The sequence below is a fragment of the Pueribacillus sp. YX66 genome (genome assembly GCF_041725775.1).
GTDB lineage: Bacteria > Bacillota > Bacilli > Bacillales > UBA6769 > Pueribacillus.
Window position 1 is genome coordinate 1 of sequence record NZ_JBEUEL010000002.1, and the last position, 57,476, is coordinate 57,476.

The 57,476-nt window shown below is 37.7% G+C and carries 69 protein-coding genes (1 of these 69 running past the window's edge); 1 reads left to right on the plus strand and 68 read right to left on the minus strand.

The window, feature by feature from the left end:
- Positions 1-75: 75 nt before the first annotated feature.
- The 61 genes from ABU914_RS01005 to ftsY all read right to left on the minus strand — a co-directional run bounded on the left by ABU914_RS01005 (position 76) and on the right by ftsY (position 51,450).
- Positions 76-846 carry an undecaprenyl pyrophosphate synthase gene (locus ABU914_RS01005; protein WP_379667892.1) on the minus strand — a complete coding sequence of 257 codons (771 nt, stop codon included), beginning with the start codon at positions 844-846 and terminating at the stop codon, positions 76-78.
- 304 nt (positions 847-1,150) lie between these two features.
- Positions 1,151-1,708: a ribosome recycling factor gene (gene frr, locus ABU914_RS01010; RefSeq protein WP_379667893.1), complete on the minus strand. Its 558-nt coding sequence runs from the start codon at positions 1,706-1,708 to the stop codon at positions 1,151-1,153.
- Positions 1,708-2,433 (minus strand): UMP kinase, encoded by a 726-nt coding sequence (gene pyrH / locus ABU914_RS01015; protein ID WP_379667894.1) that lies wholly within the window; start codon positions 2,431-2,433, stop codon positions 1,708-1,710. Before pyrH ends, frr begins: the two co-directional genes overlap by 1 nt.
- A gap of 112 nt (positions 2,434-2,545) precedes the next feature.
- A complete protein-coding gene (gene tsf, locus ABU914_RS01020) occupies positions 2,546-3,424 on the minus strand; it encodes a translation elongation factor Ts (protein WP_379667895.1) in 879 nt (292 codons plus the stop codon).
- Positions 3,425-3,535: 111 nt separating this feature from the next.
- Positions 3,536-4,312, minus strand: a complete 777-nt coding sequence (gene rpsB / locus ABU914_RS01025) for a 30S ribosomal protein S2 (protein WP_379667896.1) — start codon at positions 4,310-4,312, stop codon at positions 3,536-3,538.
- Positions 4,313-4,461: 149 nt separating this feature from the next.
- Positions 4,462-4,920 carry a DUF6115 domain-containing protein gene (locus ABU914_RS01030; RefSeq protein WP_379667897.1) on the minus strand — a complete coding sequence of 153 codons (459 nt, stop codon included), beginning with the start codon at positions 4,918-4,920 and terminating at the stop codon, positions 4,462-4,464.
- Positions 4,921-4,948: 28 nt separating this feature from the next.
- On the minus strand, positions 4,949-5,704 hold the full coding sequence (locus ABU914_RS01035) for a FliA/WhiG family RNA polymerase sigma factor (protein WP_379667898.1): 756 nt from the start codon (positions 5,702-5,704) through the stop codon (positions 4,949-4,951).
- A gap of 13 nt (positions 5,705-5,717) precedes the next feature.
- A complete protein-coding gene (locus tag ABU914_RS01040; protein WP_379667899.1) occupies positions 5,718-6,212 on the minus strand; it encodes a chemotaxis protein CheD in 495 nt (164 codons plus the stop codon).
- The gene (locus ABU914_RS01045) at positions 6,205-6,834 is read right to left on the minus strand and encodes a chemotaxis protein CheC (RefSeq protein ID WP_379667900.1); all 630 of its coding nucleotides are present in this window, start codon (positions 6,832-6,834) and stop codon (positions 6,205-6,207) included. Before ABU914_RS01045 ends, ABU914_RS01040 begins: the two co-directional genes overlap by 8 nt.
- Before the next feature lie 5 nt (positions 6,835-6,839).
- On the minus strand, positions 6,840-7,307 hold the full coding sequence (locus ABU914_RS01050; RefSeq protein ID WP_379667901.1) for a chemotaxis protein CheW: 468 nt from the start codon (positions 7,305-7,307) through the stop codon (positions 6,840-6,842).
- A 24-nt stretch (positions 7,308-7,331) separates the two neighbouring features.
- A complete protein-coding gene (locus ABU914_RS01055) occupies positions 7,332-9,311 on the minus strand; it encodes a chemotaxis protein CheW (protein ID WP_379667902.1) in 1,980 nt (659 codons plus the stop codon).
- Between the two features lie 12 nt (positions 9,312-9,323).
- The gene (locus ABU914_RS01060; protein ID WP_379667903.1) at positions 9,324-9,911 is read right to left on the minus strand and encodes a CheB methylesterase domain-containing protein; all 588 of its coding nucleotides are present in this window, start codon (positions 9,909-9,911) and stop codon (positions 9,324-9,326) included.
- Positions 9,912-9,916: 5 nt separating this feature from the next.
- Positions 9,917-10,792, minus strand: a complete 876-nt coding sequence (locus ABU914_RS01065; RefSeq protein WP_379667904.1) for a MinD/ParA family protein — start codon at positions 10,790-10,792, stop codon at positions 9,917-9,919.
- Positions 10,785-11,885, minus strand: coding sequence for a flagellar biosynthesis GTPase FlhF (gene flhF / locus ABU914_RS01070; RefSeq protein WP_379667905.1), 1,101 nt, complete (start codon positions 11,883-11,885; stop codon positions 10,785-10,787). The genes ABU914_RS01065 and flhF overlap by 8 nt, the downstream gene beginning before the upstream one ends.
- Positions 11,885-13,915: a flagellar biosynthesis protein FlhA gene (gene flhA, locus ABU914_RS01075; RefSeq protein WP_379667906.1), complete on the minus strand. Its 2,031-nt coding sequence runs from the start codon at positions 13,913-13,915 to the stop codon at positions 11,885-11,887. The genes flhF and flhA overlap by 1 nt, the downstream gene beginning before the upstream one ends.
- A 21-nt stretch (positions 13,916-13,936) precedes the next feature.
- Positions 13,937-15,019 carry a flagellar biosynthesis protein FlhB gene (gene flhB, locus ABU914_RS01080; protein ID WP_379667907.1) on the minus strand — a complete coding sequence of 361 codons (1,083 nt, stop codon included), beginning with the start codon at positions 15,017-15,019 and terminating at the stop codon, positions 13,937-13,939.
- Between the two features lie 2 nt (positions 15,020-15,021).
- Positions 15,022-15,801 (minus strand): flagellar biosynthetic protein FliR, encoded by a 780-nt coding sequence (gene fliR, locus ABU914_RS01085; protein ID WP_379667908.1) that lies wholly within the window; start codon positions 15,799-15,801, stop codon positions 15,022-15,024.
- Positions 15,801-16,070, minus strand: a complete 270-nt coding sequence (gene fliQ / locus ABU914_RS01090) for a flagellar biosynthesis protein FliQ (RefSeq protein ID WP_379667909.1) — start codon at positions 16,068-16,070, stop codon at positions 15,801-15,803. The genes fliR and fliQ overlap by 1 nt, the downstream gene beginning before the upstream one ends.
- Positions 16,071-16,105: 35 nt before the next feature.
- A complete protein-coding gene (gene fliP / locus ABU914_RS01095; protein ID WP_379667910.1) occupies positions 16,106-16,771 on the minus strand; it encodes a flagellar type III secretion system pore protein FliP in 666 nt (221 codons plus the stop codon).
- The gene (fliO, locus tag ABU914_RS01100; protein ID WP_379667911.1) at positions 16,764-17,390 is read right to left on the minus strand and encodes a flagellar biosynthetic protein FliO; all 627 of its coding nucleotides are present in this window, start codon (positions 17,388-17,390) and stop codon (positions 16,764-16,766) included. The genes fliP and fliO overlap by 8 nt, the downstream gene beginning before the upstream one ends.
- 14 nt (positions 17,391-17,404) lie before the next feature.
- Positions 17,405-17,767, minus strand: a complete 363-nt coding sequence (locus ABU914_RS01105) for a response regulator (protein WP_379667912.1) — start codon at positions 17,765-17,767, stop codon at positions 17,405-17,407.
- A gap of 18 nt (positions 17,768-17,785) precedes the next feature.
- Positions 17,786-18,934 carry a flagellar motor switch phosphatase FliY gene (gene fliY, locus ABU914_RS01110; protein ID WP_379667913.1) on the minus strand — a complete coding sequence of 383 codons (1,149 nt, stop codon included), beginning with the start codon at positions 18,932-18,934 and terminating at the stop codon, positions 17,786-17,788.
- Positions 18,927-19,919 (minus strand): flagellar motor switch protein FliM, encoded by a 993-nt coding sequence (gene fliM / locus ABU914_RS01115; RefSeq protein WP_379667914.1) that lies wholly within the window; start codon positions 19,917-19,919, stop codon positions 18,927-18,929. Before fliM ends, fliY begins: the two co-directional genes overlap by 8 nt.
- Before the next feature lie 35 nt (positions 19,920-19,954).
- The gene (locus ABU914_RS01120) at positions 19,955-20,377 is read right to left on the minus strand and encodes a flagellar basal body-associated FliL family protein (protein ID WP_379667915.1); all 423 of its coding nucleotides are present in this window, start codon (positions 20,375-20,377) and stop codon (positions 19,955-19,957) included.
- Positions 20,378-20,590: a flagellar FlbD family protein gene (locus tag ABU914_RS01125; RefSeq protein WP_379667916.1), complete on the minus strand. Its 213-nt coding sequence runs from the start codon at positions 20,588-20,590 to the stop codon at positions 20,378-20,380.
- A gap of 45 nt (positions 20,591-20,635) precedes the next feature.
- Positions 20,636-21,946: a flagellar basal-body rod protein FlgF gene (flgF, locus tag ABU914_RS01130; protein ID WP_379667917.1), complete on the minus strand. Its 1,311-nt coding sequence runs from the start codon at positions 21,944-21,946 to the stop codon at positions 20,636-20,638.
- Between the two features lie 81 nt (positions 21,947-22,027).
- Complete coding sequence (locus ABU914_RS01135; RefSeq protein ID WP_379667918.1) at positions 22,028-22,414, minus strand: TIGR02530 family flagellar biosynthesis protein; 387 nt, start codon at positions 22,412-22,414, stop codon at positions 22,028-22,030.
- Positions 22,415-22,428: 14 nt separating this feature from the next.
- Positions 22,429-22,899, minus strand: coding sequence for a flagellar hook assembly protein FlgD (gene flgD / locus ABU914_RS01140; protein ID WP_379667919.1), 471 nt, complete (start codon positions 22,897-22,899; stop codon positions 22,429-22,431).
- A 15-nt stretch (positions 22,900-22,914) separates the two neighbouring features.
- Positions 22,915-24,108 (minus strand): flagellar hook-length control protein FliK, encoded by a 1,194-nt coding sequence (locus tag ABU914_RS01145; RefSeq protein ID WP_379667920.1) that lies wholly within the window; start codon positions 24,106-24,108, stop codon positions 22,915-22,917.
- Positions 24,109-24,137: 29 nt separating this feature from the next.
- The gene (locus ABU914_RS01150; protein WP_379667921.1) at positions 24,138-24,704 is read right to left on the minus strand and encodes a MotE family protein; all 567 of its coding nucleotides are present in this window, start codon (positions 24,702-24,704) and stop codon (positions 24,138-24,140) included.
- Positions 24,697-25,143 (minus strand): flagellar export protein FliJ, encoded by a 447-nt coding sequence (gene fliJ, locus ABU914_RS01155; RefSeq protein WP_379667922.1) that lies wholly within the window; start codon positions 25,141-25,143, stop codon positions 24,697-24,699. The genes ABU914_RS01150 and fliJ overlap by 8 nt, the downstream gene beginning before the upstream one ends.
- A 2-nt stretch (positions 25,144-25,145) precedes the next feature.
- Entirely contained in the window at positions 25,146-26,462 is a 1,317-nt protein-coding gene (fliI, locus tag ABU914_RS01160; protein WP_379667923.1) for a flagellar protein export ATPase FliI, read from the minus strand.
- Positions 26,455-27,216, minus strand: coding sequence for a flagellar assembly protein FliH (fliH, locus tag ABU914_RS01165; RefSeq protein ID WP_379667924.1), 762 nt, complete (start codon positions 27,214-27,216; stop codon positions 26,455-26,457). Before fliH ends, fliI begins: the two co-directional genes overlap by 8 nt.
- Positions 27,209-28,222, minus strand: coding sequence for a flagellar motor switch protein FliG (fliG, locus tag ABU914_RS01170; RefSeq protein ID WP_379667925.1), 1,014 nt, complete (start codon positions 28,220-28,222; stop codon positions 27,209-27,211). The genes fliH and fliG overlap by 8 nt, the downstream gene beginning before the upstream one ends.
- 12 nt (positions 28,223-28,234) lie before the next feature.
- Entirely contained in the window at positions 28,235-29,827 is a 1,593-nt protein-coding gene (gene fliF / locus ABU914_RS01175; RefSeq protein WP_379667926.1) for a flagellar basal-body MS-ring/collar protein FliF, read from the minus strand.
- 84 nt (positions 29,828-29,911) lie between these two features.
- The gene (gene fliE, locus ABU914_RS01180; RefSeq protein WP_379667927.1) at positions 29,912-30,217 is read right to left on the minus strand and encodes a flagellar hook-basal body complex protein FliE; all 306 of its coding nucleotides are present in this window, start codon (positions 30,215-30,217) and stop codon (positions 29,912-29,914) included.
- Positions 30,218-30,229: 12 nt separating this feature from the next.
- Positions 30,230-30,685: a flagellar basal body rod protein FlgC gene (gene flgC, locus ABU914_RS01185; protein WP_379667928.1), complete on the minus strand. Its 456-nt coding sequence runs from the start codon at positions 30,683-30,685 to the stop codon at positions 30,230-30,232.
- A gap of 2 nt (positions 30,686-30,687) precedes the next feature.
- Positions 30,688-31,083 carry a flagellar basal body rod protein FlgB gene (flgB, locus tag ABU914_RS01190; protein WP_379667929.1) on the minus strand — a complete coding sequence of 132 codons (396 nt, stop codon included), beginning with the start codon at positions 31,081-31,083 and terminating at the stop codon, positions 30,688-30,690.
- Positions 31,084-31,365: 282 nt separating this feature from the next.
- Positions 31,366-32,139, minus strand: a complete 774-nt coding sequence (codY, locus tag ABU914_RS01195) for a GTP-sensing pleiotropic transcriptional regulator CodY (RefSeq protein ID WP_379667930.1) — start codon at positions 32,137-32,139, stop codon at positions 31,366-31,368.
- A gap of 15 nt (positions 32,140-32,154) precedes the next feature.
- Positions 32,155-33,552, minus strand: coding sequence for an ATP-dependent protease ATPase subunit HslU (gene hslU, locus ABU914_RS01200; protein ID WP_379667931.1), 1,398 nt, complete (start codon positions 33,550-33,552; stop codon positions 32,155-32,157).
- Between the two features lie 32 nt (positions 33,553-33,584).
- On the minus strand, positions 33,585-34,127 hold the full coding sequence (gene hslV, locus ABU914_RS01205) for an ATP-dependent protease subunit HslV (RefSeq protein WP_379667932.1): 543 nt from the start codon (positions 34,125-34,127) through the stop codon (positions 33,585-33,587).
- Between the two features lie 62 nt (positions 34,128-34,189).
- Entirely contained in the window at positions 34,190-35,095 is a 906-nt protein-coding gene (gene xerC, locus ABU914_RS01210; protein ID WP_379668096.1) for a tyrosine recombinase XerC, read from the minus strand.
- Between the two features lie 58 nt (positions 35,096-35,153).
- Positions 35,154-36,461, minus strand: coding sequence for an FADH(2)-oxidizing methylenetetrahydrofolate--tRNA-(uracil(54)-C(5))-methyltransferase TrmFO (gene trmFO / locus ABU914_RS01215; protein WP_379667933.1), 1,308 nt, complete (start codon positions 36,459-36,461; stop codon positions 35,154-35,156).
- A 220-nt stretch (positions 36,462-36,681) separates the two neighbouring features.
- Positions 36,682-38,748, minus strand: coding sequence for a type I DNA topoisomerase (gene topA / locus ABU914_RS01220; RefSeq protein WP_379667934.1), 2,067 nt, complete (start codon positions 38,746-38,748; stop codon positions 36,682-36,684).
- A gap of 18 nt (positions 38,749-38,766) precedes the next feature.
- A complete protein-coding gene (dprA, locus tag ABU914_RS01225) occupies positions 38,767-39,693 on the minus strand; it encodes a DNA-processing protein DprA (protein WP_379667935.1) in 927 nt (308 codons plus the stop codon).
- Between the two features lie 186 nt (positions 39,694-39,879).
- Complete coding sequence (gene sucD / locus ABU914_RS01230) at positions 39,880-40,788, minus strand: succinate--CoA ligase subunit alpha (RefSeq protein ID WP_379667936.1); 909 nt, start codon at positions 40,786-40,788, stop codon at positions 39,880-39,882.
- Positions 40,789-40,806: 18 nt separating this feature from the next.
- Complete coding sequence (sucC, locus tag ABU914_RS01235; protein WP_379667937.1) at positions 40,807-41,967, minus strand: ADP-forming succinate--CoA ligase subunit beta; 1,161 nt, start codon at positions 41,965-41,967, stop codon at positions 40,807-40,809.
- Between the two features lie 98 nt (positions 41,968-42,065).
- Positions 42,066-42,260, minus strand: coding sequence for a hypothetical protein (locus tag ABU914_RS01240; RefSeq protein ID WP_379667938.1), 195 nt, complete (start codon positions 42,258-42,260; stop codon positions 42,066-42,068).
- Positions 42,261-42,491: 231 nt separating this feature from the next.
- A complete protein-coding gene (locus ABU914_RS01245; protein ID WP_379667939.1) occupies positions 42,492-42,770 on the minus strand; it encodes a FlhB-like flagellar biosynthesis protein in 279 nt (92 codons plus the stop codon).
- Positions 42,767-44,092 carry a hypothetical protein gene (locus tag ABU914_RS01250; protein WP_379667940.1) on the minus strand — a complete coding sequence of 442 codons (1,326 nt, stop codon included), beginning with the start codon at positions 44,090-44,092 and terminating at the stop codon, positions 42,767-42,769. The genes ABU914_RS01245 and ABU914_RS01250 overlap by 4 nt, the downstream gene beginning before the upstream one ends.
- A complete protein-coding gene (locus ABU914_RS01255; RefSeq protein ID WP_379667941.1) occupies positions 44,089-44,874 on the minus strand; it encodes a ribonuclease HII in 786 nt (261 codons plus the stop codon). Before ABU914_RS01255 ends, ABU914_RS01250 begins: the two co-directional genes overlap by 4 nt.
- Complete coding sequence (gene ylqF, locus ABU914_RS01260) at positions 44,874-45,725, minus strand: ribosome biogenesis GTPase YlqF (protein WP_379668097.1); 852 nt, start codon at positions 45,723-45,725, stop codon at positions 44,874-44,876. Before ylqF ends, ABU914_RS01255 begins: the two co-directional genes overlap by 1 nt.
- A gap of 120 nt (positions 45,726-45,845) precedes the next feature.
- Complete coding sequence (gene rplS / locus ABU914_RS01265; protein ID WP_379667942.1) at positions 45,846-46,190, minus strand: 50S ribosomal protein L19; 345 nt, start codon at positions 46,188-46,190, stop codon at positions 45,846-45,848.
- Between the two features lie 148 nt (positions 46,191-46,338).
- Positions 46,339-47,076: a tRNA (guanosine(37)-N1)-methyltransferase TrmD gene (trmD, locus tag ABU914_RS01270; protein WP_379667943.1), complete on the minus strand. Its 738-nt coding sequence runs from the start codon at positions 47,074-47,076 to the stop codon at positions 46,339-46,341.
- Positions 47,073-47,597: a ribosome maturation factor RimM gene (gene rimM, locus ABU914_RS01275; RefSeq protein ID WP_379667944.1), complete on the minus strand. Its 525-nt coding sequence runs from the start codon at positions 47,595-47,597 to the stop codon at positions 47,073-47,075. Before rimM ends, trmD begins: the two co-directional genes overlap by 4 nt.
- Positions 47,598-47,615: 18 nt before the next feature.
- Positions 47,616-48,008: a YlqD family protein gene (locus ABU914_RS01280; RefSeq protein ID WP_379667945.1), complete on the minus strand. Its 393-nt coding sequence runs from the start codon at positions 48,006-48,008 to the stop codon at positions 47,616-47,618.
- A gap of 91 nt (positions 48,009-48,099) precedes the next feature.
- Positions 48,100-48,327, minus strand: coding sequence for a KH domain-containing protein (locus tag ABU914_RS01285; RefSeq protein WP_379667946.1), 228 nt, complete (start codon positions 48,325-48,327; stop codon positions 48,100-48,102).
- A gap of 31 nt (positions 48,328-48,358) precedes the next feature.
- Entirely contained in the window at positions 48,359-48,634 is a 276-nt protein-coding gene (gene rpsP, locus ABU914_RS01290) for a 30S ribosomal protein S16 (protein ID WP_379667947.1), read from the minus strand.
- Between the two features lie 59 nt (positions 48,635-48,693).
- Complete coding sequence (gene ffh / locus ABU914_RS01295; RefSeq protein ID WP_379667948.1) at positions 48,694-50,043, minus strand: signal recognition particle protein; 1,350 nt, start codon at positions 50,041-50,043, stop codon at positions 48,694-48,696.
- A gap of 15 nt (positions 50,044-50,058) precedes the next feature.
- Positions 50,059-50,388, minus strand: a complete 330-nt coding sequence (locus ABU914_RS01300) for a putative DNA-binding protein (RefSeq protein WP_379667949.1) — start codon at positions 50,386-50,388, stop codon at positions 50,059-50,061.
- 78 nt (positions 50,389-50,466) lie between these two features.
- Positions 50,467-51,450, minus strand: a complete 984-nt coding sequence (gene ftsY, locus ABU914_RS01305) for a signal recognition particle-docking protein FtsY (protein WP_379667950.1) — start codon at positions 51,448-51,450, stop codon at positions 50,467-50,469.
- 100 nt (positions 51,451-51,550) lie between these two features.
- Here ftsY and ABU914_RS01310 point away from each other — a divergent pair, with 100 nt between their 5' ends.
- Positions 51,551-51,778, plus strand: coding sequence for a DUF1128 domain-containing protein (locus ABU914_RS01310; protein ID WP_379667951.1), 228 nt, complete (start codon positions 51,551-51,553; stop codon positions 51,776-51,778).
- 371 nt (positions 51,779-52,149) lie between these two features.
- On the opposite strand, the gene rnc is transcribed toward ABU914_RS01310, so the two are convergent.
- The 7 genes from rnc to recG form a co-directional block, all read right to left on the minus strand.
- The gene (gene rnc / locus ABU914_RS01315) at positions 52,150-52,911 is read right to left on the minus strand and encodes a ribonuclease III (protein ID WP_379667952.1); all 762 of its coding nucleotides are present in this window, start codon (positions 52,909-52,911) and stop codon (positions 52,150-52,152) included.
- 263 nt (positions 52,912-53,174) lie between these two features.
- On the minus strand, positions 53,175-53,408 hold the full coding sequence (gene acpP, locus ABU914_RS01320) for an acyl carrier protein (protein ID WP_379667953.1): 234 nt from the start codon (positions 53,406-53,408) through the stop codon (positions 53,175-53,177).
- A gap of 56 nt (positions 53,409-53,464) precedes the next feature.
- A complete protein-coding gene (fabG, locus tag ABU914_RS01325; protein WP_379667954.1) occupies positions 53,465-54,205 on the minus strand; it encodes a 3-oxoacyl-[acyl-carrier-protein] reductase in 741 nt (246 codons plus the stop codon).
- The gene (fabD, locus tag ABU914_RS01330; protein ID WP_379667955.1) at positions 54,205-55,152 is read right to left on the minus strand and encodes an ACP S-malonyltransferase; all 948 of its coding nucleotides are present in this window, start codon (positions 55,150-55,152) and stop codon (positions 54,205-54,207) included. The genes fabG and fabD overlap by 1 nt, the downstream gene beginning before the upstream one ends.
- Before the next feature lie 5 nt (positions 55,153-55,157).
- Positions 55,158-56,159: a phosphate acyltransferase PlsX gene (gene plsX, locus ABU914_RS01335; RefSeq protein ID WP_379667956.1), complete on the minus strand. Its 1,002-nt coding sequence runs from the start codon at positions 56,157-56,159 to the stop codon at positions 55,158-55,160.
- A gap of 7 nt (positions 56,160-56,166) precedes the next feature.
- Complete coding sequence (gene fapR, locus ABU914_RS01340) at positions 56,167-56,736, minus strand: transcription factor FapR (protein ID WP_379667957.1); 570 nt, start codon at positions 56,734-56,736, stop codon at positions 56,167-56,169.
- 89 nt (positions 56,737-56,825) lie between these two features.
- A protein-coding gene (gene recG, locus ABU914_RS01345; RefSeq protein ID WP_379667958.1) for an ATP-dependent DNA helicase RecG crosses the window boundary here: on the minus strand, positions 56,826-57,476 show its 3' end. 1,395 nt of this gene lie beyond the right edge of the window; only the last 651 of its 2,046 coding nucleotides appear in the window; its start codon lies off the right edge, out of view; its stop codon occupies positions 56,826-56,828.

Sequence of the window (57,476 nt, forward strand, 5' to 3'; positions counted from 1 at the left end):
TGGTGTGCCTAAAAATAGCGAAATTAATTTATAACAAAATCTGCTTTACCTCCTTGACTTTTTATAGCTGGTCTTTTATCCGGACTGTACGCCTCCGAATCGCCTGCCGCGTAATTGATAATCTTTCACTGCCTGGACAAGTTCATCTTCGGAGAAATCAGGCCAAAACGTATCTGTAAACCAAAGTTCAGTATATGCTAATTGCCATAACATAAAATTGCTTAAACGAATTTCCCCACTCGTACGAATGAGCAAATCTGGATCTTTTAGCTCGGGACGAAATAAATGTGCTGAAACCAAATCTTCATTAATGTCTTCAATTGACAAAGAACCCGTTTTTACGTCACTCGCAATTTGCTGAATTGCTTTTGATAGTTCGTATCGACTTCCATAGTTTAAAGCGAAATTTAAAATTAAACCGTCATTATGTTGTGTTTGCTCAATTGCAGTATCTACTGCTCTCACTGTATGTGCAGGTAGATTGCTTTTTTCTCCCATAATCCGAACTTGGACATTTTCTTCAATCAATTCTGGCAAATACGTATTCAGAAAACTTTCCGGGAGTTTTAATAGGAAATCTACTTCATCTTTTGGACGTTTCCAATTTTCAGTTGAAAAAGCGTATAGAGTTAAAATGGATACTCCAAGTTCATTTGCTTTTTTAACGATTTTTTTTATTACCTTTGTTCCTTCGCGATGACCTGCGATTCGCGGCAACCCTCTCTTTTTTGCCCAACGACCGTTTCCATCCATAATGATCGCAATATGGGAAGGGATATTCGTTAAATCTAGAGGTACTTCAGTCGAATCTTGGTTATCCTTACGTCTAAAGAATCTCCCAAGCATTAATAATCCTCCATTTGCTTGAAATGTCATTCATTTCATTATTCCATTTATAATACGTGTTCAAAAAGGAGCGAAATTAGACGCAAGCGTGACCCAGCATTAGTAAACCTTCTATGCTACATTGAGCCGCGGAAGCTTACTACTAAGCATCATCTATTAAACGAGATACGAGATAAAAAACGATACAGGAGCAAAGTTTTTTTATCCGTAACGAATAACACCTTTTTGAACATCCTCTTATAGTGAAAAAACCCCCTATAAAGAGGGTTGCTCAATCTTAGTTTCTATTTTAACTCTATTACATTCATACTTCCATAATTTCTTTTTCTTTTTCTTCTGCTACTTTGTCAATTTCATCAACATATTTATCTGTTAGTTTTTGAACATCGTCCGTTAAACGACGCAATTCATCTTCCGTAATGTCACCATTTTTTTCGCTCTTTTTCAAGTCATCATTAATATCCCGACGAACATTACGAACCGAAACTTTGTTTTCTTCCGCATATTTTTTTACGAGTTTTACAAGCTCCGCTCGACGCTCCTCAGTTAGTGGTGGAATTGTAATACGAATGACATCTCCATCATTTGAAGGAGTGAGACCAAGATCAGATTTCAGAATTGCTTTTTCAATTTCGTCAACGACTGATTTGTCATATGGTTGAATTAACAACATCCGTGCTTCAGGAACGGAAACACCTGCAAGTTGATTTAACGGAGTCGGCGCACCATAATAATCAATCTGAATTTTTTCCAATAGTGATGGATTTGCTCGTCCCGCTCTTAATGAAGCCAATTCCCTGCTAAGATTAGATACAGCTTTTTTCATTCTGTCTTCGCCATTTTTTAACAATACGTTTGCCATTAATTTTTCCCCCTAACTACTGTCCCGATTTCTTCACCTAAAACAGCACGTTTTATATTCCCTTCGCTCATAATTGAAAACACAATTAACGGAATATCATTGTCCATACAAAGGGAAGATGCGGTTGAGTCCATAACAGCTAGCCCTTGTTTTAGGACGTCCAGATAAGACAATTTTTCATATTTTGTCGCTTTTGAATCAATTGTCGGATCAGCACTATAAATCCCATCAACATTATTTTTTGCCATTAAAATAACTTCTGCTTCGATTTCAGCGGCTCTTAAAGCAGCTGTCGTATCTGTAGAAAAGTACGGATTTCCTGTTCCTGCGGCAAAGATAACAACGCGCTTTTTTTCGAGATGGCGAATCGCACGTCTGCGAATATACGGTTCCGCTACTTGTCTCATTTCAATCGATGTTTGTACTCGTGTCTCGACTCCGATATTTTCTAAACTATCTTGTAGCGCTAAAGAATTCATTACGGTTGCAAGCATTCCCATATAATCAGCATTAGCACGATCCATCCCCATTTCGCTACCTATTTTACCGCGCCATATATTGCCCCCGCCTACGACGACAGCGACTTCAACACCTAGCTCAACAATTTCCTTTACTTGTGTTGCAATCGATCGAATGACACTAGGTTCGATTCCATAGTTTTGTTCCCCAGCTAATGCTTCTCCGCTAAGTTTTAAAACAACACGTTTATACTTTGCTTCACTCATAGTTTCCTCCAAAATTGAAATCTTACCATCATACTGTACGTTTCCATATGTAATTTGTTCACTTCATTTGAAAAAGAGGGAACACGACGTGTTCCCAATTTATAAAATGATGTTAATTTTTCATTTGTGACATGACTTCTTCGGCAAAGTTTTCTTCACGACGCTCCATCCCTTCGCCAACTTCATAACGGATGAAAGATGAAATCGTACCACCTTTTGATTTCAAATATTTGCCTACTTTTTGATCAGAATCTTTTACAAATTCTTGATCTAATAAGCAAATTTCTTCAAAGTATTTGTTTAAACGCCCTGTAACCATCTTTTCGACGATGTTTTCCGGTTTTCCTTCATTCAGTGCTTGTTGTTTTAAAACTTCTTTTTCTCGTTCAACTTCTTCTTCTGGAACGTCGTTGCGATCAATATATTTTGGATTTACTGCTGCAATGTGCATGGCAATATCTTTTGCCGTTTCTTCATCTGCACCTTCAATCACATTAAGAACCGCAATTCGACCACCCATGTGCAAGTATGCACCAAACACACCGTTGTCTGTTTTCTCTAAAATTGAAAAACGTCGCAACGAAATCTTTTCGCCTATCTTAGCGATCGCGTTATTTAAATACGCTTCTAACGTTTGCTCGTCATTCATGTTCTCAGCTAAAGCCGCTTCTACATTACTCGGTTTTTTAGCTAACAAAAACTTAGTAATATCGTTTAGTAGCGATTTAAAACTGTCATTTTTTGCAACGAAGTCTGTTTCAGTGTTCACTTCTGCAACAACGGCTGAATTGCCATCAATTTCGATTGCCGTTAATCCTTCAGCGGCGATACGATCCGCTTTTTTCGCAGCTTGGGCTATCCCTTTTTCACGAAGCCAATCAATCGCTTTTTCCATATTTCCATCATTTTCTGTCAACGCTTTTTTACAGTCCATCATTCCTGCGCCAGTTTTTTCACGCAGCTCTTTTACCATTTGTGCAGTAACAGCCATTGTTTTTCCTCCTATGTTTAAAAAAGGTGATAAAGGGCAATTCCCCCTTACCACCCTTTTATCGATTAAATTCATATAATTATCATTCACAAAAAACGATTAAACATTACGTTAAACCGTTGTTGTTTCTGTTTCGTCTTGCTCTTCTTCAGATTGTTCAGCTTTTTCCGCTTCTTCTATTTCTTCTTCAGTTTGCGCCATTTCTTCACCTTGTTTTGCTTCCAATATAGCATCTGCCATTTTACCAGTTAACAATTTTACAGCACGAATAGCGTCATCGTTACCTGGAATGACATAATCGACTTCGTCCGGATCACAATTCGTATCAACGATAGCGACGATTGGAATACCTAATTTCCTCGCTTCCGCAATCGCAATTCTTTCTTTACGTGGGTCGATAATAAAGATGGCATCAGGCAAGTTTTTCATTTCTTTAATGCCACCTAAAAATTTCTCAAGACGATCCATTTCTTTTTTAAGCAAGATCACTTCTTTTTTAGGCAATACATTAAACGTTCCATCTTCTTCCATACGTTCTAGATCTTTAAGACGTGCAATTCGTTTTTGGATCGTTTGGAAGTTCGTTAACGTACCACCTAGCCAACGCTGGTTAATGTAAAATTGACCAGAACGTTCGGCTTCATCTTTCACAGATTCTTGAGCTTGTTTTTTCGTGCCGACGAAAAGGATGTTTCCTCCATTCGCAGCAACTTCACGAATAAATTGATAAGCTTCTTCAACCTTTTTCACAGTTTTTTGTAAGTCGATAATGTAAATTCCGTTTCTTTCTGTGAAAATATAAGGTTTCATTTTTGGATTCCAGCGACGCGTTTGGTGACCAAAATGCACACCAGCTTCCAACAACTGTTTCATTGAAATAACAGCCATTCATTTTTCCTCCTAATTGGTTTTTTCCTCCGCTCGCTTCGACTTTAAATGGGCTACACGTTGCGCAGAACCACCATCTAAATCAACGAGCGTGTGTATTTTACACGACAGTTACTATACCATATGAAAACAAAAGACACAAGCGAAACTCATGACGAATGGTGAAATTTCAACAATAATTCAATTTCTCCATGTCCTTTGTTCAACTTTTTCGCAATTTCCTTAATTTCATATCCTTGTTCATATAATTGCAATGCTCGTGCCTCTAGCGATGGTTCATACTCTTTTTCAACGGCTGGCCGATGACTAACCGATTCAGTTGCCACCACTTTTTCTACTTTTGGTTTTTCCTCTTGTAGTTGTTTTTCTTCAATTTGATCGAGATGTCGATCCTTTGTTTCATTTGCTTCAAGTACTTGTTCCAGAAAACGTTCATTTTCTTCTTTTAACTCAACTGCATAAAAAGCTAATAAATCTTCAAGTTCACGCTTTTGTGTTTCGAGTCGCTCATAATCAAGCATGGTTCTCATTTTTTTTACGACTAAGATTAAAATCAAAAATGTAATAAAATGCAAGATGAGACTAACGACTAGCAAATAATTCGTCATAGTTAACAATCACCTTTTCACACGTCCGTTAAGCGTCTTTATCAAGGATGTGTCGAAGCTTATGTATCGCTTTTGAATGAATTTGTGAAATTCTCGATGTCGACAAGTTTAAAACTTTTCCAATTTCTGTAAATGTAAGGCCTTGTTCATAAAATAAGTTAATCACCAATTGTTCATTTTTATTTAAATTAACGATCGCTTCACTTAACTCACGAATAAGCTCATTTTTCATCATTTGTTGTTCCGGATTTAACGATGTCGTATCTTCAATTTGAAGGCTTTGTTCGTTATTATTTTCATCATATTTTTCATCGATAAAAATTAAGTTAGCGAGGGCGTTTTCTTGAATCGTTTTTAACACTTCGGCTTCCGACATATTTAATTCATCAGCAATTTCAGTCATCGAAATGTGTCTTAAATATTTCTGTTCTAGTTTCGCTTTCGTGTTTTCAATCCGTTTTGACTTCTCCCTTACGGAACGAGGTAACCAATCTTTCTTTCGTAATCCATCTAAAATCGCCCCTTTTACCCGAAACGAAGCATACGTGTTAAATTTCAAATCACGACCGGGATCAAACTTTGAGAGCGCATCGAATAAACCAACCAAGCCTAAACTTTTTAATTCTTCATATGAAACATTGGAGGGTAATCCTGAAGAAATCCGTTGGACATGATAGTCAACGAGTGGCATATACATTTTTACCAACTGTTCCGCAGCTTTCGAATCTCGGCTCTCAAACCACAAATCCCACTGTTGTTTTTCAAGAACATGCTGTTGACCCATGTAATTCCCTCCTTTAAATTTCAATCGTTCCTGCATTAACTTTTCGCACTGACAACATAAAAGTTTCAGGATTAAATTCGATCGTACGGCCAGTATTTCCACCGACATCTTCCGCAACCAATTGAATGTTAAATTTAAGCAAATGATCTTTTACTGCGTCGATATTTCGTTTTCCAATTCTCATAAGTTCATTATCTGATTGAAACTGAAACATTTGAGAACCTCCTGCAATTTTAGCCTTTAATCGACCTAGCACGTCGTGATGAGTTAACATCTCATGCAAAGTTTGTACAGCTGTATTAGCATATTTTCCTTCTCGAAACGGTTTGTCTCTTGCTAAACTAGAGTCTGGTAACATAACATGAGCCATTGCAGCGAGATGCAATTTTTCGTTATAAACGACAACACCGACACAGGAACCTAATCCGCTCGTTCTTAAGATGTGAGGAGGCCGTGCTGTTTTAATTTCGGCTAAGCCGACTTTAATAATCTGAACCGCTCTATTCATCTAATGGCACTCCTAATGCAGTGAATATCGTTCGAAATGAATCTGGATCAGGCAGAAGCAATACTTGTCCTTTTAATAGCGATGAAACGTTATTACTTTCCGAAAATACTGTATCGATCACGACTGCATAATCACTTTCTTTTGAAATTTGAATGAGCCCATAATGGATGAGCGCACCTGCCATATCAATCCCGACTGCAGGGACGGTAGGCTGTAAATTTAAGTTCGTAAAATCAGCTAATGAAGTTAAATACGATCCTGTTAAAATATTTCCGATTTCTTGAAAAGCACTCATCGCTAATTCATCATAAGGCGGCTCTCGTAAGTTAACGGATTGCCCAGTAATTTCAGTTAATAGTTTAGAAGCTTGATCGACTGTCAAAACAAAAAACATGCTTCCTGGTGCATCGCCTTCAATTCGGAAAAACACAGCAGCAATCAATGCTTCTTCTCCACCGAATCGTTCCGTTACTTCATCAAATGACATAATATTTACATATGGAACTTTCATATCAATGCTACTTTTAAGCATCGAGGATAACGCTGTTGCTGCGTGACCCGCACCAATGTTGCCAATTTCTTTTAAAATATCAAGGTGAAAAGCGTTAATTTTAGACAGCATGTCTTCTACGCCTCAATGTTCGCAATGGCAGACAGTTCTTCTGCGTTCAATACTTTATTTAAATTTAATAAAATGAGCAAGCGTTCATCAAGTTTCGCTACGCCTCGAATATAATCGGATTCAATGCGACCGACAACTTCAGGAGGTTGCTCTATTTTATCTGTCGGTATATCAATAACATCGTTCGCGGAGTCAACAATTAATCCAACTTCTTTATCTACAACTTGTACGATAATAATTCTCGTACTATTTGTATAATCCGTCGTTTCGATTGAAAAGCGTTCTTTTAAGTCAATAATCGGGGTTACAATTCCTCTTAAATTAATGACCCCTTTTACGAAGTCAGGCATTTTAGGTACTCGTGTAATATGAAGCATACGTTCAATAGACTGTACTTGTTGAACATCAACGCCATACTCTTCATCTTTCAACTGAAAAATTACCGCTTTAATAATTTGATTGTTTTCAGACATCGCTATCTCTCCTTTTTAATCGTGTTATTTGATTAAAGCATTACAATCGATAATTAATGCAACTTGTCCGTCACCAAGTATCGTTGCTCCAGAAATCGCAAATACGTTAGTCAAATAATTTCCGAGAGATTTTAATACAACTTCCTGTTGTCCAATAAACTCATCTACGACAAGAGCAGCCATCTTTTCACCTTTTTTAACGATGACGATTGAATAAAATTCGTCGGCTTGTTCACGGTTCGGAACTTCAAATAAGTCATTTAAAAAGACAAGTGGAACGACCTTCCCGCGAAAGTCTATGACTCTTTGATTATGTGCGTGAAACATATCTCTTTCCGTAATGATTGCAGTCTCAATAATTGAAGAAAGCGGAATTGCGTATTTTTCTTTTCCAATTTCTACAAGCAATACAGAAATAATCGATAATGTGAGTGGTAGTTGAATAATGAAACGGCTTCCTTTTCCACGTTCAGACTCAACAAAAACGGTGCCACCTAACGATTCAATTTTCGTTTTGACAACATCAAGACCAACCCCACGCCCTGATACGTCTGAGACCACTTCTGCTGTACTAAATCCCGATGAGAATATAAGCTGAAACACTTCTTCATCGGATAGGCTTTCTGCTTCACTCGTACTTACAACTTCGTTTTCAATTGCTTTCTTTAACACTTTTTCTACATTTATACCAGCCCCATCATCTTCAATCTCAATGAACACGTGATTACCACTTTGATAAGCTTTTAATGTAACGTTTCCGACACGATCTTTGTCCATCTTCTCACGAACATCCGGTGATTCAATCCCGTGATCCAATGAGTTGCGAAGAAGGTGAACGAGTGGATCACCAATTTCATCAATCACTGTCCGATCAAGTTCTGTTTCAGCACCGATAATTTCAAAGTTTACTTGTTTATCTAACTCTTTTGCTAGACTGCGAATCATCCGTGGAAATCGATTAAAAACTTGTTCAATCGGCATCATTCTCATTGTTAAAATGATGTTTTGCAAATCGCTCGAAATTCGTGTCATCTTTTCTACTGTTTCACTTAATTCTTTCACTTGTAACTCTTTTGAAATTTCTTCGAGACGCCCGCGATCAATGACAAGTTCCTCAAATAAATTCATAAGTTGATCAAGACGTTCAATATTGACACGAATCGTTTTTGAACTTTGCATATTCATTTTCGATTGAACCGGAGCTTTTTGTTTTTTCTCAAGTTTAGGTGTTTCTTCTTTTGGTTGGGGGTCTTCTTTTTTGTTTTCAAGTATTGAAACTTCAACTTTCTTAATTTCAGACACTTTCATAATCTTTTTCTGAATATCTTCTTGATTTTCTTTCGTTAGGAAAACGAGCGTGAATCGATCTTCGAAGTTCTCTTCCTCTAACTTTTCGACTGGTGGTTCTGATTTGATCACTTCACCAAGTTTTTCTAACACTTCAAAAACCATAAATGTTCGTGCAGCTTTTAATAGACAATCTTCTTCTAAATAAACTGTAATATGTAACGGTTGAAAGCCTTGTTCTTTTGACTCTTCAATCACTGCTCGTTCAAACTCATTCAATTGCAAAGAAGCAGAAACATCTTCACGATCCACCGAAGAATTTGCCACACCATCATTATTTCCATTCTCGATTTCATTCAGCATCGAGATGAGATGACTTACATCTTGCTGTCCATCCCCACCAGTACTGATGAGTGCAACCATACTTTCTAAAGCTTCTACTGCATTTAGTAAAACATCCAAAAGGTGTGATGTAACGGAAAGTTCTTCATTTCTAATCCGATCGAGGACGTTTTCCATTTTATGAGTTAAATTCGCAATATCTTCATACCCCATTGTGGCGGCCATACCTTTAAGCGTATGCGCAGAACGAAAAATTTCATTTACATAAGCTAGTTCGTTAGGGTTTTTCTCTAAGTCAAGTAAATAATCATTCACAGCTTGTAAATGTTCTCTACTTTCATCTAGAAATAAATCTAAATATTGATTCGTTTCCAAAGGACACCCTCCTCACTGTAATTGTTTCATAATCGTGTTAAACATCTGATTTAGTTCTACAATTTCATCTACTACATTTGCTTGTATCGCTGCTTTCGGCATTCCGAAAACGATGCACGACTTTTCGGATTCAGCTATCGAGTAGAGTTTGTCATAATGAGATTGACTTAATGCTTTTAAACCATTTGTTCCGTCTGAGCCCATCCCCGTCAGAATCGCAGAAACGATACGATACTCTTTTAGCTTTTTTAACGATTGAAACAGTCGATCGAGCGACGGACGATGTCCCTTAATCGGTTCAGAAAGATCTAAGTTTATTTGCAACTCTGTCTTACTCAATCGATTAACTGTCATGTGCATGCCCCCAGGCGCAATATAAGCAGTACCACTTTTTATTATTTCATGATGTTCGGCTTCTTTAATCTCAATATTCGATATCATGTTTAACCGCTCTGCTAGCTGTTTTGTAAATATTGGTGGCATATGTTGAACAATTAAAATTGGTGACGATAAACCTTTTGGGAACTGTGGTAAAAGCTGTTGAAGCGCTCGCGGTCCACCTGTGCTCGTACCGATACAGACTAGTTGTTTAATGGACATTCGCACTACCTCTTCTTTACCTTTGATAAAAATAATGTAGACAACTTCATTAAAAAGCTATCCAAGCCTTTTTTCTCGATTGGCTCCTGACCAGAATATGTGTAAATGATCTTATCCATCGAAACACTCACTTTTGATTTTGGTGCATAGATGAGGAACGGTATTCGTGCACGTACTGCTTTAGAAACCGTCCGATCGAACGGCAATGTACCGACAATTGAAATTTCAACATTTAAAAACTGAAGGGCTGTTCGTTTAAATCTTGTTGCAGTTTCATATCCTTCATCTTCATTTTCACAAGAGTTCACTAGTAAAAACATGGGCAACTGTTGATCTTGTTGTTGATTAATTGCTTTTACGAGTGCATAGCCATCTGTTATCGATGTCGGTTCTGGCGTTAACACAATCATCATTTCATGGCTTGCTAAAATAAAATTTAAACTGTCTTTCGTAATTCCTGCGCCTAAATCAAACAATATGTAATCATAATGATAATTAAGTTGCTCTACTTGCCTAACAAAATACGAGAATTTAATAGCATCAAGTTGAAAAATTTTTGACAATCCACTGCCACCAGCAATTAACGCAATCCCTGCAGGACCCTCGGTAATGATGTCGAAGATGGACAGCTTCTGTTCAATCATATCGACAATTGAAAAATGAGGTGTTACACCCGTAATAATATCGATATTTGCCATCCCAATATCTAAATCAATAACAAGTACTTTTTTGCCAATTCGACTTAGTCCGACTGCTAAATTGACTGAAATATTTGTTTTCCCAACACCTCCTTTTCCACTTACAACGGATACAACTTTCGTTTTTATTCCTGTTCGATTACGTTCAATTTGTTTTCTTAAATTTTCTGCTTGATCATACATCGTTTACACCTTCAAACAAACTTTCGACAATGTAGTCAATCGAAGGAATGACAATATCTTCTGGTACATTTTGTCCATCTGTCACATATGCTAAGCCTAAAGAGAATTCATCCATTACATTAACCATAGCCCCATAACTGGAAGTTTCATCCTTTTTAGTAAAGATGACCTTCTCGATCGGAAATTGGTTAAATTGGCGAATGATTTTTCTCATATCCTCGTATTTCGACGTTAATGATAGAACGAGATAAGTTTCCATTTCCTCGTTAAAATTAACGATTTTATTTAACTGCTCAACATATTTCTTGTCGAGGAAGTTTCTTCCGGCTGTATCAACAATGACAAGTTCGTAATTTTGAAATTTTTCGTTTGCTTCATTAAAATCTTGTAAATTGTAAGCAACCTCTACCGGGATATTTAATAGTTCAGCGTACGTTTTTAATTGTTCAATGGCAGCGATTCGATATGTGTCTGTCGTGATGAAAGCAACTTTTTTATTGTCCTGCAAAACTGCTTTCGCAGCAATTTTAGCAATTGTCGTCGTTTTACCAACACCTGTTGGACCTACAATATTTAACATTCGTTTCTCATATTGAAAGCCGCCAATTTTTTTATCTTTTAACACGTGTAACAAATAGTCGCTCGTCCATTGCTTTTGAATATCATAAGGAATTGTACGCAATTGTTGTTGTTCATACCGCTCCATTAAGTTTTCATTGATTCGCTCAATGAGTGATTGACGAATATCATGTTTCTTAAAAATTTGATTGATTTCAAATAACGATTCACTTTCATTGTTTGTTTGCTGTTTCATTTGTTTCAGTTGTTTTTTTAATTCTTGCATTTCCGAAAGCAAGGTTTGATTTTCGCGGATTGGTAGAGAATGGGCAGCATGAGATTTTGTTTTTAATTTTTTCTTTGGCTGTTCGTCAATAGCAGCGATGACTTCTATCTTTTTTTTTGAAAATAGTCCGAGAAAACCACCTGTCGATATATTTTTTGAGACGAGGATGACTGCATCCTCACCGAGTTCAGCACGAATTTTTCCCATCGCTTCAGGCATTGAAGATGCAATATATTTTTTTACTTTCATTATAAATTCACCACTCCTACGCTCTGAACTTCGACATCGGGCTCTAACTCGTTATAAGATAAAACAGCAACGTCAGGCATATACCTTTCAATGAGCTGTTTCACATACATTCTAACAGCAGGGGAACAAAGGATAATCGCCGTATTTTCCCACGCAATCGTTTCAATTTCATTTTTAATACGATGAAAGAGCTGTTCACTTTCTACAGGATCCATCGCTAAGTAATTGCCGTGTTCAGATTGTTTTATTGAGTCGGCGATCATTTTTTCAACCGAACCGCTTAACGTCAACACTTTAACTACACCGTTTTCTGTTACATATTGGTTTGTAATTTGACGCGCTAACGCCTGTCTAACGTATTCCGTTAATAGCTCTGTATCTTTTGTCATTCGTGCAAAATCACCTAACGTTTCGAAAATAACAGACAAGTTTCGAATCGCTACACGTTCTTTTAAAAGTTTCGCTAACACTTTCTGAATATCACCGTATGATAAATGTTCAGGCGTGACTTCTTCAACTGTCGTTGGATGTGTTTCTTTTAAATGATCGACTAATTTTTTCGTTTCTTCTCTTCCGAGCAATTCATACGCATACTGCTTGATCACTTCGGTTAAGTGCGTTGAAATAACCGATGGTGGATCGACGACGGTATACCCAGCAACATCCGCTTTTTCTTTCATTTCTTCATTAATCCAAAGTGCAGGAAGACCGAAGGCTGGTTCAGTCGTTTCGATTCCTTCAATTGACTCATCATCAATTCCTGGGCTCATTGCTAAATAATGGTCGAGCATGATTGTGCCACGTGCAACTGGGTTCCCTTTAATTTTTATTCGATACTCATTCGGTTGGAGTTGGATATTATCACGAATTCTTACGACTGGAATAACGAGACCGAGTTCAAGTGCTAATTGTCTGCGAATCATAATAATGCGATCGAGTAAGTCTCCGCCTTGGTTCGCATCCGCTAACGGAATTAAGCCGTATCCAAATTCAAATTCAATTGGATCTATATCGATTAAATCCATAACGCTTTCTGGACTTTTGAACTCTTCTGTTTTGATATCATCCACTTCTTCGAGGGCTAGCTCATCTTTTTCACGTTCAGAACGCAAGAGGAGAAATCCTCCCGAAGCGACGGCTAACGCTATCGGTATCGTAATCATGTCATTGATTGGAGTTAAAATTCCTAAAAGAAAAATTGTAATACCGGCGACAATAAGCATATTTGGATATGATAATAATTGCCCCGTCACATCTTGACCTAAATTTCCGTCTGATGCTGCTCTAGTTACGACAATCCCAGTAGCTGTCGAAATGATTAACGCTGGAATTTGCGAGACGAGTCCATCACCAACCGTTAATAGGGTATACGTGCTAACAGCCGAGCCTAAGTCCATCCCCATTTGCATCATTCCGACGATCATACCGAAAATAACATTGATCAAAACGATAATAATTCCAGCGATCGCATCCCCTTTAACGAATTTACTCGCACCATCCATGGCGCCGTAAAAGTCAGCTTCTTTCTCAACTTTTTGTCGTCGTTCTCTCGCTTCAGTCTCAGAGATCATTCCCGCATTTAAATCAGCATCAATACTCATCTGTTTCCCTGGCATCGCATCGAGCGTAAAACGCGCCGCAACTTCGGAGACCCGTTCTGCTCCTTTCGTAATCACGATAAATTGAATAATAACAAGGATTAAAAATACAACGAAACCAACCAATACATTTCCACCGATAACAAAATTTCCAAATGTATCGATGACGTTTCCTGCTTCAGCTTTGCTTAAAATTGAACGAGTCGTTGACACGTTTAAACCTAAGCGAAATAAAGTAACGAGCAATAAAAGCGAAGGGAAAACGGAAAACTGTAACGGCTCATTCATATTCATAGATACGAGAATAATAATTAAGGCTAATAAAATATTCGTTATGATTAAAAAGTCAAGTAACACAGGTGGAAATGGAATAACGAGCATCGCAATAATGAGAATAACACCAATGAGCACGGATAAGTTTTTGAAAGACATGAATGAGACCTCCCTTCTTAATTAAATTTTCTGTTTCAATCGATATACATAAGCTAGCACCTCTGCCACAGCTTGAAAGAGCTGCTCTGGCACCGTATCACCAATTTCTGCTTCTTTATAAAGCGCACGTGCTAAATGTCGGTTTTCAACGATTACAACATCGTTTGTTTCTGCGATTGTTTTTATTTTTAATGCAATGTAATCGACACCCTTCGCAACGACTTGTGGTGCTTCCATTGTCTCTTCATCATATTTTAGAGCGACGGCGAAATGTGTCGGGTTTGTAATGACGACATCTGCTTTCGGTACTTCTTGCATCATACGCTGCATTGCCATTTGCTTTTGTCGTTCTTTTATTTTTGACTTAATGAGTGGGTCGCCTTCGATTTTTTTATATTCATCTTTTACTTCTTGTTTCGACATTCGAATATTTTTTTCAAAATCATATTTTTGATACACGTAATCAAATATAGATAAAAAGATTAATAATATTGATGTAAACACACCCATTTTTACAGTCAGATTCCCGATAACAGCTAATGTTGTATTAGGTGACGTAGATGTAAGCCGAAACACTTCTTCCTTGTGCAACCAAAGAATCGTAAACGTAACGACTCCGACTAATGTAATTTTCAGCATTGCTTTTAATAATTCGACGAGTGCTCGTGCTGAGAACATTCGCTTTGCACCTTGTATCGGGTTAATTCTCTCAAGCTTTAAAATAAGCGGCTTCGTTGTAAATAGCACTCCTACTTGCATGTAATTACTTACTAATGCACCGATAATTGCGGCTAAAAAAATCGGCAAAAGAACTTTAGCAGCTTGTATTGATAAATCCGTCATCATGAGACGAATCGACTGTTCAGTAACACCGATTAACACATATTCATTAAAACTTATTTCAAAAATTTTTAAGATGTCTTCACGTAAAAAGCTTCCGAAAAACCATAAAAACAGAAAAACAAACAATAGAATAATTGCGGTGTTGACGTCAGCACTTTTAGCAACTCTACCTTCTTTTCTCGTATCTTGGCGTTTTTTCGGTGTTGCTTTTTCAGTTTTCTCTTGTGAGAAAAATTGCAAATCAATTTTCAAATATGCCAAGCTTAAACGCCTCCAGCTAGCCTCATTAATGTTCTCATAACCGTAAACATTTCAGTAAACAAGTAATTCACCATTGAGAATAAAACAGAAAATGATACGAGCAATACGACAAAGCTGACAAAAATTTTTAACGGTAAACCAACGACGAATACATTCACTTGAGGAACGGTTCTCGCAATAAAGCCTAGCGCGATATCAACTAAAAACAATGACGCCACAACCGGAATCGACATTTGAAAAGCAATAATAAACATTTTCGTAAAGCTTTCTGTCACATATTTTGCTGTTTGTCCATCGGAAAACGGTAAAAACAGCTTGTCTACGGGAATCAATAAATAACTGTTAAAAATTCCATCTAGTAAAATAAGGTGGCCATCTACCGATAATAAAAATAAGAGAGCAAATACATAAAAAAATTGACCTAGCAATGGAGTTTGTGCCCCTGTTTGTGGATCAACGACGTTCGCAATTGCAAACCCCATTTGAAAATCGATAAAACCGCCTGCAACTTGAACGGCATAAAAAATTAACATTGCAATTAAACCGATTCCGACACCGACCGTAGCTTCTTTTAAAATTAGCAAAAAATATGTACTATCAATAAGCAATTCGCTCGGATGTTCAAGCGTAAAACTTGCAAAAAAGGCGAGCGCTGCTGAAATAATTATTTTATTCATGAGCGGAATGTTCCGATACGAAAATAATGGCGCTGAAACGAAAAATGCGCTAATTCTAGTAAAAACAAGTAAAAATAATGGAATGTTATTAAGAAAATGCTCCATCAGTTAACAAACCTTTGCAAATTCGTAAACATGTCGTAGGTAAAATTAAGAATTTGTGATAACATCCAGGGTCCGAAAAAAATTAACGAGACAAGGACTGCAATGATTTTAGGTATAAACGCTAGCGTTTGCTCTTGAATTTGTGTCGTTGCTTGAAAAATACTAACAAGTAAGCCAACGGCAAGGGCAATTAATAATAATGGTGCAGCAATAAGCAAAGTCGTAAAAACCGCACGTTCTGCTAATGAAATTACAAAATCTGGCGTCATTCTCAATCACCTACTTTACATTTACAAATCGATCGCTATTGGTAACTTAATAAGAGCGATTGGACAATTAAAAACCAACCGTCAACTAAGACGAATAGCAAAATTTTAAATGGCAATGAAATCATGATTGGTGGGAGCATTAACATCCCCATTGACATTAGGACACTTGCGACAACCATATCGATAATGAGAAATGGAACAAACAGCATAAAGCCGATTTCAAACGCTGTTTTCAATTCACTTATAACAAATGCTGGTACTAGAACCGTTAATGAGATGTCTTCTATCGATTCGGGTCTTTCCATTTTGGAATAGTTCATAAAAAGAGATAAGTCTTTTTGCCTCGTATATTTTGCCATAAATTCTTTCATTGGCTTCGTACCTTCAGCAAATGCTTCTTCTGACGTTATTTCACCGCTCGTTAATGGCTGGATTGCATTTTCATTCACATCATGAAAAACTGGGGCCATGACGAAAAAAGTTAAAAAGAGAGCGAGTCCAATTAACACTTGATTTGGTGGCATTTGTTGAGTCGCGAGCGACGTTCTCACAAACGACAAAACGACGACGATTCTAGTAAAACTCGTCATTAAAACTAAAATTGCAGGAGCCAATGAAAGAACCGTTAACAAAAGTAATAATTGAACTGTCGTTGTTAAAGTGTCCGGTTGCGTAAATAAACCGGGTATCAATTCATTCATCACTTGACTCCTTTTTCTTCACATTTGAGTAAATATTTTTTCTATCTTGTACTATTTTTTTTAATTGCTTATCAAGAATTGCAGTGAATGATTCATTTTTGTTTGACTGTTTACTTCGCAACCATTGCTTTGATTTAGCAAATAGATCTTCTTGTTCTAATGTCTCACGTTCTTGAATAAACTGTTGAATCTCATGTTCATCACTAATTTCCTTTAAAAGTTGAATCGAATCAGAGACTCCAACAACGAGTAAGCGTTCACCGACCTTAATAATTTGAATGGACCGGTTTTGTCCCACTGAAATACCGCCAAAAGATTCTAACGACCGACTTCCGCTAAATGCACGCGTACGTTTATTTAAAAATTTCGCAAGTGCATAAATAAGGAAAACAACGAAAGCAAGTGCAAATAGCATTTTAAAGAACGGAAACGAAAGACTGTCGCTTCGTTCCTTTTCAGACTGTTCCAGAGAAGGCGCTCGTGTTTGTTCACTCTGTTCTTCTTCAGTTTTTAACCAATCATCAACAGTTTCATCTTTCGCATTAACAATGTTTGGAACGTACAGTAAACTACTTAAAATAAAACAGAAACTAATTATGAAGATAAGCTTTTTATACAAAGCGAGACACCTACTCAGCTTAATGTCTTTTTTATAGCTTCGATCACACGGTCTGCTTGAAATGGTTTTACGATGAAGTCTTTTGCACCTGCTTGAATGGCTTCTATAACCATTGCCTGTTGCCCCATCGCCGAACACATGACAATCTTAGCATCAGGATCCATATCTTTAATTTTTTTCAATGATGTGATTCCATCCATTTCAGGCATCGTAATATCCATCGTTACTAAATCGGGATTTAATTCTTTATATTTTTCAACAGCCTCTGCACCATCTCCAGCTTCACCGACAACTTCAAATCCATTTTTTGTTAAAATATCTTTAATCATCATGCGCATAAAAGCTGCATCGTCAACGATTAAAATCCGATTTCCCATCTCTGTATTCCCCCTGAATTATTGTAAGTTTCTAATGCGTTCTTTTTGGCTAATGATATCGGTGACACGAACACCAAAGTTTTCATCTATAACAACAACTTCGCCTTTTGCAATGAGCTTATTATTAACTAAAATGTCGACAGGTTCTCCAGCGAGCTTATCAAGTTCAACAATCGAGCCAGCAGATAAATTTAAAATATCTTTAATAGCTTGACTCGTTCTCCCTAATTCAACTGTGACAGATAACGGAATATCAAGTAGTAAATCTAAATTTTGTGTATCAGCTGGTTGCTGAGGAACGTCATGAAAGTCTGAAAAGGCAGCTGGTTGTACTGAAGATGCTTGTACTTGTTCCATTCGATTACTAGTCGCTGTTGAATCATTTGTTTGCATTTTTTCTCCTTGAGATCTAACTTCTTTTTTTTCCATTTCAGCTTCACGTTTCAACTCCTCTTCAGCGATTGGGTTCAACTCCTCTTCGGCCATTGGATTCAATAAATCATTCACCATTTTTTTTGCAAAAGGTATGGGCAAAATTTGCATAATTTTTGAATCAATTAACTGCCCAACTTTTAGTGAGAATGAAACTTTCACTAAAAAATTATCGTTTGGAATTTTATCCGTACCTTCACCTTTTTTTACATTTAACTTCTCAATCGTCGGTGGTGAAATATCAACTTTTTTATTAAAAATGGTAGACATAGATGTCGATGCTGAACCCATCATTTGATTCATTGCTTCTTGAACCGCACTTAATTGAATCTCATTTAATGTCTCTTCAGATAGATTTGTGCCATCTCCCCCGAGCATTAAATCGGCAATAATTTTTGCATCACTTTCATGAATAACGAGAACATTTTCTCCTTCAAAACCTTCCGTATATTTCACGTTGATCGCAACGTTTGGCTCTGGAAATTCAACCGCCAAGTTGTCCCTAACAATTAATGATACTGAAGGAGTAGTTATATCGACTTTCTGATCTAACAGTAACGATAATGCAGTTGACGCACTTCCAAACGAGATATTCCCCATTTCACCAAGTGCATCCTGTTCAATGATTGATAAGTGTTCTTCTAAATTGACACCTTCATCTTGCGTTTGCACAGACTCATCATCGCCTTTTAGCAATGCATCGATTTCTTCCTGGGAAAGCATATCATCACTCATCTACACTCACTCCTTCCTCTAACACTTCTAAAATTTGAATCGCCATTTTTTTATTGTTCGTACCTGCTTGACCGAGAAACTTAGTTTTCTCTCCAACTTTAATTGACAATGGGTGATCAATTTTTTGTCGCAGTGGAATGACATCATTCACATTGAGCTGTAAAAAATCTTGAATTGTAATATCGGTTTCACCTAATTGAGCAATGATTGGCAAACGTGCAAGCTGTAATCTTTTTTGAAGCAATTCGGCTTCAACTTTCGAGCTTTTCTTTTGATTTTGCATCCAATAATGCATAGACAAATTTGGAATAATTGGTTCAAGCACTACGTGTGGGATACAAATGTTAATTAAACCGCTTGTTTCAGCAATTGACATCGTTAGAGAAACGACAACAACTGTTTCATTAGGTGATACAAGCTGCAAAAATTGTGGATTCACTTCAAAATCAAGCATTTTCGGTTCGATACCAATAATTGATTGCCATGCTTCCTGAAATGATTCTAACGAGCTTTCAAACAGTTGATTCATAAGTCTCGTTTCAATCTCTGTTAAATTATCGACTTTATTTACACTTTCTCCCTTACCACCTAGCAATCGATCTAACATTGCAAAAGAAATGTTCGGATTTACTTCAATCAGCATTCTTCCATCAAGCGGTGGTGCTTCAAAGATGTTCATAATCGTCATTGATGGAACTGAACGAATGAACTCTTCATACGGAAGTTGTTCAACCGATGCTACTGAAATATCAACATACGTTCGTAATTGAGCCGAAAACAACGTCGTTAATAACCTAGCAAAGTTTTCATGTACTCTCGTTAAGCTACGAATTTGATCTTTCGAAAATCGCAATGCACGTTTAAAATCATACACTTTTATTTTTCGTGCACTTTCTTCTTCTTTTAATTTTTCCGCATCCATTTCCCCAGTTGAAATTGCAGAAAGGAGTGCGTCAATTTCATTTTGTGATAATATATCAGCCAAAGGCCTCACCTCTGTTTCATAAGCCTTATCAACCGCTATTGAATGATTTTTTGGATCGTATAAATTTGAGTAACTTCTCCATCTTCTAAAATTTGATTGATTTCATTGATTACTGAACGTTCAAATTGAGCCAGTTTCTCATTTACTACAAATTCTTCAGCTTTCATACTCGTGAGTTCGCTGTAAATGATGTCATATACTTGGAAATCACGTTTTTCGATTTCTTTTTTTGCTTTTTTGTTGTTCAGTTGAATTTGAAATTGAATTCTTATAAATTGATCATCATTCGTATTCGTCGTAATTTCTTTCGTTTCCCAAGAGGATGCAACAACGTCATTAATCGTTTGCTTGTCTGACTCACCGTCAAGCTTAAAATAAATAATAACTGCAACTAGTCCAATGATAATAATGGTTAACATCGTTACTACCATCGAAAAAACAAGTCTATTTTTAACCAATCATTGACCCCCCAAACCTTTTTGAAAACCTAAAATATTGATGTTTTTATAAAAGGTCATCGTCTTTTGTATAACTTCTGATTCCTTTTCTTTAACGACGACTAAATCACCATTCGTTAATTTAATCGTCGTATCTGGAAAAGATTGAACTTGCAGTATGTATAATGCATTCAATGTAAATTTTTCACCATTTAAGCGTGTCAATTCTATCATTGATAAGTGTTCGGGCTAAGAGAAACCCCTAGCCCGTCTCCCTTCTTATCGTTTTAAATTTACGAGTTCTTGTAGGATTTCATCAGAAGTCGTAATAATTCTCGTATTTGCCTGGAATCCACGTTGAGCTACGATCATTTCCGTAAACTCTTCTGATAGGTCAACGTTTGACATTTCAAGGGAACCGCCATTAATAATGCCCATATCTTGCCCTGCGATTCCAATATTTGGGACACCTGAGTTATTAGAAACTTGGTAAAGATTGTCACCAGATTTCGTTAATCCTTCAGGGTTGTTAAAATTCGCAAGTGCAATTTGACCAAGACGCTGAACATTCCCGTTCGTATACACGCCGAATATTTCCCCTGCAGCTGAGATGTTAAATCCTTCTAAAAAACCTTCAGTATTTCCATCGATCGTATCGACATCAATCGTGCTTCCTGAACCATATTGAGTGATGGTTGAGAAGTCCACCGTAATAGTTAGATCTTGTGCGTTCCCATTGTAACCTTGTGTTAATTGCCCTGGTTGAAGGTTAATTTGAAAAGAGGCATTTCCTGTAACACGACCATCATCGTCAAATTGAATATTACCTAATTGATTAAATGAATAGTTATCTCCATCAGGTAATAAATAGCCAAGTTGCCATTCTGTGCTAGAAATCTTTTGTGCAACTATTTGTAAATCATGCGTATTTCCAAGTGAATCAACAACCTTCATACTCATCATTGCACCACTTTTTAAGCCTTCTTTTAATGCATCTTCATCGATAGGGGTATTAGGATCAAAAAGTCTGTTGTTCGTGTTATCCGCAATCTCCGTACTATCACGCAAATTCCCTTTAAAGCTAATGTTCGTTGTTGCATTCGGTGCAATCGTTGTGCCAGCGGCAATTCTTAAGTTCGACAATTGTGAGTAATCAATGTCACCAACCGCATTTGCAGCATAGCCTTGTACGTAAAGTCCATCTGCATTAACGAGGTTCCCATTTTGGTCGAGGTAGAAGTTTCCTGCTCTCGTGTAATAGGAAAGGGATCCATCGTTTACGATAAAGAAGCCATCACCGGAAATACCTAAATCTAGTGAACGTCCTGTCGTTTGCAGGCTCCCCTGCGTATGAATCGTATCAATTGTTGAGACTTGCGACCCAAGTCCAACTTGCTTTGGGTTCGTTCCGCCGCGGTTCATTTGTGGAGAACTTGCCCCTTGTATTTGCTGACTAACCATATCTTTAAAAGTCGTTCTGCCTTTTTTAAAGCCATACGTATTTACGTTAGCAATGTTGTTTCCAATAACGTCTAACTTAGTTTGGAAGTTTTTCAAACCACTAATCCCAGAATACATGGAACGTAACACGATCATTCACTCCTTCATTTTCATTAAGCTGCTTCCGTCATTCCACAGCTCGTATAGACCTCCGCTTCATTACGGTCCAGCCTATTCATCAATGACAACTGTTCCATCAATGTTAGTAAACAGATGCTCTCTTGCGCTCATGCGATCAAGTGCCGTTATGATTAGCTTGTTTGTGGTGCTAACGACGAGAGCGGCGCTGTTCGTCAATATTAATGCTTCTTTTACCCCTTTTGTTCGAGCATCGTCCACCGCTTTCTCAACTTTATTCCACGTTTCATTTGATAGAGCGATTCCTCTCTGTTGAAAACGGGTTTCCGCATGTTTGCTCATTTTTAATTTTGTTTCATTTACCAGTTCTGTTCGTAATAATTGTTTAAATGATTTTGCGTCGTTGTTTTTTTGTTTAATCGTTTCTGTATCATGTGTAGATTGCTGTTGAATCAGAGGTTGATGGATCCTAAAATTCATGAATCAACACCACACTATTCATCAGAAGGTGAATCGCCAAGTTCACGAATTTCAAAGATAAATTCTGGTTTTACTTTTTCACCATTATCTAGCTCAAATAACATGTTTCCACCTTTAAACGAAATCGCCTTAACGATACCTGTTTTCGTTATTTCATCAACTTTTCCATCGTCTGTATCAACGTAACTCATATACGAAATTTGCTTGCCGATCATTTGGCTATTTTGTACGATTTGTGTGTTCGTTTGATTCGCGATAAACGTTTCAAACATTTGCGTCATATTCATCATCTGTTCAAGACTTGAAAAACTAGCCATCTGTGCAATAAACTCGCGATCTTCCATCGGGTTTAAAGGATCTTGGTTTTGCAATTGAGCGATTAAAATTTTCATAAAATCGTCTTTGCCGAGAGAACTGTTACCCGTTGCTGATCGTCCAGGAAGATTAGATAAATATAACGAATTATCAATCGAACTATTATTCATTACTCATCCCTTCCTTTATAAAATTAGCGACTCAAGCCATTCTTTAAACGATTGTTCTTCTTTATCTCGGTCGCGCTCATCTTGTCCATTTCGTTGCGCCATTTCATGTTCATCTTGTTGATCCCGACTTGATTTCGATTGATTCTGCTGTTGCTGCTCGCTGCTTTCAGTTAGAACTTCAATCTTTTCTACTTGAATGTTTTGCGTGACAAAGGCTTGACGTAATTGATGTAATTGTGACTCGATTAAACTTTTTGCTGTCTCTGTCTGAGCTACAATTCGAGCGATCAACTGACCGTCTTGTTGGGTCAGTTTTACCGATAGTGACCCGAGATGCTCAGGGTGCAATCGAACATGTAATTGTGTTAATCCGTTTTTAAATGTTCGAAGTTGGCTACTCGCTAAAATTTTTTCAAATTGTTTAGCTAAGGCCGCTGAATCCGTTTCATTCAAGAGGTGAATTCGGAATTCCAACTGGTGAATTCGGTCCATCACCGTCTGCGGAAAAGAAATATTTTGTTGAGTCGCCATCAACCGATTGCCTTTGTCTTCTGCCGTACCGTTTTCATATTGAGCAAATTTCATATTTGCACGTTGCTCTATTTCACTGACATTTGCGAGAATTTTTCTTATTTGTGAAAGATTGTTCACTTGTGAAATAACCGCTTCTTCTTGCTTCTGAAATTGAAAAAGCATTCGTTTATTTGGTCGATTTTCATGCTGTGATTTTGTCAAAGCAAAGACATGGAGCAAGCGTAAAATAACAGACTTTGACTCTTCATTAAATGACTGTAAAAAAGTTACGTTGTCCTTAACGTTCTGAACGTTTGCAATGTTTTCTGTTTGAATCTGAAAGATTGCAAAAAAGGAGTGTACTAAAGTATCAATGTCAACATCCATTTTTTCATTTACTTGACGTTGCCAATTCAATATATCTGGATACAATGTGATCGCTAACTCTTCACCGAAAAGTTCACTTACTTCTTCTTCTGTTAAGTTCAAAAGCAAGGATAACAGTGAATTCAATTCATGTCGCAACGTTTCATGTTCTAATGTTTCGTTCATGAACGTTTCACTATTATCAGGCAACCAGGTGACTTGCTGTTCAAGTAAATTGTGAAATGGAGATTCAGTTATACTCGGTTGAACATGTGAACCGAATGATCCGATATTACTGTTTGGTAATTGAATGAGGTTTGCGATGTTCACTTTTTTCACCCCCTTTCAAATACAATCTTTCAATCTTCAGCTAATAATGCTTTCATAAGACTTGATGCACGTTTTGGCTCCAATTTCGCTACAATTCTTCCACTATCTGATGGCTTCATCTCTTGGAGAACAGGAAGAACTTCACTATTTTGCATTTCTGAGATAATCGATGCCGCGTCTTTCGGAGACATGGATAATAGCATTTTTGCCGTCTCTTTAACACTTTGGCTTTCAAGCACCCCAGCTTCTTCAGCATTTTCTAACTGCTTTTCAAGCTTAAGTATCGTCTCTTTGGCATCGATAAGTTCATCATCTTTTTCGAGTAGTTTATTTTCCAATTCACGCAAATTTTGTTCTTGTTCATGAATTTTTGCTGTCAATCTCTCAATCTCTTTTTCCAAATTATCTTTACTATCCGTTTTTGAATCGTTCATTTCATCTTGAGAACTAGAAATAAAAGGAATGTGAGCTCCGATTGATTTCGCTTGATCAACAACACTTTTTCCCATAAACGTCATGATGACACTGTAAACGATTAGCGCAAAAATTAATGGAATAATAACAACAAAGAAAAACCATTGTAGTTTGCTAGACACCATATCGTTCACCTAATTTCAAAATCGACAATTCGTCTAATTGATTATTTTCTTCTTTTTTCATTTTTGATAACACGTTCTCGATATGCTTATCTTTTAAAAGGTTATATTTTTTTACTTCTACTGACTTGTGAACGATTAAATTTCGCTTTTGCTCCATTTCAAACCTTGCATGATTAACGATCATTTGCTGTTCCATAATTGAGTTTTGTAACGACTGTAAGTGCAAGTTATACTGGCGAATCGTATCCGCCTGAACCCCGACACGCATGTTATACTCATGTTGTTTTTCAAGTTCTTCCTTTTTTTTCAGTAATTCGTATAACGTACGGGCTACACTTTCGAAACGTTGCTGAGCATTAGCAAATTCAATCTCTGAAAGATCTTTTTCTTTTTCTCTAATTTTCAACACTTTATCAAGCCGAAAATGACTAGCCATCGTTATTCTCCTTTATTAAATTGCGTCGTCAGCCACTCAATGGAATGTTCAAAATCAGCCTGCTCGCCAACATTCTGTTTTAAATAAGCGAGTATTTCGTCATATGCCGCAATCGCTTCATCAATCTTTTTAGATGTTCCTGTTTTATATGCACCAATTTTAATTAAGTCTTCAGCATCTAAATAAGTTGCAAGCAAATCACGAAACTGTTGCGCTGACTGTAAATGTTCGGGAGATACAATATGATTCATAACTCTACTTATGCTCTCTAAAATGTTAATCGCTGGAAATTGCCCCTTGTTTGCAAGGTCACGATCAAGAACAAAGTGCCCATCTAATATTCCTCTCACCGTATCAGCAATCGGCTCGTTAAAGTCATCTCCGTCAACAAGAACAGTATAAAAGGCAGTGATCGAACCAACTTCATTCGTGCCCGACCGCTCAAGCATTTTCGGCAATAGTGAAAAAACTGAAGGTGTATACCCTTTCGTCGTAGGTGGTTCACCAATTGCTAAGCCGATTTCTCTTTGAGCCATGGCAACCCTAGTTACTGAGTCCATCATGAGCATGACGTTTTTCCCTTGATTGCGAAAATATTCTGCGATTGCTGTCGCCGTAAGGGCACCTTTTATTCTCATTAGTGCTGGCTGATCAGAAGTCGCTGCGATAACAATTGAACGTTTCAGCCCATCTTCACCTAAGTCTTTTTCAACAAATTCTAATACTTCACGTCCACGTTCACCAATTAACGCAATGACGTTAATATCTGCACTTGAATTGCGAGCAATCATCCCGAGTAACGTACTTTTTCCAACCCCGCTTCCAGCAAATATACCGAGCCTTTGACCTTCTCCAACAGATAAAAGACCATCAATCGCTCTCACACCAATTTCAATCGGTTTCTCAATACGACGTCGTTTAAGCGGATTTGGCGGCGGATTGTCAGTTGGGTATGAAATTAAACCTTTCGGCAGTTCATACCCATCTAATGGTAGTCCAATTCCGTCTAATACAGTTCCGATTAATTCGGGTCCTATTTGTATATGTAGCGGTTTCCCAGTATCTTCAACTAAACAACCTGGTGATATGTACGAAACATTTGTAAAGGGCATTAACAAAACGAATTCTTCCTTAAACCCAACGACCTCAGCCATAACATAGCGATTTTCACGCTTTCCAATATGAAGAATGCAAACATTTCCAATCGAAGTCTCTGGACCTTTTGATTCAATCATTAACCCGACGACTTTCGTTACTTTTCCGTAACGTTTATACGGATTTGTTTGTTTTATGGCGTCATATAAAAGCTGCTCATTCATTTTGATTTTCCTCAACGATTTCCAACAATTGTTTTTTTATCTCAGCTAATTGTGTATGAATTGAAGCGTCAATCGTTCCGAATGAAGTTTCAATCATACAAGCATCTTCAACTAGCTCTTCGTTCGGATAAATGAAAATATCAGTTGATTCATTTAAAGCAGCTTTTAATAACTTTTTATCGTTAAGGGTAAGTTTATATTTTGACGGATGTACGAATATTTTTATGTTGTCATGTTCTTTTACTTCTTTAACTGCTGCTTTTACGACATCTGTCCATTGCTCCGGCTGTTCTGTAAGCTGGTTTCCGACAATCTTTTCAGCTAATGCAATTGCAATATTTATCATCATCGGCTCAGCTTCAGTGAGTTTCTTTACATATTCTTCTTGTGATAAATCAACGATTTGCCGTGCTTCTTGAATTAAATCACTCACCGATTGTTCGCCATCTTTTCTGCCGGCTTGATATCCTTCTTCATACCCTTTTATGCGAGCATCTTCTAATGCTGCAGTCATTTTCTCTTGTAGCGATTGTTCTTCTATTTCAGTTTTTTTCCGAATTTCCTCTTCTGCTTGTAAAATTAACTTGTTGGCTCTCTCTTTTGCTTTTTGAATCAACTCATTTTCAATTCGTTCGATTTTTCGTCTGTCGATTTCAGTGCTTTGCTCCTCTTCAAGAGGACGAACTGCAGCACGCAACGTAATGACCTTTGCTTCTTTTCTTTTTTCAGAAACAGATTTAATAACTTTAACCAATGATGTCATCACCTCCACCACGTGCGATGACGATTTCTCCGGCTTCTTCTAATCGTCTAATCACTGCAACAATTCTCATCTGCGCTTCTTCAACATCCCTCAATCGAACAGGTCCCATATATTCAAGCTCGTCTTTGTAATTGTCAACCATTCGCTGTGACATATTGCTGTATATAACATCCTTTACTTCTTCACTAGATGCTTTTAATGCAAGTAACAAGTCATCGTTTTCGACTTCGCGAATCACTCTTTGAATTGCACGGCTGTCAAGCGTAACAATATCTTCAAAAATAAACATTCGTTTCTTAATTTCTTCTGCTAATTCAGGGTCTTGAATTTCAAGTGCATCTAAAATTGTTTTTTCTGTTGCACGATCTACACTATTAAGCACTTCAACTACCGATTCGACACCACCAGTTTGAGTGTAATCTTGTGTGACCGTTGTCGACAGCTTTCTTTCAAGAATTTGTTCAACTTCATTAATAATTTCAGGTGATGTTCGATCCATTGTTGCCATTCGTTTCGCAATATCGGCTTGGACTTCTTGCGGTAAATCGGACAATATCTGTCCGGATACCGCTGGATCAAGATAAGAAAGTACAAGCGATATCGTTTGTGGATGCTCGTTTTGAATAAAGTTTAAGATTTGAGCAGGTTCAGCCTTTCGAGCAAAGTCAAAAGGTCTTACTTGCAATGTCTGTGTTAAGCGGTTAATAATATTCATTGCTTCATTTTTGCCTAATGCTTTTTCTAGCACTGTTTTTGCGTAGCCTATGCCACCTTGGGAAATATAATCTTGAGCGAGTGCAATTTGATGAAATTCTTCAATGACATTTTCTTTTAATTGTGAATCCACTTTACGAACACTTGTAATTTCAAGTGTCATTTTTTCGATTTCTTCTTCTGTCAAATGTTTATAAACGTTTGCTGATACTTCCGGTCCTAGAGCAATTAATAAAATTGCCGCTTTCTGTCTCCCCGTTAATCTTTTTTGTTTTATTGCCATTTGCACAACCCCTTACTCTTCGGACAACCAAGTTCTAAGAAGCTTTGCAAAATCTTCTGGCTTCTCGTTGGCAAGTTTTTCGATTTGTTTTAACCGCTTTTGTTCTTCTGTCGTTACGGATGTGTCGATGTCCGGAATTTCCTCTTCTTGTTCTGGAATTATTTCTTCTTCTGCCAACTCTTCATATTCATCTTCTTCTTGCTTTCTGCGGAACAGTAAAATTGCAAGAACGATAATGATAACGAGCAATATTCCACCGACGATGTATAACCATAATGGTAAACCTGAATTTTCGTCAGATTGTAAATCAGGCTTTCCATAAAACGGCTGAGCAGAAACGTATATTTTCTCTGTAATGTCTTCGTCTTCAATCGGTGTTTCCGTATTTTTTGAAATCGAAGTCCTAACAATCGAGCTTAAAATATTTTCAATGTCATTGATCGTTTGCGGATCGAGCGATGTTGGCTCTTCTGGATCCGGAGGCTCAACCATAACTTGAATACCTAAGTCTTGGATTTTATAAGGACTTTCAACGATTTCTTTCCGGATACGATTAAACTCATTGTTGATCCGTTCTTCATCACGCTCATAATCTCCAGTTTGACCGCCAGCAATCGCCGGGTATTCCGGAATATCGGTTTCACCTGTCCCTGCAATGCCTTCTGCACCTGCTGCATCACCATTAAACGATTCACGTATTCGTTCTACACTTACTTGTAAACCTTCCATGTTTTCTAAATCTACAGGTTCGACTAAATTTTCCTCACGATTTTCTTGTGTGAAATCAATATCAGCTGTTACCGAGGAAACAACTTTACCTGGTCCAATAATTGTCGAAAGCATCTGTTGAACTTGGCGTTGTAAATCACGTTCAATATCTCGTTTTATTTTTCTCTGTTGTTCATACAGTGTATAACCGCTACTGTCAGTTTCAGAATTTACATCATAGTAGTTAAAAAATTGGTCCATAATAACAATATTTTCTTTAGGTAAATTTGGAATACTTTTCGATACTAAATTATAAAGAGCATTAATTTCTTTTTGATTAAGTTCCTTACCAGCGGCTAAATTTAAAACGACAGATGCTGATGACGTTTGCTCGTCTTGTGCAACCCAAATTGATTCATTCGGAAGAGTAATCATCACGGTTGAATGATTAACGCCATCGATATTTTTTATTAAATTCTCAAGCTCAGTTTGTACCGCACCTCGTTCAAGAACGTTGAATTCATTTTCGGTCATTCCAAATCCGGCATTTTCACTAAAAAAGGAGTAATCTATTTTTCCGCTTTTCGGAATACCTTCTGCAGCGAGTTCTACCTTTAGGCTGTTTACTGACTTTTCAGGTACTGATATCGTTCCATCATCAGAAACGATGGATGGAATACCACGACTATCTAATGTTGCCTTTATTTGCCCTGCTTCCTCGGGCGGCAAGTTTGAATAAAGAGGTGCGTAATCTGTTTTCGTTGTAAAAAAAGTAATGGTTATTATAAGTGCAAGGACAAGAACAGAGCTGCCTAAGATAATCATTTTTTGCGCAGATGTCCGTTCAGTCCAATATTCAATTAATTTATCTTTTATACGTTGTATTCTTTCTTTCATTTTTTCCCCCAAGTTATGTAAAAAGCGTGAAACGGACATAGCGGAACACTCTTCATGCTAGAGAGTCCACACTTACCCACGTCATTATAAAGGCATTCTCATTACCTCTTGATACGCTTCAATGATTTTGTTACGGACTTCAAGAGAAACTTGTAATGTAACCGCTGCTTTTTCAGCAGTGATCATCACATCATGAAGATTCGTAGTTTGTCCATTGATTAATTTCTCTGTCTCTCGATCAGAAGCAACTTGCGTGTCGTTCACTTTTTGAACTGCATCATTAAGCATTTGTGAAAACTGTTGCTGTACTTTATGTGGTGTATTTCGATTTTCGGATAAAGATGCAACTTTTTGATTTGAGAACAGCGACGTTAGACCAACTTGTTCCATTTTTCAACCTCCTTACCTCCCAATTTCAAGAGCCTTCATTAACATACCTTTCGAAGCATTCAACACTGTGACATTTGCCTCATATGAACGTGAGGCACTCATCATATCAACCATTTCTTTTAGCAAATCAACATTAGGTAATTGAACATATCCATCTTCATTCGCATCAGGATGTTCTGGTTGATAAACTAATTTGAACGGAGTTTCATCGTCTACGATGCTTGTCGCTTTCACTCCTAAGCTAACAGGTCTTTTTGCTAGCTCCTTTTTCAGAACATGATTAAATTGATATTTGTTGCCATCAGATTTTAAAGAAACCATTTTTCTTTGATAAGGTAACCATTCCCCGTTAACGTATCTTCCTCTTGTTGAGTCGACATTTGCAATGTTTGAAGAAGCAACATCCATACGTAAACGCTGCGCAGTTAATCCTGAGGCAGAAATGTTCATGCTATTAAAGATAGACATCCTTATTTTCCTCCTCGAGCAACAGTTTTCAATGTATTGAATTTTCCGTTAAGTCGATCGATTAAAGCGTTATATAAAATTTGGTTTTCTGCTAACAATGCCATTTCGCGATCGATGTCTACATTGTTGCCGTTATTGTTCATCGTTGTATGATTTTTTGTTTTAATGCTATAGTCCATAGGACCTTCACTGCTATGTTTAAAATTTAAATGTTTGCTATTCGTTTTTTTCGCCTCGAAAGCAATCGCCTTAGATAGTTCATGTTTAAAAATAACTTGTTTTGATTTGTAATGAGGTGTATCAACATTTGCGATGTTATCAGAAATGACGTCTTGGCGAGCGGCGGTAGCATTTAACGCACTTTCTAAAGCATTCATTGTCGAATTGAAAAGTTGCATAGTAACCCCCTTCTCTTAACATGACATTTTAACTAGTGACATTTTTGATAAAACATTAGCTCCATTACAATAATCACTAAAATCCGTCGTTCTTACTCGAATAAAGTAAAACACGCATGAGTTTTGTCGTATTACGTAACCTATTATACTAAATCATGTTACCAAATGGACATAGGGCTTTCCTTCTATTTTTACAAATAAAAGCATTTTTACCTACTTTTGTAACAAAAAAGACATTCCATCCTATTCAGATGAAATGTCTTTTTACCTATTTATTAAATTTTATGAGCGTAATTTTTCAAGTTCAACTAAAAATTTATCATTTAATACTTTAATGTAAGTTCCCTTCATACCAAGGGATCGTGATTCAATCACTCCAGCACTTTCTAATTTTCTCAATGCATTGACAATGACTGAACGAGTAATTCCTACTCGATCGGCTATTTTGCTCGCTACAAGCAATCCTTCTTTTCCGTCTAACTCATCAAAAATGTGTTCAATGGCTTCAAGTTCACTATAAGATAACGAGCTAATTGCCATTTGAACAACTGCTTTATTACGAGCTTCTTCTTCAATTTCCTCTGCTTTTTCATGTAGAATTTCCATTCCGACGACCGTCGCTCCATACTCCGCTAACACTAGTTCTTCTTCTGAAAATTGTTTGTCAAATCTTGATAATATAAGAGTTCCTAATCTTTCACCACCACCGACAATTGGTACGATTGTCGTTAAACCTGTTTTAAATAGATCTTTATTTTCAACAGGAAACGCTGTTAATTCATTGTTTATATCTATATTTGCTGATGTTTCAGTAATCGTAAATAACTTTTCGGTGTAATCAGCAGGAAATTGTCTTTCTTCATAGATTTTATTCATTCTTTCGTTGTCAATCTCTTGTCTAATCGCAATTCCTAACAATTTTCCTCTTCTGCTCAACACATAAATATTCGCTTCAATTACGTCGCGTAGTGTTTCTGCCATTTCTCTGAAGTTTACTGGACCTGCTACCTTTTGCAGCATTGAATTAATTTTTCTGGATTTTTCTAAAAGACTCATGTTACTCCTCCTAAATTATAGTATAAATTGACTTAAATCTTTGTTTTTTGCGATGGAATCTAATTTCTCTTCTACATACTCTGGTGTAATCTTTATTTTTTCTAAATTTATATCAGGTGCTTCGAAAGACAAATCCTCTAAAAGTTTTTCTAGAATCGTATGCAATCTTCTCGCACCGATATTATCCGTTTCTTGATTAACTTGATAAGCGAGTGAAGCTAATTTTTGAATAGCTTCGTCAGAAAATTCAATTTCTATACCTTCTGTTTCTAATAATGCTGAATATTGTTTAATTAAAGCATTATTAGGCTCCGTTAAAATTTGTACGAAGTTTTCAACACTTAACTTTTCTAATTCTACACGGATCGGGAATCGCCCTTGTAATTCAGGGATTAAATCTGAAGGCTTCGCAATATGAAATGCACCCGCAGCAATAAACAAAATATGATCCGTTTTTATTGGTCCATATTTTGTCATCACAGTTGATCCTTCAACAATTGGTAAAATATCGCGTTGAACGCCTTCTCTTGAAACATCGATGGATTGTTCGCTTTTACCGGCAATTTTGTCAATTTCATCTATAAATATAATTCCCGATTCTTCAGTCTTTGAAACCGCCTCTTGCGTCACTTCATCCATATCAATAAGTTTTGCGGCTTCATCTTGAATTAATATTTTTCTCGCTTCAGAAACAGGAAGTCTTCTTTTTTTCGTTTTTTTAGGTACGAGGTGACTAAATAGGTCTTGCATATTTACCCCCATTTGCTCCATTCCAGAACCTTGGAATAGATCAAACATTTGATTTGATTGTTCAGTCACTTCAACGACAACGATTTCATCTTCAAGTTTTCCATTCTCCAATTGCTGTGCGATTTGTTTTTTTCGATCATATTGACTTTGATCCTCGTTACCACTTTCATTTTGATCAGTATCTGTGTTTCCTGCTCCACCGAAAAACATTTCGATCGGATTTTTATATTGTTGCTGCTTTTTCTTTGATGGAACGAGCAATTCGACGAGACGTTTGTTTGCATTTTCTTTTGCACGTTCTTTTACTTCGTTCATTTTCTCTTCTTTTACGAGGCGAACAGCTACTTCGGCAAGATCTCTTACCATTGATTCAACATCGCGTCCAACATAACCAACTTCAGTAAATTTTGTTGCTTCAACTTTAACAAAAGGTGCATTTACAAGTTTTGCCAACCGACGTGCAATTTCTGTTTTTCCAACACCAGTTGGACCAATCATTAATATATTTTTTGGTACGATTTCCTCTTTTAATTTATTATCAAGTTTATTTCTCCGATATCGATTGCGCAAAGCAACAGCCACCGATCTTTTTGCCTGATTTTGTCCTACAATATATTGATCAAGCTTATTCACTATTTCTCTCGGTGTTAAATGGGCAGTCAAAAGAAACCCTCCAATCAACGACAGTTCGTTTTTTAATCTAGCTCTTCTATGATGATCTGATCATTTGTGTAAACACAAATTTCGCTCGCAATTTGTAATGCTGCTAAAGCAATTTCTTTCGCTGACAGATGATTTGCATGTTTCTTTAATGCTTTTCCAGCCGCAAACGCATAATTCCCACCAGAGCCAATGGCTAATATGTCATCATCTGGTTCAATTACTTCTCCTGTTCCTGATATTAACAGCATCTCGGATTGATTCATAACAATTAACATCGCTTCAAGTTTTCGAAGGATTTTATCGCTTCTCCATTCTTTCGCTAACTCAACAGCGGCTCTCACGAGGTTACCATTAAACTCTTCGAGCTTCGCTTCAAACTTTTCGAACAGTGTAAATGCATCTGCGACAGAACCAGCAAAACCCGCAATCACTTTACCGTGATAAAGTTTGCGAACCTTTCTAGCGGTATGTTTCATTACAACAGAATTACCGAAAGTTACTTGACCATCACCTGACATTGCTGCTTTTCCATCATGCTGAATCGCAAAGATCGTTGTCGCGTGGAACTGATCCAAATCTGTCCCCCCTTTCCAAGTATGTAAATGTGTGAGTTAAGACTGTTCGACGTGCAAAAAACTTATGCTCGAGGATGATAGGTGTTATAAACGTCGCGAAGTGTTTCTTTTGTAACATGTGTATAAATTTGTGTTGAAGACAATTGAGCGTGACCGAGTAACTCCTGAACAGAGCGCAGGTCAGCTCCGGCATTTAACAAATGTGTGGCAAAAGTATGACGAAGAACATGAGGACTAATGTTTTTATGTAAGCTCGCTTTGTCTACAATTTGTTTTACAATTGTACGGACACTTCTTGAGGAAAGCCTAGTCCCTTTATAATTAAGGAATAGGGCTTCTGCTTCGTTGCTTTTATTTTTGCTCAGCAAACGCATTCTCCCATCTTGAATGTATGTCTTTAACGCATCAATTGCAAATGATCCTATAGGAATGTATCTTTCCCTATTTCCTTTACCAGAGACGAGAACGTGCTCAAGGGAAAAATCAAGATCATGAACATCTAAAGAAACACATTCACTAACTCGTATGCCAGTTGCATATAGCAATTCAAGAATGGCTTGGTTTCTTTGTCCGAGCGGTGTCGATACATCTAAAACACGAAACAAAGCGGCTACCTCTTCTTCGTATAAAAAATTTGGTAGCCGATGCTCCTTCTTTGGTAATGCTGTGGATTGAAAAGGGTTACGATCTACCTTTTTTTCCACGATTAAAAATCGATAAAAACTTCTTAATGAAGAAATCATACGCGTAACGGTGTTACGAGCAAATCCGCGTTCATGCAACTCAGTTAAAAAAAGTCGTACATCTGCATAGTTTACTGAAGCGAACTGACTAATTCCTTCTTTTTTTAAAAAAATGCAAAACTCAGCTAAATCGCTTTTGTAGTTGATGATTGTATTTTCAGTATAATGTTTTTCTACTTTTAAATAAGTTATAAACGAATTTACGCTATCACTTTGCAACACCATTTTCACCTCAAAAACCTCTAGTATCTTACCATACTAGAGGCTGTAATACAAGGGTTATTCACAAATTTGTAATACAATTCTGAATTGTTCTCACTGCTCGTTCTGCAATTTTTTCATTTCGTACTTGTTTATTTTTTACCTTTTCAGGTAGTGGATCAAATAGCCCAAAGTTAATGTTCATTGGCTGAAAATGTCTAGGATTTGCAGACGTAATATAATGGGCAAGACTTCCGATTGCTGTTGTCGCGGGAAACACAATTGGCTCTTGACCATTTGCAACCCTAGCTGCATTGATGCCAGCAACTAAACCCGAAGCAGCGGACTCAACGTAACCTTCAACACCAGTCATTTGGCCTGCAAAAAGCAATTCATCACGCTCTTTATATTGATATGTAGGCTTGAGTAACTTCGGAGAATTTATAAATGTATTGCGATGCATAACACCATAACGAACAATCTCTGCATTTTCTAATCCAGGAATCATGCGAATAATCTCTTTTTGGGGCCCCCATTTTAAGTGCGTTTGGAAACCGACAATATTATAAAGCGTTGCAGTACTATTATCTTGTCTAAGTTGAACGACAGCATACGGACGTTTGTTCGTTTTCGGATCTTCTAGACCAACTGGTTTCATAGGACCAAAAAGAAGTGTTTTCTTTCCTCGTTTCGCCAACACCTCGATCGGCATACAGTTTTCAAAGAAAATTTCTTTTTCGAATTCCCGTAGCGGTACGGTTTCAGCACTTATAAGTGCATCATAAAAGCGATTAAATTCATCTTCTGTCATCGGACAGTTTAAGTAGGCGGCTTCTCCTTTATCATAGCGTGACTTTAAATACACTTTGTCCATGTCAATACTATCAGTTTCAATGATCGGAGCAGCTGCATCATAAAAATAAAGATAGTCTTCACCTGATAACTGTTGTAAAGCCGTCGCTAAGCGTTCAGCTGTCAATGGACCTGTTGCAATGATAGTCGGACCACTTGGAATTTTACTAACTTCTTCCTGAATGACCGTAACGTTCTCATGATTTCTCACTCTTTCAGTAACACGTGCAGCAAACTCATGTCGATCAACGGCAAGCGCGCCGCCTGCAGGTAACGCACAGTCATCTGCTGATGCAATAATGACTGAGTTCAACTGGCGCATTTCTTCTTTTAATATACCAACTGCATTTGTTAGTGAATTTGCTCGTAATGAATTACTGCAAACGAGTTCTGCAAACTTGTCCGTATGATGTGCCGGTGTTTGCTTCATAGGTCGCATTTCGTAAAGTTTTACTTTTACATTACGAGTTGCGAGTTGCCAAGCTGCTTCACTACCAGCAAGTCCGGCTCCAATGACATTTACTTCTGGCATTGCCATTTGTCGACAACTCCTTTGAATTCGTTCAAATAGTTCGGAGATTCACGATCTAGGTCTGTTCGACATGATCTGTGCTAGATTCTCATAAAGCATGAGATTTTTAAAAGAAGGACTGTGTCACATCATAAACTCAAAGCAGTCCTTCTTTGACGTTTAACACCTATGATTTCTAGTTCGCTATTCATCAATTTGGAATGATCATCTTATTGAACAAGCCATTTTAAATTTCCTCTTTGTAATCACAAGACGTACATTTGATTTGCTTCTTGTTTTTTGATTTTTTTTCAACGAGCATTTCGCTACATTTTGGACACGTCCGATTTATCGGTTTATCCCAAGAAAGGAATTCACATTCCGGATAGCGATTACAACCATAAAAAATTCGGCCTTTTTTACTTTTTCTCTCGACAATCTCACCTTTATGGCAACTTGGGCATGTCACTCCGATATTTTTTAAAATCGGTTTTGTATTTCTACAGTTCGGAAAGTTAGAGCAAGCCATAAATTTACCAAACCGCCCCATTTTAATTACCATTTCGTGACCACATTTTTCGCAATCTTCGCCAGCCGGTTCATCTTTAATTTCGATTTCTTTCATTTCTTCCTCAGCAACTTCAAGTTTCTTCTCAAAATCACCGTAAAATTCTTCAATGACTTTTATCCAATTTTGCTTACCTTCTTCGATTTCATCAAGATTATTTTCCATCTTTGCAGTGAAATCAACATCGATAATTTCATTAAAAAACTCTGTCAATGAATCTAACACAATTTTACCTAGCTCAGTCGGAACAAACCTTCTATCTTCTAATTTAACATAGTTTCGCCTTTGAATCGTATCAAGCGTTGGAGCATATGTCGAAGGTCTTCCAATGCCCAACTCTTCCATCGTTCTTACGAGCCTAGCTTCTGTATAGCGAGGTGGTGGTTGTGTAAAGTGCTGAGTCGGCTCAATGTTTTCAGCTGTTACTTGACTATTTTCAGTTAAATCCGGGAGTAATCGGTTTTCCTCTTTTTTATTATCATCTGAACCTTCTACATACACCTTCATAAACCCTGGGAATTTAATCGCTGAGCCTGTCGCTCGGAACATAATTCCGTTATTCACTAAATCAACACTCATTGTATCTAAAATAGCAGGAGCCATTTGGCTTGCTACGAGACGTTCCCAAATTAATTTGTAAAGACGAAATTGATCTCGACTTAAATATTTCTTTACGGTATTAGGATCTCTTAACGTTGATGTTGGTCGAATCGCCTCATGTGCATCTTGCGTATTCTTTCCTTGTTTTGTTTGTTTTTTTCCTTTCGGAACGAATTGGTTGCCAAATTGCTTTTCAATATACTCTTTCGTTTCTTGAACTGCTGTATCTGAAATTCTCGTAGAATCAGTTCGCATATACGTGATTAAGCCAACCGTTTCTTTTCCGATCTCAACACCTTCATACAGTTGCTGCGCAACCATCATCGTTTTTCTCGCGCGAAAATTTAATTTTCGTGCTGCTTCTTGTTGAAGTGATGACGTTGTGAATGGTAATGCTGGATTGCGTTTTCTTTCTTTTCTTTGAACAGTGGAAACAACAAACTCGTCTCCATTTAATTGTTTAAGAATCTCGTCTACTTCTTGCTTGTTTTTTAGATCAATTTTAGTGCCTTCTTTACCGTAAAAATGCGCTTCAAAAGATTCACCGTCCTCTTTAAAAACTGCTTTAATTTTCCAATATTCTTCAGGTTTAAATTGTTGAATTTCTTGCTCGCGTTCAACAATTAGTCGAAGCGCAACAGATTGGACCCGTCCAGCGCTTAAGCCTTTTTTTACTTTTTTCCATAAAATCGGACTTATTTTGTAACCGACAAGTCGATCGAGTACTCGACGAGCTTGCTGTGCATCCACAAGATCCATATTAATCGGACGTGGTTGCTTAAACGCATCTTTCACAGCATCTTTTGTAATTTCATTAAAAACGACGCGACAGTCGGAATTTTGATCAATATTAAGGCCGTGAGCCAAATGCCAAGCAATAGCTTCTCCTTCACGGTCGGGGTCAGCTGCTAGATAAACTTTTTTAACCTTTTTTGCCGCATCTTTTAATTCTTTTAAAACAGGACCTTTTCCTCGAATTGTTATATACTTCGGTTCAAATTGACGTTCAATATCTACACCTATTTGACTTTTCGGTAAATCACGAACGTGTCCCATTGAAGCTTTTACATCATATTTTTTGCCTAAATACTTTTTTATCGTTTTCGCTTTTGCGGGAGACTCAACGATTACTAAGTAATCTTCCATGCTAAAGCTTCTCCCCCCTTACTGTATTTTTAAATCTTCCCTATTATTAAATACTCTTTCCTCGTTTGTCAAATAAAGCTCATTTTCAATGTCGTCTGAACATATAACTAATTTCGCACCCTGCTGGATCAAATAGTTTGTTCCTTTGCTATTGTTGTTTAAAATTGAACCTGGAACTGCAAACACTTCTCTACCTTGTTCTAACGCTTGATCAGCTGTAATTAATGATCCGCTTCGCTCTTTAGCTTCAATGACCAATGTTCCGCATGTTAATCCGCTAAGAATCCGATTGCGCAGTGGAAATTGCCATTTTTGTGCGTGTTGATTTGGTAAAAATTCAGATACCAAAAGATGACGTTCGGCAATTTCAAGACTTAAATTTCGATGTTCTTTCGGATAAATTGATTCGAGACCAGAGCCTAGAACTGCTATGGTAGAACCGTTCGCTTCTAAAGCAAGTTGATGAGCGATTGCATCCACACCATAGGCAAGGCCACTTACAATACACCACCCTTTTCTTATAAGTGGAAGAAGCAGTGCTTTCATAATCGGTCGAGCTTCCCGTGTTGGGTGTCTTGTTCCTACAACTGCCAGAGTGCGTTTTTCACGAAGCAACGACAAATTTCCTTTATAAAATAACACCCATGGGGGATCGTAAATTTCCCGTAACAAAACCGGATATGTATCATCAAAACGTGTAATATAATTACAGGCTTCATAGTCATATTGGAGTAATTCATCGATTGGTTTCCGCAAATCTTCATAAAGAGTAATAGCAAGCTTTTCATGTAATTTACAATCGTGCATAAGCTCCGTTTTCGTCATTTGAAAAATTGAACGTAAACTCGGATCACATTCGTAAAGTTTATCGATTGTTTTGATTCCTACCCCTCGACAACTGTAAATATGTAATAAACGTTTATTTCGATTCATATGTTCTGACACCGTCTCCCCCACCTTTCCTTCATCAATTAAGTAGAAGTATACTCCCTTTCGTACGTTCTATTGTACTTTAATAATCTAAGGCAAACGGGATACCCCTTCGTCCCCTGATAGTCATTATGCCTTGACACATATATGAAAAATAGCTCCTTATCGGAGCTATTTCATGATGTTGTAACAACTATATCGTTAAACTTTATGAGTTGTACATTTTTCCAATAAATTATGTTCTTTTAATACCGAAATTAATGTTTCACCCATAACTGCAGGTGTTTCTGCGACTTTAATTCCGCACTCATTCATCGTACGAATCTTCTCCGCAGCCGTTCCTTTACCACCTGAAATGATCGCACCAGCATGTCCCATACGCTTTCCTGGAGGTGCAGTTTGACCGCCGATAAAGCCGACTACTGGTTTATTCATGTTTTCCTTTACCCATTGTGCTGCTTCTTCTTCAGCTGTTCCACCAATTTCACCGATCATAATAACAGCATACGTATCATCGTCTTCATTAAATGCTTTTAACACGTCGATAAAGTTCGTTCCGTTAACAGGGTCACCGCCAATCCCAACTGCTGTTGATTGTCCAATTCCAGCTTCAGATAGCTGATGAACCGCTTCATACGTCAATGTTCCAGAACGAGAAACGACGCCAACGTGACCTTTTTTATGAATATAACCTGGCATGATGCCAATTTTACATTCTTCTGGACTAATGACACCTGGGCAGTTCGGCCCGATGAGACGAGTCTTTCTACCTTTTAAATAGCGCTTTACTTTAACCATATCAAGAACAGGAATGTGTTCAGTAATACAAATGACTAAATCAAGATCAGCATCCGCAGCTTCAATAATCGCATCGGCCGCAAATGGAGCTGGCACATATATGACCGAGGCATTTGCACCTGTTTCTTTGACAGCTTCTTCTACCGTATTAAAAACCGGAACACCTGCAACGGATGTGCCGCCTTTTCCTGGTGTTACACCACCAACGATTTTCGTTCCGTATTCAAGCATTTGCTCTGTATGAAATGTTGCTGTTGCCCCTGTAATTCCTTGAACAATAACTTTTGTTGACTCATTGACATAAACACTCATTTCATTGGCCCCACCTTTCTATTTCACTAAGCTAACAATTTTTTGTGCACCGTCAGCCATTGATTCAGCAGCTGTTATATTTAAACCAGACTCTTGTAAAATGCGTTTTCCTTCGTCAACATTTGTTCCTTCAAGTCGAACAACGAGTGGGATTTCTAAACCAACTTGTTTCGTTGCTTGAACGACACCTTCGGCAATGACATCGCATCGCATGATTCCACCAAAAATATTAACGAAAATGCCTTTAACGTTTGGGTCGGATAAAATAATTTTAAATGCTTCTGTTACTTTTTCTGCTGTTGCACCGCCACCAACATCAAGGAAGTTCGCAGGTTCACCATCGTAATGCTTAATGATATCCATCGTTGCCATCGCAAGACCAGCACCGTTAACCATACAACCAATATTCCCATCTAAAGCAATATAACTTAAGTCATATTTTGATGCTTCGATTTCCTTCGGATCCTCTTCATCAAGGTCACGAAGTTCCTGTATATCTTTATGTCTATACAATGCATTTGAATCAAAGTTCAATTTTGCATCAAGTGCGATAACATTTCCATCACCGGTAACAACGAGAGGGTTAATTTCCGCAATGGAGCAATCTTTTTCCACGAACACTTGATAAAGTCCGAGCATAAATTTAGCGGCTTTGTTTACTAGCTCATTCGGAATATTAATGTTAAACGCTAAACGGCGCGCTTGAAAGCCTTGAAACCCAATTGCTGGATCGATGACTTCTTTAAAGATTTTTTCCGGTGTTTCTTCTGCAACTTGTTCGATTTCGGTTCCGCCTTCTTCAGATCCCATCATGACGACACGATCGGTTGCACGGTCAATAACAAGCCCTATGTAATACTCTTTTTTAATATCAACACCTTCTTCAATTAAAAGGCGTTTTACTTCTTTACCTTCTGGTCCTGTCTGATGAGTGACTAACGTTTTTCCGAGCAATTCTTCCGCATACGTACGGACTTCATCTAAACTTTTTGCAATTTTGACACCACCAGCTTTACCACGTCCGCCAGCATGAATTTGTGCTTTTACGACATATACGTTAGAATTAAGACTTTTTGCTGCTTCAACCGCTTCATCAGCAGAAAAAGCGACTTTACCGTTGGAAACAGCTACACCGTATTGTCGCAAAATGTCTTTTCCCTGATACTCATGGATGTTCATGTCTATTATCCTCCCATTCAATCTACTATTTAGCACACCATTGTTATTGTATATAAACAATCACTTCATTGTCCACTGTAACATAATATACTGAGAAATCAGACTTTATTGCCTTCTTTTCCTTCATCATCTTGTTTTTCTTTTTTCATTTTCTTTTTTTCTTTTTCTTCATGTGCTTTCTTTAACAAGTGAAAGGTTAAAAAATCTCGTTCAGACATCGTTTGGAATACCCCAAACTCTTCTGCAATTTCTTCATGATTTTGAATAATTGATTCTTTTTCTGATGATGTCAAAATAAAAACCTCCTTTAAGTCTGTGTCCAAAAAGGGTGGGTTCTAAGCGCAGAGCTTTTCAAAAAATGAAAACTTCACATGCATGGAAAAAGAACATTCATTCGTTATCTCGTACATAAGCAAAGTTTTTAACGAGAGACTGCGCCGTCGAATTTCCGTACCTTTTTGAACAATCTCTAAGTGACAACCTTATTTCATTGTTGCCATTTCGGAGGTGTTTCTTTCATTGATTTAGTTTATTTCTTTTTCTATTTTATAGATAAAAGCAAAAATTTCTGAAACGACTTCATAAAGTTCTTCAGGAATCGTGTCATTAATTTCAAGCTCACTTAATAGCCGCACGAGCGTCGGATCTTCTTGAATCGGAATATTATGTTCTTTCGCAAGTTGGATAATTTCATCTGCAATCTCCCCACTCCCTTTTGCAATAACCTTTGGGGCTGACTGTTCTAATTCATCGTATGTCAGGGCCGCTGCTTGTTTCATTCGATTGTCAATTTTTTCGCTCATATTTTAATATCTACCCCTTCATAGCGACTCATCGGCTGAAATGAAATTGAATGGACATCTCCTTTTAATTTTTTTGTTGTCGTTTCATTTATCCACTTCAATGAAGATAATGTGTAGTGATTACGTTCAAGCTGATGTCTTAACATTAAAATAAATGGCTCCAACGTTTGGTTTGAGATATGATTTTCGTTATAGACATGGATGGCGATAACTCGATTTTGAATATGGACGTCGACAATCGTTTCACGCAACTTTCTAAGGTTTAAGTAAAACAAAATTCGACAAAAGTCGGAATCGATTTCACCTTTTTTACTTTTTCCTTGAAATTGTATTAATGCGTCGTCGTTTCCAATTTGCTTGGGTAGTGGAAATTGCATCAAAAATTGGAGTATTTGATCATCATGTTTCATAAGTAGCTGTTGACCCGTTAATCGTTGAATCGTATCTTGAACAAGTTGCTTCGTTTGCATAGGGATCTCTTCCTTTACCAATGCCAATAAAATGGGCTTTAATTCTTGATGATGTTGGTTTAATTCTTGAATTGGCAATTGATTTTTGAAAAGTTTTACGACCGCTTTTTCATGTTGTAATCCAAAGCTTGACAACATTTCTTTTAACGGTAAGGACACCGTTTCAAAACGTTGTGTCCCTGACTGTTCACTTTCGATTCTAAAAGATGATGTCCATTTATTCATAATATGAATCAATTGTTCGTTTAATTGCTTAATATGAATGGGTAAGCCACGTTGAGTTTGAATTGCACTCGTTATTTGCTGCAGTTGTGTAAGCATTGGCTTATCCGCAGTAATAAAACGATGAATTGCCTGAAAGATTTGCGCATTAACTGGGAACTTACGTTCCAACATTATGTTTAAAACTTCGAGTCCGTGTTCAATCGTCGTCGTTTGCATAAACGATGAGACAGTTTGTACGAATGACTTAGTAAACGGAATTCCCGCTTTTTGCATATGTGAAACTAATGCAATGTTTGTACGGGTTGAGGGTAGTTCGAGTTGTCGCAATAAATGTTGAACGTTTTTTTCATTTTGTATCGTTCCTTTTGGAGCGTGTAAAGAAGGTAACACTTGTAAAGTCGGTGTGTCACCTTTTTTTTTAACGACAAACCAATACTCTTGCCCAGATTGCAATGACGCTTCTAATTTTGCTACGATCGGTGAACGAGAAATTTCAATCACAGCGAGGTCGTCTCGCATTAGCTTTAACACCGTGCCATGAAAAATTTGCCCTTCACGAAATAAGGGCATTTTCCGATTTTGTACGTCTAACGCATTAAACCTGAGTTGGGCTAAAATTGTATTCAATGCGACTCACTCCATTTATTACTTGCTAGTTCTGAAACAGGTGAGAATGAATACCGATGTGCACGTGTTGGTCCGTATTTTTTAAGCGCAATTAAATGTTCTCTCGTTCCATAACCAACATTACGATCAAAACCGTACTCTGGGTATTGCTCGGCTAATTGTTTCATCATCTCATCTCTTTTTACTTTTGCAACGATTGAAGCAGCAGCAATTGAAACACTTTTTTGATCACCGCGAATAACAGACGTTTGCGGAATTGGCAAAGGCAATGTCATCGCATCAATGAGTAAGTGATCGATAGATGGTGAACAAGAAATAATTGCTTTTCGCATCGCAATTTTTGTCGCTTCATAGATGTTATATTGATCGATTTCGTCTGGTCCAACCATCCCAAATCCGACTTGTCCTTTCTCTGTAATAAGCTTGTACAATTGTTCTCGTTTATTCGCACCCATTTTTTTTGAATCATACAGCCCTAATATTGGCTCATCTGGCAAAATAACAGCTGCTGCGACGACAGGTCCTGCAAGACACCCTCTGCCAACTTCATCGACTCCAGCAATGAACCGTTTTCCTTCCTCTGCCAACCTTATTTCATATTCAGACATTTGTATGTACAAGTCGTGTAACTTTTTTTGTTGTTCTCTTTCTTTCAATATTTTGTTAAGAAGTTGCTGCACGCCTTTTCGCTCATCGTTTTGCAATTCGGTTAGCCATTTTTCAGATGGCAAATTTCTCACTACCTGTTCAATTTCTTTTATCGACATATTAGAAAAATTCATTAGAAATCCCCTGGATTTTCTAACGTAATCGATCCTAGCTTTAATGAGCGAAATTCACGCAACAGCATTTCTGCAGTCCGATCATAGTCAACATGTCCGCCAGTCATGAGAAAACCTCGTTTCATCGCAATGGCATCAAACAATGCGAGCGTATCGTCAGGAAGTTCCAGCAACCGATACCTTTCTTGCACTCGTTCAGGATAGTGAATGTGTAAATGTTTGAGTAAAAACAGTGCAACATCTTGAAAATCTAATAGATCATCTTTAATCGCACCTGTCGCTGCTAAACAGTAACCCGTACGCTCATCTTCAAATTTCGGCCATAAAATTCCTGGGGTATCTAAAAGTTCTAATTCTTTTCCTACCTTAATCCATTGCTGTTGTTTCGTAATTCCTGGCCTGTCACCGGTTTTCGCAATTTTTCGATTTGCAAGGCGATTAATGAGTGTAGATTTTCCGACATTTGGAATTCCGACAATTAACGCTCGAATCGCTCGAGGCTTTATACCTTTCGAGATCATGTTGGCAAATTTGTCTTTTACTAATTGTTTCGCTTCTGTTTTTATTGCTAAAACGCCTTGTCCTGTTTGAGAGTTTATTTGCAGGGTCGAAATGGACTGATCAGCAAAATACGATTGCCATTGTTTCGTCATGTTAGGATCAGCCATGTCGCTTTTATTTAAAAGTAAGAGACGGGGCTTGTCCAAAACAATCTCGTCAATCATCGGATTTCGAGAAGAAATCGGAATTCGTGCATCAACAAGTTCGAACACAATATCTATCAATTTCAACTTCTCGGTTATTTCTCTTCTTGCTTTTGCCATATGACCTGGAAACCATTGAATCGTCACAACATCCATCTCCTCCTCATCGTTATCTGTCAATTGGCAGTATAACAGTATAAAAAAAGGAGCTTGATCATCCAAGGCTCCTTCATCAGTTTCGCGATTAAATTATTAAATACGCAACAATTAACGAATTTCTTTAATTCGTGCCGCTTTTCCGCGCAAATCTCGTAAATAATAAAGTTTTGCACGACGCACTTTACCACGGCGCATAACTTCTAGCTTGGCAATTTTCGGTGAATGAACAGGGAATGTTCTTTCCACGCCAACGCCATAAGAAATTTTTCTAACTGTAAACGTTTCACTAATTCCAGTGCCACGCCGTTTAATGACGATACCTTCAAATATTTGAATACGTTCACGAGTTCCTTCCACGACCTTTACGTGAACTTTTACAGTATCTCCCGGTCGAAATGCAGGAAGATCAGTTTTTAATTGCTCTTTTGTAATTTCAGCTAGTTTATTACTCATTTCATACGCCCTCCTTCCACACAGATGTTCTTGTCATCCTTCAATGAAATCACAGCGGAACATCGTACTTACAAAGGCAGCGTTTCCGCACCTTTTCCATGATACAACAATCATCATAACATAGTGACAACTGCGTCGCAATAACTGATTAACGTTTTTTTTGTATAAGTTGATTCAAAAACTGTCGTTCATTTTCAGTTAAATGAACATCAGTTAATAGGTCGGGACGACGTTCAAACGTTCGGCGCAATGATTCTTTCCTTCGCCACTCTTCAATTTTTTTATGATTCCCAGAAAGAAGAACATCGGGAACTTGATGGCCTCTGAAGTCATATGGACGAGTATATTGTGGATGCTCAAGTAAACCGGTGCTGAATGAATCTTGCTCATAGGATTGTTTGTTACCTAAAATACCTGGAATAAGTCTTACAACACTATCAATAATGACCATGCTCGCAAGCTCTCCACCCGTCAATACGTAGTCACCGATTGATAGCTCATCTGTTACGACATGCTCACGAATGCGTTCATCAAATCCTTCATAGTGACCACAAAGAAAAATGAGATGCTTCTCTTCAGCGAGTTCTTCTGCTTTCTTTTGTGTGAAACGTTCTCCTTGTGGGGTCATAAGTAACACCCTAGCGTTTTCATCACTTTGTTTAAGAAGCGATCCAACCGCATCAAAAATCGGTTGTGGAGTAAGAACCATTCCCGCCCCTCCACCGTATGGATAATCGTCTACCTTTTGATGTTTATTTAATGAAAAGTCACGAAAATTAACAAGATTAAATTGTACAAGTGATTGTTCTTGAGCTCGTTTTAAAATCGATTCATTTAAAACACCTTCAAACATAGTTGGAAAGAGAGTAAGAATATCAATTTTCATTCTATCAAGCCTTCCATAATATGAATCGTCACACGTTTCTCTTTAACATTTACTTGTTTCACAACAGATTCTATATAAGGGATGTAATGAAGCTTACCGTTATCAGTAGCTTGTACAACCCATACATCATTCGCACCTGGGGATAAAATTTCTGTTATCTTCCCGATGAATTCCCCTTTTTCAGAAAAAACTTTACATCCAATAACTTCATAATAATAAAATTCACCATCATCTAATTCATGACGATTTAGCTGTTGTTCAGAAATTTTTAAAAGCCCGCCTTTTAATCGTTCTGCTTCTTCTACAGTATGTACCTCTTCAAAACGAACTAAATCGAACTGTTTATGTCTACGATAAGTGCGTACAGTAAGAGGCAACTGAATGTCGTTTTGTTTTGAGAAAAAGGTAAGTTGATTTCCTTGTTTGTAACGGGATTCTGGAAAGTCAGTCGTCGATATAATTCGTACTTCTCCCTTTATTCCGTGTGTATTTACAATTTTTCCAACATTAAACCAGCGCATTAGTGGCCTCCGTACAATTTATTCTCTTATTTCCAAAATAATGCCATCTTTCACAACGATTTCGGCAGGAACATCAATGTTGTTAACATGATCGCCAACGTTTATTTCGGATAAGATTTCAATTTCTTTTTCAATGACTTCTGTACCTAATGGCAAAAGCGCTAACTGTTCAATCTGAAAGTAAACGTTACGAATTTTTTCTTTTCGGCGCTCAATTTCTTCAGTAAATCGTGTTTTAATGAAAGGGTTATTTTTATTGTGACTATTTTTTAACGCTTTTCGTTTTTCAAAATCAAGTTGTTCACATTCCATTTCATACTGTTTTTTCTTTTTCTCAAACGAGTTAAGCAATTCTGTTTTGCTTTTTTCTGTCAATACTTGTTTTATGAGCGCTTGCCTGATCACTTTCACGCCGCCACCTCCAGTGAAAGTACTACTTCAAAATTACCTATTTGCTTCAAAGGCTAAAAAAGGCAAGGGGATAGCTCTACCCCATGCCTTTTTAAAAAATTTCCAACTGTATACGTTCCTTCCGAGTTGTTGCGGCTGCATTGACAACAGAACGAATCGCTTTTGCGATTCTTCCATGCCTTCCGATGACTTTCCCTTTATCTTCTGTATGAACAGTTAATGAGTACGTCACGAGCCCATCGTTTTCCTTTGCTGTCACACGCACGTCATTCGGATGGTCTACGAGTGGCGTTACAATTGCTTTAATCAGCTCTTCCATCTTCAACCCCACCTTAACAGTTGTCATAAGCTTACTTCTTAGCATACTTAGAGTTATGAAGCTTCTCCATTAAACCCGCTTTAGAGAAAAGTTTACGAACCGTATCAGACGGTTTTGCACCATTTAACATCCATTGTAATGCTTTTTCTTCATCAATTTTAACTTCTACGGGTTTTTTAACAGGGTTATAATACCCGATCTCTTCTATAAAACGACCGTCTCTTGGCGAACGGGAATCCGCAACAACTAAACGGTAGAACGGAGCTTTTTTTGCACCGATACGCTTTAAACGAATTTTCACTGCCATCATTATCACCTCCAAAATTTATAATAATATCATTTTTGAATCTACTTGTAAAGGATTTTTTACATAAATGGAAATTGAAATCCACCTTTTTTCTTGCCTTTGCCTTTTTGCATTCCTGTCATTTGTTTCATCATTTTTTTCATTTCATCAAATTGTTTAATTAAACGGTTCACTTCTTGAAGCGGTCTGCCACTACCAGCAGCAATTCGTTTGCGCCTGCTCGCATTAATAATTTCAGGTGTCGTTTTCTCTTCGCTTGTCATCGATTGAATAATTGCCTCAACGTGCGCAAGTTGTTTTTCATCGACTTGAACATTTTTTAAACCTTTCATTTTGTTAGCACCAGGAATCATGGAAATCAGTTCATCAAGCGGTCCCATTTTTTTTACTTGACTAAGCTGCTCTAAAAAGTCGTCAAATGTAAATGAAGCTGTCCGCATCTTTTTTTCAAGCTCTTTCGCTTTCTGTTCATCGATGTTCGCTTGCGCTTTTTCAATTAATGTTAATACATCGCCCATCCCTAAAATGCGTGACGCCATTCTTTCTGGATGAAAGGCTTCAAGTTCATCTAACTTTTCACCTAAGCCGACAAATTTAATTGGAGTGTTTGCAACGGCACGAATTGAAAGTGCAGCACCACCGCGCGTGTCGCCGTCAAGTTTAGTTAAGACTACGCCCGTTAAATCAAGTTGTTCGTTAAAATTGCTCGCAACGTTGACTGCATCTTGACCTGTCATTGCATCAACGACGAGGAAAACTTCATCAGGATTAACCTCCGCTTTTACATCTGCAAGTTCTTGCATAAGTTCTTCGTCAATGTGCAATCTTCCTGCGGTGTCAATAATAACATAATCATGATGTTCTTCTTTCGCTTTTTCAATCGCTTGTTTCGCAATTTCAACTGGGCTTACATTGTCTCCTAACGAGAAAACGGGCATGTTCAGTTGTTTGCCTAGTGTTTTCAATTGATCGATCGCAGCAGGGCGATAAATATCAGCTGCAACGAGCAAAGGTTTACGATTAAATTTTTTCCGAAGATGGTTTGCAAGTTTTCCGGAAGTTGTCGTTTTCCCAGCACCTTGAAGTCCTACCATCATAATAACTGTAGGTGGACGAGTGGCGACTGCAATTTTACTTTGCTCTCCACCCATTAATTGCTTTAATTCATCGTGTACAATTTTGACGACTTGTTGGCCCGGTGTTAAGCTCGATAAAATTTCTTGGCCAACCGCTCGCTCCTTAACTCGTTTAATAAAATCTTTTACTACTTTAAAATTAACATCCGCTTCGAGTAAGGCAAGCCTTACTTCTCGCATCATCTCGTTAACGTCAGATTCGGTTAATTTACCTTTCCCGCGAATTTTTTGGAGCGTATTTTGCAGTCGGTCGGCTAAACCTTCAAATGCCATACGTTATGCCGCCTCCTAATCAAGTTTCTCAAGTTTCTTAATCACCTTTACTACATACTCTTTACTTTCTTCAAGCTCAACCGCATTATAAAGTTGTTGGAGCAAGTGTTGGCGATGTTTAAATTTTTCATACAATTTTAGCTTCTGCTCATATTCCTCTATAATCTGTTCCGTTCGCCTTATCGTGTCATACACAGCTTGCCGGCTAACATTAAATTCTTCTGCAATTTCACTTAACGAAAAATCATTTCTATAATAAAGTGACATATAATTTTGTTGCTTAGGTGTTAATAGAGGGTGATAAAAATCGTAAAGATCATTGATCCTAATGGTCTTTTCTAACATGATGGCACCCCTTGTTAAGCAAATAACCTTTACAGTCATATGTTACAGTGAAGGAAAACCATTGTCAAGGAAAAATCTTTACGACTCTTCTTCAATAAGATCTGAAAACAGACTGTACACAAAAGTATCTGCATCAAACTGTTGCAAGTCTTCCATTTGCTCACCTAATCCGATCAGTTTAACAGGGATATTTAACTCGTGTCGAATCGCTAAAACGATCCCACCTTTTGCTGTCCCATCGAGTTTCGTTAAAGCAATTCCAGTAACATTAGTCGCTTCGTTAAATACTTTTGCTTGGTTTAAAGCATTTTGGCCAGTCGTTGCATCGAGAACGAGCATAACTTCGTGCGGCGCATTAGGCACTTCGCGAGCGATCACTCTCCTCACCTTTTCCAACTCTTTCATTAAATTAACTTTGTTTTGCAATCTGCCCGCAGTATCACAGATCAAAACATCTGCTTTTTTTGAGCGTGCTGATTGAATCGCGTCAAAAATAACTGCAGCTGGATCAGAACCTTCTTGGTGCTTAATGACATCAGCGCCGACACGTTCACCCCATACTTCTAATTGCTCGATGGCTCCCGCCCTAAATGTATCGCCAGCGGCAAGGACAACTTTTTTACCTTCGTTAATAAACCGGTGTGCCAGTTTACCGATTGTCGTCGTTTTTCCGACTCCGTTCACCCCAACAACGAGAATAATCGTCATTTCCCCATTTTGAATATTCAAACTCGTATCACCGTTGTCTTTATTTAAAACTTCTGCGAGCTTTTCAGTAATGACTGATTTTAGATCATCTGGTTCTTGAATGTTTCTTTCTCGTGCTTCATCTTTTAAGATTTCGATAAGATCCATAACAGTTACAACACCGACATCGGCACTAATTAAAATCTCTTCGAGTTCTTCAAAAAACTCCTCATTCACCTTTCGATAGCGTTTAACAAGACCGTTCACTGCACCTGAAAATGATTGTCTTGTTTTCGTTAATCCTTGTTTAAATTTTTCGGTCACTGTATCTGTTTGTTTCGTAATTTTTTCTTTTATTCTTTTAAAAAAACTCATAAATTACTGCCTCCTTCTATATGTTTAAAAAATAAAAGTTAAAAACAGAATTACATGTTAAAATGTACATACTATACTTTTGAAAGGATGAAAAATATACATGAATTTAACTGTAAAAAATAGAGAAAATATCAAGTACATGATTGAAAAGATCGTCGTCAAATTACAACTTGTCAATGCTTCAGCTATTAAAGCTGAAGACTATCCTGTCGAGTGCTACGATGATCTTTACGACTTATATCAACTCGTTACAAAACAACCGCAATTCAGCATTAATGAAATGGAAGCGATCGCAGCCGAATTAGGCAGTCTTCGAAATCGAAAATAAAAGATAATCACATTTAAAACTTTTTATAGGCTACGTTCAAAAAGAGGACAACGAGAGGTAAAATTTGTACGATTACTTGTCATAACATGGCTAGTTCTTACTTATTTACAACGATGACATTTGCCTTGGACCGAGGAAGCTCGCTATGCTATGAAGCATGGACGAATAAGACTTGCGTTGGGTAAGCTGACTTCTTTAAGGTAAGATCGAGTCAACTAATATTTATTAAGTCTTGTGAATTAGTGCAAGTCGTGTGCGTCACAAACGACGTACTCGTATTTAGCTTTACGTACATAGCGCGATGCAAAATAATGAATAACCAAAAAACCTGCTAACTTAAGCCTGTGAGCCTCCAGATTTTTGAACATACTCTACAAGGATTTGTTTTTTTCTAAATGAAGCAGCGCTTTTTGGGCAGCTTCCTGCTCTGCTTCCTTTTTTGATTTACCTGCCCCTTGTCCAATTTTTATGCCCTCTAAAAAAACAGCTGAAACGAACTGTCGATTATGGGCAGGTCCTTTTTCACTAATAATTTTGTAATCAATCGCTCCCAAGTCTTTACTTTGAACACTTTCTTGAAGCTGGCTTTTAAAATCCATCGTATGCGAAAAAGCACCTTTGTCGATTTTAGGAAAAACATGCAGCTGTAAAAACCGGAGCACTTCGTCAAAGCCTTGATCTAAATATAGAGCGCCAATAAACGCTTCAAAGACATCAGCTAATAAGGAAGGGCGCTGCCTCCCGCCAGTCAATTCTTCTCCTTTTCCAAGCAAAATAAAGTCGTGAAAAGATAAATCCTTTGCAAATTGAAAAAGAGAAGGCTCACAGACGATCGCTGCACGTAATTTTGTCAATTCACCTTCACTCATTTTAGGATAATGACGATACAAAAATTGTGAGACCGCAAGTTCCAAAACAGCATCTCCTAAAAACTCTAACCGTTCATTGTCTACATTTGGCTTTTTATTACGATGCTCATTCACATAAGATGAATGTGTAAAAGCTTGGATCATTAAACGCTCATTCACAAACTTCGTTCCTATTGAATGTTGAAATGCACGAAACTCCTCCAGTTGTTCAAAACTTAACGGTTGACGTGTCCGTGATTCTTTACTTGTCGAACGTTTTTTCATGATTGCCTCCAAAGCAGTTTAAATCATAATACACGTTGTAAAAACTTAAAATATATATTTTCAACTTATTATCTACTCATATTTTAGAAAATCGCCAGAAATGACGACACTCTTAGTCGACTTCAAGCGCCACACACTGTGACGCTCTCGACACTCGCACGTCCTCTCCATCCTCAACAGAACGAGTGCTGGAAAACGATTTTCTAGTAGGGAGAGGGAGTCGTTTCTGGCGATTTCTAGGCTTTAATACAGCCTTGACACTGTTATTGATGGCTCTTTATGTATTCGACTACATCACCAACAGTTGCAATTTTTTCAGCATCTTCATCTGAAATTTCCATATCAAATTCGTCTTCAAGCTCCATGACTAATTCGACGACGTCAAGTGAGTCAGCACCTAAGTCATCTTTAAACGAAGCTTCAGGTTGAACTTTTGATTCTTCAACTCCTAAACGATCAACAATAATTTTCGAAACACGCTCGAGAATATCTGCCATGATCTCACCTCCCCTCAAGCCATTATAAGCAAAAATTACTGAAAGTAAAATCAATTTTACATAACCATTCCGCCATCGACATGAATCGTTTGTCCCGTCATATATTTACTTTCGTCCGAAGCTAAAAATGCAACGACATTGGCGATGTCTTCAGGTTGCCCAAACTCAGCTAACGGAATTTGCTTTAACATTTCTTCTTTCAATGAATCTGCAAGCTCATCTGTCATTTCAGTTTCGATAAATCCAGGAGCAATCGCATTAACGGTAATGCTTCGTGACGCTAATTCTTTTGCAGCCGACTTCGTAAGCCCAATAACACCGGCTTTTGCGGCTACGTAATTTGCTTGACCAGGATTTCCTGACACTCCTACGATTGATGAAATATTAATAATTCTTCCTTTACGTTGCTTCATCATTTGGCGCGTGACTGCTTTTGTGCAATTAAACACACCTTTTAAGTTCGTACTAATGACATCGTCCCAATCCGCTTCTTTCATACGCATAATTAAATTATCTCTCGTTATTCCTGCATTATTTACTAAAATATCAAGCGCTCCGAACATTTCAATCACTTGTTTTACCATTTGCTGTACTTCTTCTCCATTAGCAACGTTTGCTTTAATCGCAAAAGCATCCCCGCCACTTTGCTTAATCATGTTGACGGTCTCGCTAGCGGCATCTTCACGCCCAGCGTAATTAACTGCTACTTTTGCTCCTTTTTCAGCAAGTTTCAAGGCAATTGCACGACCAATTCCACGTGAAGCACCCGTCACGAGCGCTACTTTATTTTTAAGCATCATTCGTTCCCCCTTTTACACTCAGATACGAGCTTCATTAAGCTATCTTTATCCGATACAGCATATGTCTTTACATTGCGATCCACTTTCCGGACTAAACCCGACAGTACGGTTCCAGGTCCAATTTCAACAAATGTCTCAACATCCAATTCAAGCAGTTTTTTAACCGTATCTTCCCATAGCACAGGTGAATAAATTTGTTTGATTAGCTTTTCTTTAATATCATCTGCCATCGTCATTTCTGCTGCTGTTACATTTGCAATGACTGGGACTTTAGCATTTTCGATCGTTATTTCGTCAAGCACTGCTTTTAATCTGTCAGCTGCTGGTTTCATTAACTCCGAGTGAAATGGACCACTCACTTCAAGTGGGATCGCTCTTCTCGCACCATTATCTTTTGCGAGCTGTGTCGCTTTCGAAACACCAGATGCAGTACCTGAAATTGCAATTTGTCCAGGGCAATTTAAATTCGCAAGTTGCACGAGATCCCCATTGGCTGTCACTTCCTTCGTCACTTGTTCAAGTGCACCTCGATCCATTCCAAGGATAGCTGCCATTGCACCTTCTCCCGATGGAACAGCCTCTTCCATATATAAACCGCGTTTCCGAACCGTATAGACGGCATCTTCAAAACTTATCGCCTCCGCAGCGACTAAAGCAGAATATTCCCCTAAGCTATGCCCTGCAACATAATCTGCGGTAATACCGTGCTCTTTTAATGCCGCTAAAATCGCAATGCTTGTCGTCAAAAGTGCAGGTTGTGTATTTTCAGTTTTTTTCAGTTTTTCCGCTGGACCAGAAAAAATCACATCAGTAAGCGGAAATTGTAATCGCTTATCAGCCGACTCAAAAATTTGTTTGCTACTCTCATATCGTTCTGCTAACTCTAAGCCCATCCCTACTTTTTGGGAGCCTTGACCTGGAAATATAAACGCGATTTTACCCATCCTAATCACTCCAACTCGTCTAAATTTAATTCCTTTATTTTTTCTTTCACTTGCAAAATAATATTTCTTTCAACCATTTCTTTCGTTTGGCGAATCGTATGAAGAATCGCTGTTTCATTCGAAGATCCATGCGCTTTAACGACGGGAGCTTTTAAACCAAACAATGCTGCTCCGCCATACTCCGAGTAATCCATTTTTTGTTTAATCCCTAACAAACTACGTTTTAAAAACAGAGCAGCGATTTTCGCAACAAAAGAACTCGTTAACTCCGATTTTAAAAGGGAAAGTAAACTTGCTCCTGTTCCTTCTAATGTTTTTAAAACTAAATTTCCAGAAAAACCATCAGCAATGACAACATCAGCGACACCATTAAGCAGATCTCTCGCTTCAATATTTCCAACAAAATGAATCGGGGCAGTTTTTAACAAGTCAAACGTTGCTTTACTAAGTTCATTTCCTTTCCCTTCTTCTGTCCCTACATTTAAAAGTCCGATTTTAGGTGAGTCAATTTTGCGTACTTGCTCAATATAAATCGAACCCATAATTGCATAATGAAGAAGGTGAATCGGTTTTGCATCCATGTTTGCACCCGCATCTAGCAGAAGAAAACCTTTTCCATCCAGAGTCGGAAGCGTTGGCGCTAATGCAGGACGATCGATCCCTTGAAGTCGACCAACACGAAACAAACCCGTTGCCATAAGAGCTCCTGTGTTTCCAGCCGAAATACAAGCGTCTGCTCTTCCTTCTCTCACTTCTGTTGCTGCTAAGACCATTGAAGCATTTTTTTTCCTGCGAACCGCACGAACCGGTTCATCATCGGGCTCAATCACTTCTTCTGTATGTAAAATGGAAATCCTTTCGTCATTTGAAATATAAGGCTTAATCTTGTTTTCGTCTCCAACTAACGTAAAGCTAATTTCCGGGAATGTTTTAATTGCAGCCAATACACCTAAAATCGGAGCTTTTGGTGCATGGTCCCCCCCCATTACATCAATCGCTATTCTCACAAAAACTTCATCCTTCCTGCAGCACCTGTTCTTTACGAAACATGACAAACTCTCCTGAAAATACACGTTCTTGATCTACATAACTATTTACCTCGACGATCGTACGAGCTTTGCTTTTCTTGATCACTTTCGCTTTTGCAACGACTCGTTCACCTTCTGTTACTTGTCTCGTAAACCGAATATTTGCTTTTGCGGTCAATGCAAGTTCATCATCAATAACAGCAACCGCTAAAGAATTGGCTTGTGCAAACAAATGATGTCCTCTAGCAATTTTCGTACGTGAAAAGACATGTTCACGCTTAAATTCTAAAATAGAGATCGCACTTTTATCGAGTTGCAAATCTATAATTTCTCCGATTACTTCTTCAATTGGCAACGATTTTACTTTATCAAAATGTTGAACGGCTACATGCTTAATACGCTCTCGTACTTCGGGAATCGCAAGTTCCAAACGATCTAAGCGAATCGTTTGAATGCTAACTCCAAATTTATCTGCTAATTCTTCATCCGTTATAAAAGGAGTTTCAGAGATTGTCAATTGAAGCTGCTTTTGCCGTTCTTTCTTATTTAATTTCATGTATACTAACCACCCGAATATTCGATAACTAACAAATTATGACTAGGTACTAATAGCAATATATAATAAAAAAAACGTTTAATCAATTGTTAGTCAAGTTTTTTTCCTTTAAAAAAACTTTCGTTCGTTACTGCATTTCTCAAATGCTCAAATTCAGAGCTTGTCCAAAACACATTAGATTGAATCATGTCTTTCGCATCATTGCGTGCAACTTCAAGTGCCCGATAATCATGCACGAGATCGGCAAGTTTAAATTGCGGAATACCACTTTGTTTATGACCAAAAAAGTCACCCGGTCCGCGGAGCTCTAAATCTTTTTCTGACAATAAAAATCCATCATTCGTTTCCGTCATTATACGCATTCTTTCTTTCCCATCTTCACTTTTCGGATCAGCGACTAAAATACAATAAGATTGACTCGATCCCCTTCCAACACGACCGCGTAATTGATGTAATTGGGCTAAACCGAACCGTTCCGCATCGTTAATCACCATAACAGTTGCATTCGGAACATTAACACCAACTTCAACTACCGTCGTTGAAACGAGAATTTGAATGTTGTTTTTACTAAAAGCTCGCATCACCTTATCTTTTTCTTCGTTAGACAACCGACCATGAAGAAGACCGATCGCAAAATGAGGGAACTGTTGAACGAGTTCACTATGAACATCAATTGCATTTTGAACATCAAGCTTATCTGACTCTTCAATCAGTGGACAAATCACATACGCTTGTCGCTT

What these genes read in the sequence shown, in the direction of transcription:
- ABU914_RS01005 (WP_379667892.1), bottom strand. Translation starts at nt 846, where the DNA reads ATGCTTGGGAGATTCTTTAGACGTAAGGATAACCAAGATTCGACTGAA.
- frr (WP_379667893.1), bottom strand. Translation starts at nt 1,708, where the DNA reads ATGGCAAACGTATTGTTAAAAAATGGCGAAGACAGAATGAAAAAAGCT.
- pyrH (WP_379667894.1), bottom strand. Translation starts at nt 2,433, where the DNA reads ATGAGTGAAGCAAAGTATAAACGTGTTGTTTTAAAACTTAGCGGAGAA.
- tsf (WP_379667895.1), bottom strand. Translation starts at nt 3,424, where the DNA reads ATGGCTGTTACTGCACAAATGGTAAAAGAGCTGCGTGAAAAAACTGGC.
- rpsB (WP_379667896.1), bottom strand. Translation starts at nt 4,312, where the DNA reads ATGGCTGTTATTTCAATGAAACAGTTGTTGGAAGCTGGTGTGCATTTT.
- ABU914_RS01030 (WP_379667897.1), bottom strand. Translation starts at nt 4,920, where the DNA reads ATGACGAATTATTTGCTAGTCGTTAGTCTCATCTTGCATTTTATTACA.
- ABU914_RS01035 (WP_379667898.1), bottom strand. Translation starts at nt 5,704, where the DNA reads ATGGGTCAACAGCATGTTCTTGAAAAACAACAGTGGGATTTGTGGTTT.
- ABU914_RS01040 (WP_379667899.1), bottom strand. Translation starts at nt 6,212, where the DNA reads ATGAATAGAGCGGTTCAGATTATTAAAGTCGGCTTAGCCGAAATTAAA.
- ABU914_RS01045 (WP_379667900.1), bottom strand. Translation starts at nt 6,834, where the DNA reads ATGCTGTCTAAAATTAACGCTTTTCACCTTGATATTTTAAAAGAAATT.
- ABU914_RS01050 (WP_379667901.1), bottom strand. Translation starts at nt 7,307, where the DNA reads ATGTCTGAAAACAATCAAATTATTAAAGCGGTAATTTTTCAGTTGAAA.
- ABU914_RS01060 (WP_379667903.1), bottom strand. Translation starts at nt 9,911, where the DNA reads ATGTCCATTAAACAACTAGTCTGTATCGGTACGAGCACAGGTGGACCG.
- ABU914_RS01065 (WP_379667904.1), bottom strand. Translation starts at nt 10,792, where the DNA reads ATGTATGATCAAGCAGAAAATTTAAGAAAACAAATTGAACGTAATCGA.
- flhF (WP_379667905.1), bottom strand. Translation starts at nt 11,885, where the DNA reads ATGAAAGTAAAAAAATATATTGCATCTTCAATGCCTGAAGCGATGGGA.
- flhA (WP_379667906.1), bottom strand. Translation starts at nt 13,915, where the DNA reads ATGTCTTTCAAAAACTTATCCGTGCTCATTGGTGTTATTCTCATTATT.
- fliR (WP_379667908.1), bottom strand. Translation starts at nt 15,801, where the DNA reads ATGGAGCATTTTCTTAATAACATTCCATTATTTTTACTTGTTTTTACT.
- fliQ (WP_379667909.1), bottom strand. Translation starts at nt 16,070, where the DNA reads ATGACGCCAGATTTTGTAATTTCATTAGCAGAACGTGCGGTTTTTACG.
- fliP (WP_379667910.1), bottom strand. Translation starts at nt 16,771, where the DNA reads ATGAATGAATTGATACCCGGTTTATTTACGCAACCGGACACTTTAACA.
- ABU914_RS01105 (WP_379667912.1), bottom strand. Translation starts at nt 17,767, where the DNA reads ATGGGAAATCGGATTTTAATCGTTGACGATGCAGCTTTTATGCGCATG.
- fliY (WP_379667913.1), bottom strand. Translation starts at nt 18,934, where the DNA reads ATGAGTGATGATATGCTTTCCCAGGAAGAAATCGATGCATTGCTAAAA.
- ABU914_RS01125 (WP_379667916.1), bottom strand. Translation starts at nt 20,590, where the DNA reads ATGATAGAATTGACACGCTTAAATGGTGAAAAATTTACATTGAATGCA.
- ABU914_RS01135 (WP_379667918.1), bottom strand. Translation starts at nt 22,414, where the DNA reads ATGAATTTTAGGATCCATCAACCTCTGATTCAACAGCAATCTACACAT.
- flgD (WP_379667919.1), bottom strand. Translation starts at nt 22,899, where the DNA reads ATGAATAATAGTTCGATTGATAATTCGTTATATTTATCTAATCTTCCT.
- fliJ (WP_379667922.1), bottom strand. Translation starts at nt 25,143, where the DNA reads ATGGCTAGTCATTTTCGGCTTGATAAAGTGTTGAAAATTAGAGAAAAA.
- fliI (WP_379667923.1), bottom strand. Translation starts at nt 26,462, where the DNA reads ATGAATGAGCAGCTTTTATATGACGCCATAAAACAAACAAATCCGTAT.
- fliG (WP_379667925.1), bottom strand. Translation starts at nt 28,222, where the DNA reads ATGGCAATAAAACAAAAAAGATTAACGGGGAGACAGAAAGCGGCAATT.
- fliF (WP_379667926.1), bottom strand. Translation starts at nt 29,827, where the DNA reads ATGAAAGAAAGAATACAACGTATAAAAGATAAATTAATTGAATATTGG.
- fliE (WP_379667927.1), bottom strand. Translation starts at nt 30,217, where the DNA reads ATGGAACAAGTTGGTCTAACGTCGCTGTTCTCAAATCAAAAAGTTGCA.
- flgC (WP_379667928.1), bottom strand. Translation starts at nt 30,685, where the DNA reads ATGTCTATCTTTAATAGCATGAACATTTCTGCCTCAGGATTAACTGCG.
- flgB (WP_379667929.1), bottom strand. Translation starts at nt 31,083, where the DNA reads ATGCAACTTTTCAATTCGACAATGAATGCTTTAGAAAGTGCGTTAAAT.
- codY (WP_379667930.1), bottom strand. Translation starts at nt 32,139, where the DNA reads ATGAGTCTTTTAGAAAAATCCAGAAAAATTAATTCAATGCTGCAAAAG.
- xerC (WP_379668096.1), bottom strand. Translation starts at nt 35,095, where the DNA reads ATGGTGTTGCAAAGTGATAGCGTAAATTCGTTTATAACTTATTTAAAA.
- trmFO (WP_379667933.1), bottom strand. Translation starts at nt 36,461, where the DNA reads ATGGCAATGCCAGAAGTAAATGTCATTGGAGCCGGACTTGCTGGTAGT.
- topA (WP_379667934.1), bottom strand. Translation starts at nt 38,748, where the DNA reads ATGGAAGATTACTTAGTAATCGTTGAGTCTCCCGCAAAAGCGAAAACG.
- sucD (WP_379667936.1), bottom strand. Translation starts at nt 40,788, where the DNA reads ATGAGTGTTTATGTCAATGAGTCAACAAAAGTTATTGTTCAAGGAATT.
- sucC (WP_379667937.1), bottom strand. Translation starts at nt 41,967, where the DNA reads ATGAACATCCATGAGTATCAGGGAAAAGACATTTTGCGACAATACGGT.
- ABU914_RS01245 (WP_379667939.1), bottom strand. Translation starts at nt 42,770, where the DNA reads ATGAGCGAAAAAATTGACAATCGAATGAAACAAGCAGCGGCCCTGACA.
- ABU914_RS01255 (WP_379667941.1), bottom strand. Translation starts at nt 44,874, where the DNA reads ATGAATTTTTCTAATATGTCGATAAAAGAAATTGAACAGGTAGTGAGA.
- rplS (WP_379667942.1), bottom strand. Translation starts at nt 46,190, where the DNA reads ATGAGTAATAAACTAGCTGAAATTACAAAAGAGCAATTAAAAACTGAT.
- trmD (WP_379667943.1), bottom strand. Translation starts at nt 47,076, where the DNA reads ATGAAAATTGATATTCTTACTCTCTTTCCAACTATGTTTGAAGGTGTT.
- rimM (WP_379667944.1), bottom strand. Translation starts at nt 47,597, where the DNA reads ATGCGCTGGTTTAATGTTGGAAAAATTGTAAATACACACGGAATAAAG.
- ABU914_RS01285 (WP_379667946.1), bottom strand. Translation starts at nt 48,327, where the DNA reads ATGGAAGAGCTGATTAAAGCAATTGTAACGCCACTCGTAGACCATCCG.
- rpsP (WP_379667947.1), bottom strand. Translation starts at nt 48,634, where the DNA reads ATGGCAGTGAAAATTCGTTTAAAGCGTATCGGTGCAAAAAAAGCTCCG.
- ffh (WP_379667948.1), bottom strand. Translation starts at nt 50,043, where the DNA reads ATGGCATTTGAAGGTTTAGCCGACCGACTGCAAAATACGCTCCAAAAA.
- ABU914_RS01300 (WP_379667949.1), bottom strand. Translation starts at nt 50,388, where the DNA reads ATGTTAGAAAAGACCATTAGGATCAATGATCTTTACGATTTTTATCAC.
- ftsY (WP_379667950.1), bottom strand. Translation starts at nt 51,450, where the DNA reads ATGAGTTTTTTTAAAAGAATAAAAGAAAAAATTACGAAACAAACAGAT.
- ABU914_RS01310 (WP_379667951.1), top strand. Translation starts at nt 51,551, where the DNA reads ATGAATTTAACTGTAAAAAATAGAGAAAATATCAAGTACATGATTGAA.
- rnc (WP_379667952.1), bottom strand. Translation starts at nt 52,911, where the DNA reads ATGAAAAAACGTTCGACAAGTAAAGAATCACGGACACGTCAACCGTTA.
- acpP (WP_379667953.1), bottom strand. Translation starts at nt 53,408, where the DNA reads ATGGCAGATATTCTCGAGCGTGTTTCGAAAATTATTGTTGATCGTTTA.
- fabG (WP_379667954.1), bottom strand. Translation starts at nt 54,205, where the DNA reads ATGCTTAAAAATAAAGTAGCGCTCGTGACGGGTGCTTCACGTGGAATT.
- fabD (WP_379667955.1), bottom strand. Translation starts at nt 55,152, where the DNA reads ATGGGTAAAATCGCGTTTATATTTCCAGGTCAAGGCTCCCAAAAAGTA.
- fapR (WP_379667957.1), bottom strand. Translation starts at nt 56,736, where the DNA reads ATGAAATTAAATAAGAAAGAACGGCAAAAGCAGCTTCAATTGACAATC.